The 56,592-nt window shown below is 60.6% G+C and carries 52 protein-coding genes and 1 pseudogene (1 of these 53 only partly in view); 26 read left to right on the top strand and 27 right to left on the bottom strand.

What is annotated here, in order from left to right:
- From sppA to ACTJJ7_RS22660, 15 genes are all read left to right on the top strand, one after another.
- Nucleotides 1-697: the 3' portion of a signal peptide peptidase SppA gene (gene sppA, locus ACTJJ7_RS22730; protein ID WP_440968905.1), read on the top strand. It extends 290 nt beyond the left edge of the window; only the last 697 of its 987 coding nucleotides appear in the window; its start codon lies beyond the left edge, outside the window; its stop codon occupies nucleotides 695-697.
- A gap of 77 nt (nucleotides 698-774) precedes the next feature.
- Nucleotides 775-1,056, top strand: coding sequence for an integration host factor subunit beta (locus ACTJJ7_RS22725; protein WP_091878879.1), 282 nt, complete (start codon nucleotides 775-777; stop codon nucleotides 1,054-1,056).
- Nucleotides 1,057-1,125: 69 nt separating this feature from the next.
- Nucleotides 1,126-1,455: a LapA family protein gene (locus tag ACTJJ7_RS22720; protein ID WP_440968904.1), complete on the top strand. Its 330-nt coding sequence runs from the start codon at nucleotides 1,126-1,128 to the stop codon at nucleotides 1,453-1,455.
- A 24-nt stretch (nucleotides 1,456-1,479) separates the two neighbouring features.
- Nucleotides 1,480-2,454, top strand: coding sequence for an ornithine cyclodeaminase family protein (locus ACTJJ7_RS22715; protein ID WP_440968903.1), 975 nt, complete (start codon nucleotides 1,480-1,482; stop codon nucleotides 2,452-2,454).
- Nucleotides 2,455-2,537: 83 nt separating this feature from the next.
- On the top strand, nucleotides 2,538-3,644 hold the full coding sequence (locus ACTJJ7_RS22710; RefSeq protein ID WP_440968902.1) for a class I SAM-dependent methyltransferase: 1,107 nt from the start codon (nucleotides 2,538-2,540) through the stop codon (nucleotides 3,642-3,644).
- A complete protein-coding gene (locus ACTJJ7_RS22705; protein WP_440968901.1) occupies nucleotides 3,641-4,519 on the top strand; it encodes a TrmH family RNA methyltransferase in 879 nt (292 codons plus the stop codon). The genes ACTJJ7_RS22710 and ACTJJ7_RS22705 overlap by 4 nt, the downstream gene beginning before the upstream one ends.
- A gap of 5 nt (nucleotides 4,520-4,524) precedes the next feature.
- On the top strand, nucleotides 4,525-5,028 hold the full coding sequence (gene lspA, locus ACTJJ7_RS22700; RefSeq protein ID WP_105738051.1) for a signal peptidase II: 504 nt from the start codon (nucleotides 4,525-4,527) through the stop codon (nucleotides 5,026-5,028).
- Between the two features lie 157 nt (nucleotides 5,029-5,185).
- The gene (locus tag ACTJJ7_RS22695) at nucleotides 5,186-6,025 is read left to right on the top strand and encodes a GNAT family N-acetyltransferase (RefSeq protein WP_105738146.1); all 840 of its coding nucleotides are present in this window, start codon (nucleotides 5,186-5,188) and stop codon (nucleotides 6,023-6,025) included.
- Between the two features lie 147 nt (nucleotides 6,026-6,172).
- On the top strand, nucleotides 6,173-8,893 hold the full coding sequence (gene mutS, locus ACTJJ7_RS22690) for a DNA mismatch repair protein MutS (RefSeq protein WP_440968926.1): 2,721 nt from the start codon (nucleotides 6,173-6,175) through the stop codon (nucleotides 8,891-8,893).
- A 112-nt stretch (nucleotides 8,894-9,005) separates the two neighbouring features.
- Nucleotides 9,006-11,816, top strand: a complete 2,811-nt coding sequence (locus ACTJJ7_RS22685; RefSeq protein ID WP_130268464.1) for a [protein-PII] uridylyltransferase — start codon at nucleotides 9,006-9,008, stop codon at nucleotides 11,814-11,816.
- 37 nt (nucleotides 11,817-11,853) lie between these two features.
- Complete coding sequence (gene murJ / locus ACTJJ7_RS22680; protein WP_440968900.1) at nucleotides 11,854-13,452, top strand: murein biosynthesis integral membrane protein MurJ; 1,599 nt, start codon at nucleotides 11,854-11,856, stop codon at nucleotides 13,450-13,452.
- Nucleotides 13,449-13,835 (top strand): VOC family protein, encoded by a 387-nt coding sequence (locus tag ACTJJ7_RS22675; RefSeq protein ID WP_440968899.1) that lies wholly within the window; start codon nucleotides 13,449-13,451, stop codon nucleotides 13,833-13,835. The genes murJ and ACTJJ7_RS22675 overlap by 4 nt, the downstream gene beginning before the upstream one ends.
- 109 nt (nucleotides 13,836-13,944) lie before the next feature.
- Nucleotides 13,945-15,024, top strand: coding sequence for a tryptophan--tRNA ligase (trpS, locus tag ACTJJ7_RS22670; RefSeq protein WP_440968898.1), 1,080 nt, complete (start codon nucleotides 13,945-13,947; stop codon nucleotides 15,022-15,024).
- A gap of 27 nt (nucleotides 15,025-15,051) precedes the next feature.
- A complete protein-coding gene (locus tag ACTJJ7_RS22665) occupies nucleotides 15,052-15,540 on the top strand; it encodes a universal stress protein (protein WP_105738060.1) in 489 nt (162 codons plus the stop codon).
- Nucleotides 15,541-15,640: 100 nt separating this feature from the next.
- Nucleotides 15,641-16,219: a NifU family protein gene (locus ACTJJ7_RS22660; protein WP_105738062.1), complete on the top strand. Its 579-nt coding sequence runs from the start codon at nucleotides 15,641-15,643 to the stop codon at nucleotides 16,217-16,219.
- A 76-nt stretch (nucleotides 16,220-16,295) separates the two neighbouring features.
- Here ACTJJ7_RS22660 and ACTJJ7_RS22655 read toward each other — a convergent pair whose 3' ends face one another.
- From ACTJJ7_RS22655 to xylF, 3 genes are all read right to left on the bottom strand, one after another.
- Nucleotides 16,296-17,075, bottom strand: coding sequence for an ATP-binding cassette domain-containing protein (locus ACTJJ7_RS22655; protein ID WP_440968897.1), 780 nt, complete (start codon nucleotides 17,073-17,075; stop codon nucleotides 16,296-16,298).
- Between the two features lie 13 nt (nucleotides 17,076-17,088).
- Nucleotides 17,089-18,396 carry a sugar ABC transporter permease gene (locus ACTJJ7_RS22650; RefSeq protein WP_440968896.1) on the bottom strand — a complete coding sequence of 436 codons (1,308 nt, stop codon included), beginning with the start codon at nucleotides 18,394-18,396 and terminating at the stop codon, nucleotides 17,089-17,091.
- Between the two features lie 86 nt (nucleotides 18,397-18,482).
- Nucleotides 18,483-19,523 (bottom strand): D-xylose ABC transporter substrate-binding protein, encoded by a 1,041-nt coding sequence (gene xylF, locus ACTJJ7_RS22645; RefSeq protein WP_105738068.1) that lies wholly within the window; start codon nucleotides 19,521-19,523, stop codon nucleotides 18,483-18,485.
- Nucleotides 19,524-19,736: 213 nt separating this feature from the next.
- Here xylF and ACTJJ7_RS22640 point away from each other — a divergent pair, with 213 nt between their 5' ends.
- Genes ACTJJ7_RS22640 through xylA form a run of 3 tightly spaced genes read left to right on the top strand, consistent with a single transcriptional unit; the run spans nucleotide 19,737 to nucleotide 23,767 of the window.
- Nucleotides 19,737-20,981 (top strand): ROK family transcriptional regulator, encoded by a 1,245-nt coding sequence (locus tag ACTJJ7_RS22640; RefSeq protein ID WP_105738150.1) that lies wholly within the window; start codon nucleotides 19,737-19,739, stop codon nucleotides 20,979-20,981.
- Between the two features lie 24 nt (nucleotides 20,982-21,005).
- Nucleotides 21,006-22,460, top strand: coding sequence for a xylulokinase (xylB, locus tag ACTJJ7_RS22635; RefSeq protein ID WP_440968895.1), 1,455 nt, complete (start codon nucleotides 21,006-21,008; stop codon nucleotides 22,458-22,460).
- The gene (xylA, locus tag ACTJJ7_RS22630) at nucleotides 22,457-23,767 is read left to right on the top strand and encodes a xylose isomerase (RefSeq protein ID WP_440968894.1); all 1,311 of its coding nucleotides are present in this window, start codon (nucleotides 22,457-22,459) and stop codon (nucleotides 23,765-23,767) included. The genes xylB and xylA overlap by 4 nt, the downstream gene beginning before the upstream one ends.
- Before the next feature lie 191 nt (nucleotides 23,768-23,958).
- On the opposite strand, the gene ACTJJ7_RS22625 is transcribed toward xylA, so the two are convergent.
- The 6 genes from ACTJJ7_RS22625 to ACTJJ7_RS22600 form a co-directional block, all read right to left on the bottom strand.
- Nucleotides 23,959-24,756 (bottom strand): SDR family NAD(P)-dependent oxidoreductase, encoded by a 798-nt coding sequence (locus tag ACTJJ7_RS22625; protein WP_403169197.1) that lies wholly within the window; start codon nucleotides 24,754-24,756, stop codon nucleotides 23,959-23,961.
- Nucleotides 24,757-24,972: 216 nt separating this feature from the next.
- Nucleotides 24,973-25,743, bottom strand: a complete 771-nt coding sequence (locus tag ACTJJ7_RS22620) for an amino acid ABC transporter ATP-binding protein (protein WP_440968893.1) — start codon at nucleotides 25,741-25,743, stop codon at nucleotides 24,973-24,975.
- Between the two features lie 12 nt (nucleotides 25,744-25,755).
- Complete coding sequence (locus ACTJJ7_RS22615; protein ID WP_105738078.1) at nucleotides 25,756-26,418, bottom strand: amino acid ABC transporter permease; 663 nt, start codon at nucleotides 26,416-26,418, stop codon at nucleotides 25,756-25,758.
- A gap of 4 nt (nucleotides 26,419-26,422) precedes the next feature.
- Nucleotides 26,423-27,085, bottom strand: a complete 663-nt coding sequence (locus ACTJJ7_RS22610) for an amino acid ABC transporter permease (protein ID WP_130268456.1) — start codon at nucleotides 27,083-27,085, stop codon at nucleotides 26,423-26,425.
- A 66-nt stretch (nucleotides 27,086-27,151) separates the two neighbouring features.
- Nucleotides 27,152-27,997, bottom strand: a complete 846-nt coding sequence (locus tag ACTJJ7_RS22605) for a transporter substrate-binding domain-containing protein (protein ID WP_440968892.1) — start codon at nucleotides 27,995-27,997, stop codon at nucleotides 27,152-27,154.
- Nucleotides 27,998-28,190: 193 nt separating this feature from the next.
- Entirely contained in the window at nucleotides 28,191-30,377 is a 2,187-nt protein-coding gene (locus ACTJJ7_RS22600) for a transglycosylase domain-containing protein (RefSeq protein WP_440968891.1), read from the bottom strand.
- A 192-nt stretch (nucleotides 30,378-30,569) separates the two neighbouring features.
- Here ACTJJ7_RS22600 and ACTJJ7_RS22595 point away from each other — a divergent pair, with 192 nt between their 5' ends.
- Together ACTJJ7_RS22595 and ACTJJ7_RS22590 are read left to right on the top strand one after the other, a co-directional pair.
- A complete protein-coding gene (locus ACTJJ7_RS22595) occupies nucleotides 30,570-30,767 on the top strand; it encodes a hypothetical protein (protein ID WP_440968890.1) in 198 nt (65 codons plus the stop codon).
- 325 nt (nucleotides 30,768-31,092) lie between these two features.
- The gene (locus tag ACTJJ7_RS22590) at nucleotides 31,093-32,220 is read left to right on the top strand and encodes an acyltransferase family protein (protein WP_440968889.1); all 1,128 of its coding nucleotides are present in this window, start codon (nucleotides 31,093-31,095) and stop codon (nucleotides 32,218-32,220) included.
- An 18-nt stretch (nucleotides 32,221-32,238) separates the two neighbouring features.
- On the opposite strand, the gene ACTJJ7_RS22585 is transcribed toward ACTJJ7_RS22590, so the two are convergent.
- Together ACTJJ7_RS22585 and ACTJJ7_RS22580 are read right to left on the bottom strand one after the other, a co-directional pair.
- Entirely contained in the window at nucleotides 32,239-32,856 is a 618-nt protein-coding gene (locus ACTJJ7_RS22585) for a ribonuclease D (RefSeq protein WP_440968888.1), read from the bottom strand.
- 14 nt (nucleotides 32,857-32,870) lie between these two features.
- On the bottom strand, nucleotides 32,871-34,259 hold the full coding sequence (locus ACTJJ7_RS22580; protein ID WP_105738092.1) for a M20/M25/M40 family metallo-hydrolase: 1,389 nt from the start codon (nucleotides 34,257-34,259) through the stop codon (nucleotides 32,871-32,873).
- Nucleotides 34,260-34,637: 378 nt separating this feature from the next.
- Between ACTJJ7_RS22580 and ACTJJ7_RS22575 the strand changes: the two genes are divergently transcribed.
- Together ACTJJ7_RS22575 and polA are read left to right on the top strand one after the other, a co-directional pair.
- The gene (locus tag ACTJJ7_RS22575; RefSeq protein ID WP_440968887.1) at nucleotides 34,638-35,243 is read left to right on the top strand and encodes a YdeI/OmpD-associated family protein; all 606 of its coding nucleotides are present in this window, start codon (nucleotides 34,638-34,640) and stop codon (nucleotides 35,241-35,243) included.
- 59 nt (nucleotides 35,244-35,302) lie between these two features.
- On the top strand, nucleotides 35,303-38,287 hold the full coding sequence (gene polA / locus ACTJJ7_RS22570; RefSeq protein WP_425352305.1) for a DNA polymerase I: 2,985 nt from the start codon (nucleotides 35,303-35,305) through the stop codon (nucleotides 38,285-38,287).
- 15 nt (nucleotides 38,288-38,302) lie between these two features.
- Here the strand turns inward: polA and ACTJJ7_RS22565 are convergent, their stop codons facing one another.
- The 10 genes and pseudogenes from ACTJJ7_RS22565 to ACTJJ7_RS22520 all read right to left on the bottom strand — a co-directional run.
- The gene (locus ACTJJ7_RS22565) at nucleotides 38,303-39,886 is read right to left on the bottom strand and encodes an FGGY-family carbohydrate kinase (protein WP_440968886.1); all 1,584 of its coding nucleotides are present in this window, start codon (nucleotides 39,884-39,886) and stop codon (nucleotides 38,303-38,305) included.
- A gap of 34 nt (nucleotides 39,887-39,920) precedes the next feature.
- Nucleotides 39,921-40,607: an HAD family hydrolase gene (locus ACTJJ7_RS22560; protein ID WP_440968885.1), complete on the bottom strand. Its 687-nt coding sequence runs from the start codon at nucleotides 40,605-40,607 to the stop codon at nucleotides 39,921-39,923.
- 4 nt (nucleotides 40,608-40,611) lie between these two features.
- Nucleotides 40,612-42,090: a mannitol dehydrogenase family protein gene (locus ACTJJ7_RS22555; RefSeq protein WP_440968884.1), complete on the bottom strand. Its 1,479-nt coding sequence runs from the start codon at nucleotides 42,088-42,090 to the stop codon at nucleotides 40,612-40,614.
- 75 nt (nucleotides 42,091-42,165) lie between these two features.
- Nucleotides 42,166-42,942 carry an L-iditol 2-dehydrogenase gene (locus ACTJJ7_RS22550; RefSeq protein ID WP_440968883.1) on the bottom strand — a complete coding sequence of 259 codons (777 nt, stop codon included), beginning with the start codon at nucleotides 42,940-42,942 and terminating at the stop codon, nucleotides 42,166-42,168.
- 1 nt (nucleotide 42,943) lies between these two features.
- Nucleotides 42,944-43,942 (bottom strand): ABC transporter ATP-binding protein, encoded by a 999-nt coding sequence (locus tag ACTJJ7_RS22545; RefSeq protein WP_440968882.1) that lies wholly within the window; start codon nucleotides 43,940-43,942, stop codon nucleotides 42,944-42,946.
- Between the two features lie 42 nt (nucleotides 43,943-43,984).
- A complete protein-coding gene (locus ACTJJ7_RS22540) occupies nucleotides 43,985-44,815 on the bottom strand; it encodes a carbohydrate ABC transporter permease (protein WP_130268444.1) in 831 nt (276 codons plus the stop codon).
- 4 nt (nucleotides 44,816-44,819) lie between these two features.
- On the bottom strand, nucleotides 44,820-45,692 hold the full coding sequence (locus tag ACTJJ7_RS22535) for a carbohydrate ABC transporter permease (RefSeq protein ID WP_440968881.1): 873 nt from the start codon (nucleotides 45,690-45,692) through the stop codon (nucleotides 44,820-44,822).
- A gap of 101 nt (nucleotides 45,693-45,793) precedes the next feature.
- Entirely contained in the window at nucleotides 45,794-47,104 is a 1,311-nt protein-coding gene (locus tag ACTJJ7_RS22530) for an ABC transporter substrate-binding protein (protein ID WP_105738110.1), read from the bottom strand.
- Nucleotides 47,105-47,332: 228 nt separating this feature from the next.
- Nucleotides 47,333-48,298, bottom strand: a complete 966-nt coding sequence (locus ACTJJ7_RS22525) for a sugar-binding transcriptional regulator (RefSeq protein WP_440968880.1) — start codon at nucleotides 48,296-48,298, stop codon at nucleotides 47,333-47,335.
- 104 nt (nucleotides 48,299-48,402) lie between these two features.
- Nucleotides 48,403-48,675 (bottom strand): annotated as a pseudogene (locus tag ACTJJ7_RS22520) (SelT/SelW/SelH family protein); the annotation flags it as partial.
- A gap of 620 nt (nucleotides 48,676-49,295) precedes the next feature.
- Here ACTJJ7_RS22520 and ACTJJ7_RS22515 point away from each other — a divergent pair.
- Complete coding sequence (locus ACTJJ7_RS22515) at nucleotides 49,296-49,772, top strand: hypothetical protein (protein ID WP_440968879.1); 477 nt, start codon at nucleotides 49,296-49,298, stop codon at nucleotides 49,770-49,772.
- A 196-nt stretch (nucleotides 49,773-49,968) separates the two neighbouring features.
- Here the strand turns inward: ACTJJ7_RS22515 and ACTJJ7_RS22510 are convergent, their stop codons facing one another.
- Nucleotides 49,969-50,244 carry a hypothetical protein gene (locus ACTJJ7_RS22510; RefSeq protein ID WP_440968878.1) on the bottom strand — a complete coding sequence of 92 codons (276 nt, stop codon included), beginning with the start codon at nucleotides 50,242-50,244 and terminating at the stop codon, nucleotides 49,969-49,971.
- A gap of 79 nt (nucleotides 50,245-50,323) precedes the next feature.
- Between ACTJJ7_RS22510 and ACTJJ7_RS22505 the strand changes: the two genes are divergently transcribed.
- Nucleotides 50,324-50,656: a helix-turn-helix domain-containing protein gene (locus ACTJJ7_RS22505; RefSeq protein ID WP_440968877.1), complete on the top strand. Its 333-nt coding sequence runs from the start codon at nucleotides 50,324-50,326 to the stop codon at nucleotides 50,654-50,656.
- Between the two features lie 29 nt (nucleotides 50,657-50,685).
- On the opposite strand, the gene ACTJJ7_RS22500 is transcribed toward ACTJJ7_RS22505, so the two are convergent.
- Entirely contained in the window at nucleotides 50,686-50,850 is a 165-nt protein-coding gene (locus ACTJJ7_RS22500; RefSeq protein ID WP_227987424.1) for a hypothetical protein, read from the bottom strand.
- 115 nt (nucleotides 50,851-50,965) lie between these two features.
- On the opposite strand from ACTJJ7_RS22500, the gene ACTJJ7_RS22495 reads away from it, so the two are divergent.
- Nucleotides 50,966-51,364, top strand: a complete 399-nt coding sequence (locus ACTJJ7_RS22495) for a DUF1801 domain-containing protein (RefSeq protein WP_440968876.1) — start codon at nucleotides 50,966-50,968, stop codon at nucleotides 51,362-51,364.
- Between the two features lie 8 nt (nucleotides 51,365-51,372).
- Here ACTJJ7_RS22495 and ACTJJ7_RS22490 read toward each other — a convergent pair whose 3' ends face one another.
- Nucleotides 51,373-51,567: a hypothetical protein gene (locus ACTJJ7_RS22490; protein ID WP_440968875.1), complete on the bottom strand. Its 195-nt coding sequence runs from the start codon at nucleotides 51,565-51,567 to the stop codon at nucleotides 51,373-51,375.
- Between the two features lie 3 nt (nucleotides 51,568-51,570).
- Complete coding sequence (gene lepA, locus ACTJJ7_RS22485; RefSeq protein WP_440968874.1) at nucleotides 51,571-53,379, bottom strand: translation elongation factor 4; 1,809 nt, start codon at nucleotides 53,377-53,379, stop codon at nucleotides 51,571-51,573.
- A 126-nt stretch (nucleotides 53,380-53,505) separates the two neighbouring features.
- Between lepA and ACTJJ7_RS22480 the strand changes: the two genes are divergently transcribed.
- Entirely contained in the window at nucleotides 53,506-55,269 is a 1,764-nt protein-coding gene (locus ACTJJ7_RS22480) for a phospholipase D-like domain-containing protein (RefSeq protein ID WP_440968873.1), read from the top strand.
- Here the strand turns inward: ACTJJ7_RS22480 and ACTJJ7_RS22475 are convergent.
- Together ACTJJ7_RS22475 and ACTJJ7_RS22470 are read right to left on the bottom strand one after the other, a co-directional pair.
- The gene (locus ACTJJ7_RS22475) at nucleotides 55,260-56,264 is read right to left on the bottom strand and encodes a cytochrome d ubiquinol oxidase subunit II (protein ID WP_440968872.1); all 1,005 of its coding nucleotides are present in this window, start codon (nucleotides 56,262-56,264) and stop codon (nucleotides 55,260-55,262) included. The genes ACTJJ7_RS22480 and ACTJJ7_RS22475 overlap by 10 nt on opposite strands.
- On the bottom strand, nucleotides 56,261-56,592 hold a 332-nt coding region (locus tag ACTJJ7_RS22470; RefSeq protein ID WP_440968871.1), incomplete at its 5' end, for a cytochrome ubiquinol oxidase subunit I. The genes ACTJJ7_RS22470 and ACTJJ7_RS22475, both read right to left, overlap by 4 nt.

Raw genomic sequence — 56,592 nt, 5'->3', positions numbered from 1 at the left:
GGGCGGGGAAGCCATCTATGAGGCCGTGCGCAAGATTGCGGTGAAAAAGCCTGTCGTTGCACAGGTTGGAACACTGGCAGCCTCGGCAGGCTACATGATTGCCAGCGGTTCAGACCATATTGTCGCACGCCAATCCTCCATCGTCGGGTCCATCGGCGTGCTGTTCCAGTATCCCGATATTTCGGAGCTGCTGACAAAGGTCGGCGTCAAGGTGGAAACCATCAAATCCAGTCCGCTGAAGGCCGAACCGAACTTTTTCAACCCCGCCAGCGACGAAGCCAAGGCCATGATCCATCGCATGATCATGGATTCCTATGACTGGTTCGTCGGTATCGTTCAGGAACGGCGGAAATTCACCCGCGAACAGACGCTTGCCCTGGCGGATGGATCGGTTTTCACCGGCAGACAGGCCCTGGCCAACAAACTCATCGATGAACTTGGCGGGGAAGACAAGTCGATTGCCTGGCTGAAAACCAAGGGAGTTGACGAGAAATTACCGGTCATTGAATGGAAACCCGCACAAAAGACAGCCTTCAGCTCGCTTCTGTCCCAATCCGCATTGAAAATGCTGGCACAATATCTCGGTATTCCGCAGGAAAGCACGGGGTTGCTGCGCGATTTGACCGGTGATCGCATCTTCCTTGACGGGCTCGTTTCTGTTTGGCACGTTGACGGCAGGCCGGTAGGGGCGCAATAGAATATTTAAGCTTACAGGATCAGTGACATAGTCATGATGGCCGTGTCGCTCGAACCTGAACCAGAAGGGATTATGCCGTGATCAAATCAGAGCTCGTCCAGATCATTGCCAACCGCAATCCGCACCTGTTTCAACGCGATGTCGAGAATATCGTCGGCGCCATTTTTGACGAGATCACCGACGCCCTTGCGGAAGGAAACCGGGTCGAGCTTCGGGGCTTCGGGGCTTTCTCGGTGAAAAACCGTCCCGCCCGCAGCGGCCGCAATCCCCGCACCGGCGACAGTGTCGAGGTCGAGGAAAAGTGGGTGCCATTTTTCAAGACCGGCAAGGAATTGCGCGACCGGCTGAACGCCGACTGAGCGCTGTCACAAGCCGGGGCGGCTTCATAGCCTGATGATACATGAAGTGCCGTTACCCTGGAGAGAGATATGATCAATCGCGTCGTTGTCGTCCTCATTCTCGTGCCGCTGGCAGTCATCCTGATTGCGTTGTCCGTGGCTAATCGCGGGCTGGTGACCTTTACGATTGATCCGTTCAATCCGGGCAATCCCGGACTCTCCTATGCCGCTCCCCTCTTCGTCTGGCTGTTTCTTGCCCTCTTCGTCGGGCTGATCCTTGGCAGTTTCGCCACCTGGATCAACCAGGGCAGGCACCGCAAGCTGGCACGCCAGTGCAAGCAGGAAACCGAGCTTCTGCGCATGGAGGCGCGGAAATCGGCAGCCACACAGTCCACTCCCAATCTCCCATCCCTGCATTAAGCGGCATATTTTCAAGGATTCGCAATGAAACTGGTCTCTCCGGCTGATGTCGACGGGCTGCTGAACTGGCCGGACATGATCAACGCCATTGAAACGGCGTTCCGTCAGGGTGTTATCCAGCCGGTGCGCCACCATCATACGGTCGATCGCCCCGATGGCGCCGCATCGACGCTTCTGCTGATGCCAGCCTGGTCGGATTTCGACGCGCTCGGCGATTCGTCGAAAGGCTATATGGGCGTCAAGATCGTCACGGTATCGCCTGACAATGGAGCCATTGCGAAACCGGCTGTCATGGGCGTCTATCTGCTGCTCGACGGCAAGACCGGGGAACCCAAGGCTCTCATCGATGGCCAGCGTTTGACCACATGGCGCACCGCAGGCGCTTCCGCTCTTGCCGCCCGCTATCTCGCCCGCGAAGATGCCTCCAAACTCGTTATCCTCGGCGCCGGCGCGCTCTCGGGTTTCCTCGCCCGCGCGCACAGCGCCGTCAGGCCGATCCGTGAGATTTCCATCTGGAACCGCAACATCGACAATGCGCGCAAAGTAGCGGCGGACCTTGTTGCCGATGGCTTCAATGCCAAGGCCGTCACCGACAAGGACGCGGCCATCGCCGATGCCGACATTGTCGCCGCGGGCACACTTTCGACCGAACCGCTCATTCTTGGCAGACACCTGAAGAAGGGCGCCCATGTCGATCTCATCGGTGCCTTTACCCCCACCATGCGGGAAAGCGACGATGAGTGCGTCAAGCGCGCGCGGGTGTTTGTCGACACCAGGGATGGTGCGCTGAAGGAAGGCGGCGATCTCGTCCAGCCAATCAAGGCAGGCGTGATCAGCGACAGCCACGTGATCGGCGACCTCTTCGATCTCACCCGCGGAACGGTGAAAGGGCGCGAGTCGCCTGATGAAATCACCCTGTTCAAGTCGGTCGGTGCGGCGCTCGAAGACCTGGCCGGAGGCATTCTGATCTATGAAAAGGCGATTGCAGCCTCTGCCTGAGTGTTTTTGCTTTCGCCTTTCCTCATCTTGGCATAGGAAACCACCATTGAACGATGGCCAAGGGCATATGAGGGCATAACGGTTTGAAATCGTCTGGCGGAAAAATCAGGAAGGCCAAGGGCACCGGCCCGAAAGGCGCAGGACCAAAAGCTGCGCCGCACAGGCAGCAGGCAACAAAGCCCCGCCCGCAATTTGCCAAGCCCTCCACCCCGGCGGACAGTGACGCGCGCGTCAAGCCAGCACCGCGTTCCGAACCGCTGCCCAAGCGGGTCCTGACCCGCCGGACCGGCGCGCGCCCGGCGGAAAAGACCGGGCTCATCCTCGAAACGCTGCCTTCCGATGACTACGCCCTGCTTGACAGCGGCAATGGCCTGAAACTCGAACAGTACGGACCCTACCGGATCATCCGCCCGGAAGGCCAGGCTATCTGGCTCCCGGCCTGGAGCAAGGCGGAATGGGACAAGGCGGACGCCATTTTCACCGGCAATACGGACGAAGAAGGTGTCGGCCGCTGGCATTTCCCCAACGTACCGCTCGGCGAGACATGGCCGATGGCCTATGACGGCATTCCCTTCTTCGGCCGTTTCACCTCCTTCCGGCATGTGGGCGTGTTTCCCGAACAGGGAACGCACTGGTCGCATATGGATGCGCTTATTCGCAGCGCGAAGCGCCCGGTGAAGGTGCTCAATCTTTTCGGCTATACCGGCGTCGCATCGCTCGTTGCCGCCCGCGCTGGTGCCGAGGTGACCCATGTCGATGCCTCGAAAAAGGCCATCGTCTGGGCACGCGAAAACCAGGAAATGGCCGGCCTTTCCGGCAAGCCCATCCGCTGGATTTGCGAAGATGCGATGAAATTCGTCGCCCGCGAAGAGCGGCGCGGCAGCGGTTATGACATCATCCTGCTGGATCCGCCCGCCTATGGCCGCGGCCCGAATGGCGAGGTCTGGCAGCTGTTCGACAATCTGCCCGACATGGTCGATCTGTGCCGGTCGATCCTCACACCCAATCCGCTCGCCGTGGTGCTGACCGCCTATTCCATCCGTGCATCGTTCTTCGCCATTCACGAGCTGATGCGCGACGCCTTTACCGGCCTTGGCGGCGAAGTGCAGTCGGGTGAACTGATCCTGCGCGAACGGTCTTCCGGGCGCGCCCTTTCCACGTCCCTGTTCAGCCGCTGGGGTGCCAAATGACCAGACATGACGACCGCCAGCACGGCAGCTCCATCGCCCGCCCCGGCAAGGTCAAGGAAGTCACCAGCCTGACCAATCCGATCGTCAAGGATCTGCGGTCCCTGGCGCTCAAGAAGTTCCGCGACCAGCAGGGCGTGTTCCTGGCGGAAGGCCTCAAACTCGTCATCGATGCGCTCGATCTCGGCTGGGTTATCAAGACTCTGGTCTACTCCAAGGCCGGCAAGGGCAATTCCCTTGTCGAGCAGGTGGCGGCCCGCACGATTGCCAAGGGCGGCGACGTGCTCGAGGTCAATGAGAAGGTGATTTCCGCCATCACGAGGCGCGACAACCCGCAAATGGTCGTCGGCGTGTTCGAACAGCAGCTGCAGCCCCTGTCGGCCACGCGAGCGCAAGGCAACGACGTCTACGTCGCGCTCGACCGGGTGCGCGATCCGGGTAATCTCGGCACCATCATCCGCACGGCCGACGCGGCGGGTGCCAAAGGCATCATCCTGATTGGCGACACGACGGACCCGTTTTCGCTCGAAACCGTGCGCGCCACCATGGGTTCGGTTTTTGCCGTCCCGTTGATACGCGCGAGCGAAACGGAATTCCTTTCCTGGCGAAAGGGATTTTCGGGGCTCATCGTCGGCACGCACCTGAAAGGCGCTGTCGACTACCGGACGATCCCCTACGGAGGCAAGCCCGTCATTCTGCTGATGGGCAATGAGCAGCAGGGGCTCCCTGATACGCTGGCTTCAACCTGTGATAAACTGGCGCGCATTCCCCAGGAAGGCCGGGCGGATTCGCTCAATCTCGCCATAGCCACCGGCGTCATGTTGTTTGAGATCCGCCGCGAGGCATTGACACTCGATGGCGGCAAACAGGACAAATGACCCCTATGAAAAGCAAATCCTTCTTCGGCCTGCTTGCAATCGTGGTGCTTGCCGTGGCGAGCGACCAGATCATCAAATATCTCGTCGAGACCGGCATGGACTATCAGCAGCAGATCGATCTGCTGCCATTTCTGGCGCTGTTCCGCGTTCACAATAATGGCATCGCATTTTCGATGCTCAGCGGTATGCACGACCTCGCCCTGATCGGCCTGACCGTCGTCGTCATCGCTTTTGTCAGCTATCTCTGGTGGAGCACCGTACCGGCACGCTGGATCTCCCGCATCGGCTTTGCGCTGATCATCGGCGGTGCCATCGGCAATCTGATCGATCGCAGCCTGCTTGGCTATGTCGTTGATTATATTCTTTTCCATCTGCCATCATGGTCATTTGCCGTCTTCAATCTGGCGGATGCCTACATTTCCGTCGGCGCAGCGCTGGTGGTGCTCGAAGAAATTTTTGTCTGGCTGCGCGAGCGCAAGACACCGAAGGGGCAAGCTGGGGAAAACTGAGGAAAACCCAGCATCCGCGGCATGTCCCGCGTCATGTGCTCGTCATCCAATTGTTGTATTCAAGCATCTAGTGATTGCCGATCAACCATGATGAGAGCGAATCGTTATGAGCTTCGCCTTGCTTGAACCTGCGTCTATCTTTAAAGATCAGCACACGATGTCGCAGGTTGATTCAACACCCTCGCCGTTTACGGCGCCACACCTTGTCGCGGTGCTTGGACGCATTGGGACGATGGAGGTTTGCCTTGCGCAGACCGAAGCCGAAATCGTCTCTGCCCAGCAGCTGCGTTTCAAGGTATTTTTCGATGAACTCGGTGCCAAGGGCTCGGCTTCCCTGGAACAACGCGACGCAGACCGCTTCGATCCTGTATGCGATCACCTCCTGGTTTACGACACCTCGATCATCGGCCCCAAGCACAAGCAGATCGTCGGCACTTACCGGTTGATGCGTTCGGAAGTTGCACACAAGACTGGCGGCTTTTACTCGGCTAGCGAATATACGATCGACAGTCTGGTGGCAGCCAAGCCGCAGATGCACTTTCTTGAGCTGGGCCGGTCCTGTGTTTTGCCGGAATACCGCTCGAAGCGCACGGTCGAACTGCTCTGGCAGGGCATCTGGAGCTATTGCCGTTATCACTCCATCGATGTGATGTTCGGCTGCGCATCCTTCCAGGGAACGGTGCCGGCAGCGCATGCCCTGCCATTGTCATTCCTGCATCACAATTGCCGCGCAACGCCGGACTGGGACGTCAAGGCCCTGCCCTCGCTGTATCAGCCGATGGATCTCGTTCCCAGCGAAGCGGTCAATCCGAAGGTTGCCCTGTTCGCCATGCCACCCCTGATCAAGGGCTATCTGCGCCTTGGTGCCATGATTGGCGACGGTGCCGTGGTGGATCATGATTTCGGCACCACCGATGTGCTGATCATTCTGCCGGTCAGCCGTATTTCCACCCGCTACGTCAGCCACTACATCTCGAACGCCAAGCGTTTCGACTGAAATTATCCTTTCGCCTCATACGGAATGAACATCATCTGTGGAGAAAACCGCCGATGATGCGCCGACACGGTGTGTAAAATTTCCGATAGCGCATAGATTGGTCTTCTGATCGGAATCGGTCAAAATCAGGAGAACGTCTTGGCCGACATGCCATTCACCGCAGAAACACCATCCTTTGAGCCTGACAGCCCGGCGCGCCCAACGCCGATGATGGAGCAATATATCGAGATCAAGGCGACCAATCCGGACAGCCTGCTGTTTTACCGGATGGGCGATTTCTACGAGCTGTTCTTCGACGATGCGATTGCTGCGTCGCGTGCACTCGGAATCACGCTGACCAAGCGCGGCAAGCATCTCGGCGAGGATATCCCCATGTGCGGCGTGCCGGTGCACGCGGCGGACGATTATCTGCAGAAGCTGATCATGCGCGGCTTCCGGGTGGCGGTCTGCGAACAGGTGGAAGACCCGGCCGAAGCACGCAAGCGCGGGTCGAAATCCGTGGTGAAGCGCGATGTCGTGCGGCTGGTCACCCCCGGCACGCTCACCGAGGAAAAGCTGCTCGACCCCTCCGAAGCGAACTATCTCATGACGCTGGGCCGGGTGAAAGGCGCGGCGCAGGGGCAGTTCGCCCTCGCCTGGATCGATATTTCCACCGGCACCTTCCGGGTCAGCGAAACCGATCCGTCGCGGCTTCTGGCTGATATTCTGCGCGTCGATCCGCGGGAACTGATTGTCGCCGATCCGGTGTTTCATGATCCGGACCTGCGCCCGGTATTTGATGTCATCGGGCGCTCGGTCAGCCCGCAGCCGCCAAGCCTTTTCGACAGCGCCACAGCGGAAAACCGCATACAGCGCTATTTCGACGTGGCCACGCTCGACGGCTTCGGTCACTTTTCGCGCGCCGAACTGTCCGCCATATCAGGCGCTATCGCCTATGTGGAAAAGACCCAGATTTCCGAACGCCCGCCACTGATGCGGCCCGAGCGGGAATCGGAAGGCTCCACGCTTTTCATCGACCCTGCCACCCGCGCCAATCTGGAAATGCTGCGCACCTTGTCGGGCAATCGCGACGGCAGCCTGCTCAAATCCATTGATCGCACGGTTACCGGCGGCGGCGCGCGGCTGCTGGCCGAGCGGCTGACCTCGCCGCTGACAAATCCTGCCGCCATCGCCGAGCGGCTCGATTCTGTCTCCTGCTTTCTTGCGGGCCAGTCCCTCGCCGATCTGACCCGCGAAGCGTTGAAGGGCGTGCCGGACATGCCCCGCGCCCTGTCGCGCCTTGCCGTGGGACGCGGCGGCCCGCGTGATCTCGGCGCGCTGGCACGCGGCCTTGAAGCCGCAGCGCAAATCGCTTCATTCCTGGGCAGGGAAGTGCTTCCCGCTGAACTCTCTGCCGTTCGCGATTGTCTTGCCGGCCTGCCGGGCGATTTTGCCAGCCATCTGGACCGCGCACTCGACGATGAACTGCCTCTGCTCAAGCGTGACGGCGGCTTCGTGCGGCCCGGCTATCACGCTGAACTCGATGAGATGCGCGCGTTGCGCGACCACTCCCGCCGCATCATTGCCGGGCTCCAGGCCGATTATATGGACCTGACGGGCATCCGCTCGCTCAAGATCAAGCACAACAATGTGCTGGGCTATTTCATCGAGGTCACGGCGAACAATGCATCTGTGATGACCGGCACGGACGAGGCCAAGGGCAAGTTCATCCATCGTCAGACCATCGCCAATGCGATGCGGTTTACCACGACGGAGCTCGCCGAACTCGAAACCAAGATCGCCAATGCCGCCGAACGGGCGCTGTCGATCGAGCTTGGCATTTTCGACGTGCTGACCGGGGAAACGGTTGCCAATGCCGATGCAATCCGCGCCGGTGCCGCCGCGCTGGCAACCCTCGATGTCTCGGCGGGCCTCGCCGCCCTTGCCGAAGAGCAGGGCTATTGCCGCCCGCTGGTCGACAACAGTCTTGCCTTCGAGATCGTTGCCGGGCGTCACCCTGTTGTTGAACAGTCGCTGCGCCGTCAGGCCGCCAACCCGTTCGTTGCCAATGACTGCAATCTCTCGCCCGAGGGTGCAGCCAAGGGGGCCATCTGGCTCCTGACCGGCCCGAACATGGGCGGTAAATCGACATTCCTGCGCCAGAACGCGCTGATTGCCATTCTGGCGCAAATGGGATCGTTCGTTCCGGCCGGTTCCGCCCATATCGGCATTGTCGACCGCCTGTTCTCGCGTGTCGGCGCATCGGATGATCTGGCGCGCGGCCGTTCGACCTTCATGGTGGAGATGGTGGAAACCGCTGCCATCCTCAATCAGGCCAGCGACCATTCCCTGGTCATTCTCGATGAGATCGGCCGCGGCACGGCCACCTTCGACGGTCTTTCCATCGCCTGGGCAGCGGTGGAATATCTGCACGAAAAGAACCAGTGCCGGGCGATTTTTGCCACGCATTTCCACGAAATGACCTCACTCTCGGAAAAGCTGACGCGCCTGAGCAATGTCACCATGCGGGTCAAGGAATGGGACGGTGACGTCGTCTTCCTGCATGAGGTGGCCAAGGGCGCCGCCGACCGCTCCTACGGCGTGCAGGTGGCCCGGCTGGCCGGATTGCCGGAAGCCGTGGTCAATCGTGCCCGCGACGTTCTGCATCAGCTGGAAGCCGGAGAGACATCGGGGAAGGCCGACAAGCTGATCGATGACCTGCCGCTGTTCTCGGTCGAGGTCAAACGCGAGGCGAAAGCGCCTGCCAAGGGCAAGGACAGCGCGCTGCTGGCGGCCCTTTCCACAGTCAATCCCGATGAAATGACGCCGCGCGAAGCGCTTGATGCGCTCTACCGGTTGAAAGGCCTCGCCACAAACCCGACATCCTGAACGTATTGGGGGCACGCTTGCCCCTGGCGGACACAGTGTCTTCAAAGGTAAGCATTTCGTTTATGGCAAATACAGGCTATAGCGTGCGGCCATCATTCATAAAGTCGTGTTCATGAGCGCAGACCTGAAACTGGAACAGATCGTCAGTCCGGCCAAACTTCATCGACAGTTTGAAGACCTGGTCAAGGCGGCAAAGACACAAGGCGCCGCTTCCGTCAATCGCAATGACGTGCTGCAGCTCCTGAAAGAGACGCTTGGTTCGGGTCGCAAGACCGCCGAGGAGATGCTGAAAAAGGACGGCGGCGGCACACGCTGCTCCGTGCGCCTGTCCTATCTCATGGATCAGATCATTTCGGCGCTCTACGATTTTGCGATCACCCATGTCTATCATTCGGTCAATCCATCCACGGCGGAGCGGATGACCGTGGTGGCCGTTGGCGGCTACGGCCGCGGCGGACTGGCGCCCGGTTCCGATATCGACCTTTTGTTCCTGCTGCCCTACAAGCAGACCCCATGGGGCGAGCAGGTGGTCGAGTATATCCTCTACATGCTGTGGGATATGGGCCTGAAGGTCGGGCATGCCACACGCAATGTCGATGAATCCATCCGCCAGTCGCTCGCCGACATGACCATCCGCACCAGCATCCTTGAAGCACGCTATGTCTGCGGCAATGACGAGCTTTTCACCACATTGGTGCGCCGCTTCGATACGGAAGTCGTCAAGGGAACGGGACCGGCCTTCATCGAGGCCAAGCTGACCGAGCGCAACGAACGGCACCGCAAGGCCGGTGCGACCCGCTATCTCGTCGAACCGAACGTCAAGGAAGGCAAGGGCGGCCAGCGTGACCTGCACACGCTTTTCTGGATCGCCAAATATTATTACCACGTCAAGACCAGCGACGAACTGGTCAAGCTCGGGGTGCTGTCGCGCGCCGAGCACAATATTTTCCGCAAGGCCGAAGACCTCTTATGGGCCGTGCGCTGCCATATGCACTTCTACACGGGCAAGGCAGAGGAGCGCTTGTCCTTCGACATCCAGAGCGAGATTGCCCAGCGGCTCGGCTATACGGCACATCCGGGCCAGCGCGATGTCGAGCGCTTCATGAAGCACTATTTCCTCGTCGCCAAGGAAGTGGGTGACCTCACACGCATCATCTGCGCCGCGCTGGAAGAAGAACAGGCAAAACATGTTCCCGGTTTCAACCGGATTTTCCTCACCTTCTCGCGCCGCAAGCGCAAACTGCCGGGAACGTCGGATTTCGTCGTCGACAACCACCGCATCACCATTGCCAATGACGGTGTTTTCCAGAAGGATCCGGTCAACCTCATCCGCCTGTTTCATCTGGCCGACCTGCATGGCCTTGAGCTTCATCCCGATGCGATGCAGCTGGTGACCCGGTCCCTGTCGCTGATCAAGGCGGATTTGCGCGAAAATCCCGAGGCCAACCGCCTGTTCCTTGAAATCCTGACCTCCGAGCGCAACCCGGAGCTTATCCTGCGGCGCATGAATGAATCCGGTGTTCTCGGCAAGTTCATCCCGGATTTCGGCAAGGTCGTCGCGATGATGCAGTTCAACATGTATCATCACTACACGGTCGACGAGCATCTCTTGCGCTGCATCGCCGTGCTTTCGGAGATTGATCACGGCGACCTCAGCAATGAGCATCCCCTGGCCAACCAGATCATGCCGGCGCTGAAAAAGGACCGCAAACTCCTCTACGTCGCCCTACTGCTGCACGACATCGCCAAGGGCCGGCCGGAAGACCACTCCCTCGCCGGTGCGCGCATCGCCAAACGTATCTGTCCGCGCCTGGGCCTGTCCAAGTCCGACACGGAAACCGTGTCGTGGCTGGTCGAACAGCACCTGACCATGAGCATGGTCGCCCAGTCGCGCGATCTCAACGACCGCAAGACCATTGAGGACTTCGCTGAAATCGTCCAGACGCTTGACCGGATGAAACTGCTCCTGATCCTCACCGTCTGCGATATCAAGGCGGTCGGGCCGGGCGTGTGGAACGGCTGGAAGGGCCAGCTGCTGCGCACCCTGTTCTACGAAACCGAACTGATGCTGACCGGCGGCTTCTCGGAAGTGTCGCGCAAGGAACGTACCGACCACGCCCGTGCACAGTTGGAGCACGCCCTGTCATCCTGGCCGCAGGTCGAGCGCCAGTCCTATCTTGCCCTGCATTATCAGAACTATTTGCTGACGGTCAGTCTTGATGACCAGATTCGCCATGCCAATTTCGTGCGCGAATCCGACAGTTCGGAAAAGACACTGGCGACCATGGTCAAAACCCATGACTTCGAGGGCGTTACCGAAATCACCGTGCTTTCACCCGACCATCCGCGCCTTCTGTCGATCATTGCCGGTGCCTGCGCTGCGGCCGGCGCTAATATTGTCGACGCGCAGATTTTCACCACCAGTGATGGCCGTGCGCTCGATACGATCCTGATCAGCCGCGAATTTCCGACCGACGACGACGAGCGCCGCCGCGCCATGCGGGTGGGGCGCCTGATCGAGGATGTGCTGTCCGGCAAATCCTACCTGCCGGAGATGCTGGCGTCGCGCACCAAGCCGAAACGCGCGGTCAAGGCGTTCCGCATTACGCCGCGCGTCGAAATCAACAACACGCTGTCGAACAAGTTTACCGTCATCGAAGTCGAAGGGCTGGACCGTCCGGGCCTGCTCTCCGAGATAACAGGTGTCATTTCCGATCTGTCGCTCGACATCGCCTCGGCGCATGTGACGACATTCGGCGAAAAGGTCATCGACGTGTTCTACGTGACCGATCTTGTCGGCCACCAGGTCACCAATGGGGCGCGGCAGAACCGCATCCGCAAGAAGCTGCTCGCCCTGTTCGGCGAAGGCGATATCACCACGGCCCAGCCACAGCGGCATAACATCCTGATGTCGGCAGAATAGGTTCAGCACCCATGTTTATTCGGAATCTGGAACAGATATGAGTCTGGTCAAAAAATTTGCGACGGTGGCCTCCGGCACCCTGATGAGCCGTGTCTTCGGGCTGACGCGCGAAATGCTGATGGCAGCGGCCCTTGGCACCGGCCCCGTCGCCGATGCCTTCAACGCCGCCTTCCGTTTCCCCAACACCTTTCGCCGCCTGTTTGCCGAAGGCGCGTTCAACGCCGCCTTCGTCCCGCTGTTTGCCAAGGAGATCGAAGCCAACGGCATGGAAGGAGCAAAACGCTTTTCCGAAGAGGTGTTCGGCGTCCTGTTCACCGTCCTGATGGCACTGACCATTCTGATGGAACTGTCGATGCCGCTGATCGTGCGCACGGTGATCGCGCCGGGCTTCCTCGACGACCCGGTGAAGTTCGGCAATACGGTGTCGATGGCGATCATCATGTTTCCCTATCTCGCCTGCATGTCGCTGGCAGCCATGATGAGCGGCATGCTGAATTCGCTGCACCGCTACTTTGCAGCCGCCGTCGCGCCGGTTTTCCTCAATGTCATCCTGATCGGCGTGCTTGCCTATGCCTGGTACAAGGGCCATGACGGCATCAAGATCGGTTACGGCCTGTCCTGGGGCGTCATGGCTGCCGGACTGGTGCAGCTGGCAATCGTCTGGTTTGCCGTGCGCAATGCCGGCATTTCCATCGGCTTCCGGCTGCCGCACTTCACGCCGAATGTACGGCGCCTCTTGGTGCTGGCCCTGCCCGCCGCCATCACCGGCGGCATTACCCAGATCAATCTTCTGGTGAACACCAACATCGCCTCCGGCAAGGAGGGTGCGGTAACCTCGCTCGCCAATGCGGACCGCGTCTATCAGTTGCCCCTCGGCGTGGTGGGCATTGCCGTTGCAACGGTGCTTTTGCCCGAGCTTGCCCGTGCATTGCGCTCCGGCAATCTCAGGGAGGCCGGCAGCCTGCAGAACCGGTCGGTGGAGTTCATCCTGTTTCTGACACTCCCTGCGGCGGCGGCGCTGCTTGTCATGTCCGAACCGATCATCCGCCTGCTGCTCGAGCGCGGCGAGTTCACCGCCGAATCGACGCGGCGCGTGTCCAACATTCTCGCGGTCTATGGCCTTGGCCTGCCTGCCTTCGTGCTGATCAAGGCTTTCATTCCCGGCTTCTTTGCCCGCGAAGACACCAAGACACCGATGATCTACGCGGCGGTTTCCGTGGTGATCAATGTCGGCATGGCACTGACGCTGTTTCCGCTGATGGCCGAAACCGGCATTGCCACGGCTGAGGTGACGGCCGGGTGGGTCAACGCCATTCTTCTCTTCGCGACACTGGTGTGGCGGGGGCACTGGGGCCGCGACATTCCGCTGCTCACGCGTATTCCGCGCCTGATCTTTTCGGCGGGCGCCATGGCTTTTGCCCTGTATTACGCCATCCATTGGGCTGCACCCTATCTTGCATCGCATACGCCGGTGCATATCCAGGCGCCGGTCGTCTTCGGCCTGATCCTTCTGTCGATGGTCGTCTATTTCGCGTTGGCCTTTGCAACCGGCGGCGCCAGTTTCGGCATGATCCGCCGCAATGTGAAACGCGGTTCCAAGGCGCCGCCACCGCCGCCGGAGGGCCCCGCAGCATGAGCCGCCACATCGGCATGGTCACGCTTGTCGTGCGCGATTACGACGAGGCGATTGCCTGGTACACCGGGGTACTCGGCTTTTCCCTGGTCAGCGACACCGCCCTGTCCCCGGCCAAGCGCTGGGTTGTCGTGGCGCCGGAAAAAGACGGGGCAAAAATCCTGCTTGCACGGGCCGATAACCCTGCGCAAACCGCCAGCATCGGCAATCAGACCGGCGGCCGGGTTGCGCTGTTTCTCCATACGGACGATTTCGCCGCAGATCACGCCGCGATGGTCAGAGCCGGCGTGCATTTTCTCGAGGAACCGCGCCATGAGACCTATGGCAGCGTCGCGGTGTTTGAAGATCTTTATGGCAACACCTGGGATCTCTTGCAGCTCAAATAGCCTTCGCCGCCCCGATAGGGCTTGAATAGAGCGCCCTGCTCTGCCAAAACCTCCTCTCCATTGCCACCGGGCCGGAACGGCCTGGTCCCCGAACGATCAAGGACTGTTCATGAGCACGTTTGAGCCGCTCGTCTTTTCCGGTGTCCAGCCAACCGGTAATCTGCACCTCGGTAATTATCTGGGAGCGGTGCGGCGTTGGGTTGCCTTGCAGGAAAACAACAATTGCATTTACTGCGTGGTCGACCAGCACGCCATCACGCAGGCGGTTTCCGTCTGGGGCGGCCCGGCCGAACTGCAGCGCAACACGCGCGAAGTAACCGCCGCGTTCCTTGCCGCCGGCATCGATGCCAGGAAGCATATTGTCTTCAACCAGAGCCGCGTGCGTCAGCATGCCGAGCTTGCCTGGGTGTTCAATTGCGTCGCGCGCATGGGCTGGCTGAACCGCATGACCCAGTTCAAGGACAAGGCAGGTAAGGACCGCGAGAACGCCTCGGTCGGCCTCTTCGCCTACCCCAACCTGATGGCGGCTGATATTCTTGTCTACCGCGCCACCCATGTGCCGGTGGGCGAAGACCAGAAGCAGCATCTGGAGCTGACGCGTGACATCGCCCAGAAGTTCAACACGGACTTCTCCGCTCGCATTGCGGAACTCGGCCTTGGCATCGAGACCCAGTCCGGCGATGAAACGATCCGCAGCTTTTTCCCGCTGACCGAGCCGGTCATCGGCGGTCCGGCGGCGCGGGTGATGAGCCTGCGCGACGGCACGAAGAAGATGTCGAAATCCGATCCGTCCGACCTGTCGCGCATCAACCTGACCGACGACGAGGACACGATTTCGAAAAAAATCCGCAAGGCAAAGACGGATTCCGAGCCCTTGCCATCCGATATCGAGGGGCTGAACGACCGCCCGGAAGCCGACAATCTCGTCGGCATCTATGCCGCCCTGACCGATACGGACAAGGCCGGCGTCATCCGCGATTTCGGTGGCCAGCAGTTCTCCGTGTTCAAGCCGGCGCTGGCCGATCTGGCCGTGGCGAAGCTCGCGCCGATTGCCAGCGAGATGCGCCGTCTGTCGGCCGATACCGCCTATATCGATTCCGTCCTCAAGGATGGCGGCGAGCGTGCAGCTATATTGGCGGAGAAGACGATGCGCAATGTGCGTGATATTGTCGGATTCCTTCAGGATTAGGCTCAACAGTCAAGGCAGGTTGAACAGATGGTATCAAGACGTCTCAGCCGCGAAGCAGGGCATCGCCGCAAGTTTCTGGCGATCATCGACGAAACGCCGGAATGCGAGCGGGCGGTTGCCTATGCCTCGCGCCGCGCCAAGACCACGAACGGCGTGCTGGTCCTGCTGTTTGTCATCGATTCCGCCGACTTCCAGCAGTTTCTCGGGGTCGAGCAGATCATGCGGGCGGAAGCCGAGGAACGGGCGCATTCGACGCTGAGCAAGTTTGCCGCTTCGGTGCGCGAAACCATCAATATCGAATCCGAGCTTGTGGTGCGGGAAGGCATTACCTCCGAACAGATCCAGAAGCTCATCGAGGAAGACCAGGATATCGCCATTCTGGTTCTGGCGGCCGGTTCCGGCAAAGAGGGCCCGGGCCCGCTGGTCCAGACCCTGGCCGGACGTGAATCCTTCTCCATTCCGGTCACCGTTGTGCCCTACAATCTCTCAAACGAGGATATTGATGCAATCACATGATTGCATCTTGAAACCGTGATACACTCTTGCCTTGAAGAGACTGGCCGAAAGGCCTATATGCCTTTGAACCGTTCTAAACTAGACACGCGAGATATCCGCCATGTTCATTCAGACAGAAGCAACGCCCAACCCGGCGACCTTGAAATTCCTGCCTGGCAAGGTTGTGCTTGAGGAAGGCACGGCGGATTTCCGCGATGCGGCAACCGCTTCGGAAGCGTCGCAGCTCGCCGCCAAGATTTTTGCCGTCCCCGGCGTGACTGGCGTGTTCTTCGGTTATGATTTCGTTACCGTCACCAAGGCCGAAGGCCCGGAATGGCAGCACCTGAAGCCAGCCATCCTCGGCGCGATCATGGAACACTTCATGTCCGGCGCGCCTGTCATGGCAAGCGCGACATCGGTTGCGGCGACAGCCCAGCTCGAAGGCGACGGCGAGTTCTTCGACACGGCGGACACCGAGATCGTCGATACGATCAAGGAACTGCTGGAGACCCGCGTACGCCCTGCCGTGGCGCAGGATGGCGGTGACATCACGTTCCGCGGCTTCGAGAACGGCACGGTTTACCTGCATATGAAGGGCGCCTGCTCCGGCTGCCCGTCTTCTACAGCAACGTTGAAGCATGGTATCCAGAACCTCCTGAAGCATTTCGTGCCGGAAGTTCAGCAGGTCGAAGCGATCTAAGGCGCTTCCCGATATTGATAATGAAAAGGCCGCTTGATGCGGCCTTTTCATTATTCACCTATAGCGGTTGCAATTGTCAGTTGACGGCGCCGGGTCCGGGTATCGCGCCGGGCGGGCATTTGCCGAGGATGATCATCCCAAGCACTTCATCCTCGGTGACATCCCCTACCTTGGCGGTGCCAACCACCTGGCCGTTTTTCATGACGGCCACCCGGTCGGCGAGATGAAAGACATCGTGGATGTCATGACTGATCAGGAAGATGCCGATGCCTTCGCTCTTGAGCTGCTTGATCAGCTCGCCCACCTGCGCGGTTTCCTGCGGTCCGAGCGCCGCCGTCGGCTCGTCCATGATCAGGATGCGGGCATTGAACAGGATCGCCCGGGCGATGGCCACGGACTGACGCTGCCCGCCGGACAGGGCCTTGACCGGATCCTTGAAGCGCTGGAAGCGCGGATTGAGCCGCCCCATCACTTCGCGCGCGCTGTGCTCCATGGCCACGTCATCGAGCGTGCCCCACGGCGTCATCAGTTCACGCCCAAGATAGAGATTGGCCGCCGTATCGACATTGTCGGCCAGCGCCAGCGTCTGGTAGATCGTCTCGATGCCATAGGACTTGGCATCGCGCGGATTGCCGATCGAGGCTTCCTCGCCATTGACCTTGATCGTGCCGCTGTCGCGCTTGTAGGCGCCGGACAGGATCTTGATCAGTGTCGATTTGCCAGCGCCGTTGTGGCCGAGCAGGGCCACGACTTCGCCGGGGTAGAGATTGACGGACGCACCGTCGACCGCGCGGATACCGCCGAATGCGATCGAAATATTGTCCATGTCGATGAGGGGTGTCTGTGCAGTGGTCATGATCTTTCCTCCCTCACGCGGTGCGGCGGCGATAGATGGTGTCGAGCCAGACGGCGATCACCAGAACGATACCGACAACGATATTCTGCAGCGGCGTATCGAGGCCGAGAAGCACCATGCCCGAACTCAGTGACTGCATGAGCAGCGCGCCGATCATCGCACCGGCAATGGTGCCGACGCCGCCGGCCAGCGATGTTCCGCCAATCACCGCGGCGGCAATGGTCAGAAGCTCGTCAAGCGTGCCCTGGGCATTGGTTGCCGCGTTGAGGCGGGCGGTGGAGACCGCACCGGCGATGGCGCAGAGAATGCCCATGATGATGAAAATCTTCATGGTGACCCAGCGTGTGTTGATACCGGCGAGATCGGCAGCCTCGGGATTGCCGCCCATGGCGAAGACATAGCGGCCAAAGCGCGTGCGCGTGGTCACGAATGTCATGATGATCCCGGTTGCCACGGCAATCAGCACCGGAATGGCAATGCCATGCGAGATGAACAGGCCGCCGTCGGGAATGGTGATGTTGTTGGTCTCGGCATATTTGCGCACGATGCCGATGGGCCAGTAATAGGCATTGGCAATCGCGACAGCCCCAAGCACCAGACCGCAGCTGACGGCGGCCATGAACACTTCGGCCCAGACCGGACGACGCGGAAAATTGAACCGCTGGCGCTGGCGGCGGCTGTTGGCCACCATGATGACGATGGCAATGCAGGCGAGAATACCGAGAATCCAGCTCCACATGGAGCCGATGGATCCTTCCGGGCCGCCGCCCATCAGGCGGAAGGTCGAGTCCATCGGGGCAACCGTACGGCCCGATGTGACCCACCAGGCGGCGCCGCGCCAGACGAGCAGGCCGCCAAGGGTCACGATAAAGGCGGGAACCCCGAGGAAGGCAATGATAAAACCCTGAAAGCCGCCGATGACGGCACCGGCGACAATGCCGATGCCCAGCGCGATGATCCAGGTGGCGGGATGTTCGAAGCCGATGAGTTTCGGCAGCATTTCCGTCTGCATGACACCCATGATCATGCCGATGAAACCGAGCAGCGAGCCGACCGACAGGTCGATGTTGCGCGTCACGATGATCAGCACCATCCCGGTCGCCATGACGGCAACGGATGAGGTCTGGACGGAAAGATTCCACAGGTTGCGCGGTGTGAGGAACTGACCGCCGGAGAGAATCTGGAAAGCGATCCAGATGACAACCAGCGCACCGATCATGCCCAGCAGCCGGGTATCAAGTTCGGTGGCTCTGAAGAAGCGGGCAACAAAGCCAAGTTCGGAGGCGCGGGCCCGGTCAAGACTGACTGCCGGATCACTCATTTATCTCTCCCCAGTTTCAGGTTCTTTTTAAAACGCCGCCGATCCAGTGGACCAGCGGCGCTCAAGTTTAGCAGATTATTCAGGACTTACTTGCAGGCCGCGACCGAACCGGCCTTGACGCCCTGGCAGACAACGTCCTTCTTCACCCAACCCGCGTCGATGATGACGTTGAGGTTGTCCTTGGTGATCGGAACCGGCGTCAGGAACACGGCATTGACCTCGACCTTGTTGGCACCGCCAGCAAATTTCTGGACCTTGGGAATGTCAGTCATCTTCTTGCCGTCGGCGAGAGCAGCGGCAATACCGGCGGCTTCCTTGCCCAGCTCACGCGAGTCCTTCCAGACCGAAACGGTCTGGGTACCGAGCGCGATGCGGTTCAGCGCCGCAAAGTCCGCATCCTGGCCGGAAACGGGAACCGTACCGGCAAGACCCTGGGCCTGCAGGGCAGCGATGGCGCCACCGGCCGTGCCGTCATTGGCGGCAACGACAGCGTCTATCTTGTTGTCGTTCTTGGTCAGGAACTGTTCCATGTTCTTCTGCGCATTGGCCGGCAGCCAGCCGTCCGTATAGGCTTCGCCGACATTCTTGATCTTGCCGGACGCAATGGCATCCTTCAGAACTTCCTGCGCGCCGGAGAAGAGGAAATCGGCGTTCGGATCAGCCGAGCTGCCCTTGATGAAGGCGTAGTTGCCTTCCGGCTTCACGGCGAGGACACCGCGCGCCTGCATGCGGCCAACTTCCTTGTTGTCAAAGGTGATGTAGAACGCATCCTTGTTTTCGATGAGGCGGTCATAGCCGACGACCGGAATACCTTCAGCCACGGCCTTTTCAACGGCAGGTCCGATTGCGCTCGAATCCTGAGCAAGGATGATCAGGGCATTGGCGCCCTGCGAGATCAGGCTTTCAACGTCGGTGAGCTGCTTGGAAGCAGAAGACTGCGCATCGGCGGAAATATACTTGTCGCCATTGGCTTCAAGCGCCTTCTTGATAGCTGCTTCATCGGTCTTCCAGCGCTCTTCCTGAAAGTTGGACCAGGATACGCCAATGATCTTGTCTTTCGCCAGCGCCGGGCCAGCCAAAGAAACGGCAAGGGCAACACCCGCCAAAGCGGTTGCGTATTTTTTCATGATAATCCTCCCAGTGCACATGGCACGTTGATCCCGTCAGATGTCTGGCCTTTCACCTCCGGCCAGACATCCAAACCTCTTTATTTCGAGGCTCGAAAAAAATAGTGACTTAATTTGATTTCCATGTCAACATAGAATCTGATCTGCTAAGTTATTGCGATGCAACAATATTTTTGCATCGCATCAAAAAAGACTTCGGGAGGAGATCGATTGTTGGTTGACGAGATAGCCCGTCCGGACGACGTCCGGCGCCAGAATCGCAGGCTGGTTTTGGCCGCATTGCGCGGCCATGATCTTCTCTCGCGCACCGATATCGTGGCGCAAACCGGCCTCAGCGCATCGACGGTTTCGGCCATCACCACGGCACTCATCGCCGAAGGTATTGTCAATGAAAGCCGCGACGGCGATGTTACCGCCAATCGCCGAGGCCGTCCGCAGGTGGCGCTGACGCTCAACCCGGAAATTGCGACAATCGCCACGGTTGAACTGGCACTCAACCTCGCCCACACGGTGCTGTTCGACTACAAGGGACAGGTGATCGCGCAGGAAATCCGCCGCATCCCGACGCTCGATGCAACCGCCGGCGACTTGACCCGGGCGATCTGCGAAATGCTTGACGGCCTGCTCGCCGGCATGCCGGGCAGCGCGGGCCGGCTCATGCACATCTCCATGGGCGTCCAGGGTGTCACCGATGCCGCCAGCGCGACCATGCTCTGGTCGCCGATCACACCCGACATCAACGTGGCATTCGGCGACATCCTCTGCGCCCGCTATGGCGTCAGCGTTGCCGTTGCCAATGATTGCAGCATGATCGCCGAGGCGCTGCGCTGGACCGATCCGGAACACTACACCGAAGACTTTGCCGCCATTCTCCTGTCGCACGGCATCGGCATGGGCCTTTATCTCAAGGGTAAGCCGTTTCTCGGCGTCCAGTCTTCCGGTGCCGAATTCGGCCATATGCTGCATGTTCCCAACGGCGCGCTGTGCCGCTGCGGCCGCCACGGCTGCATCGAGGCCTATGCCAGCGACTATGCCATCCTGCGCCGCACAGCCGGCGAGGACGAACAGGCCCAGCCGGCCCAGGATGTCGACGCCGCGTCGTTCAACGCCGTTGCCGACCGTGCCCGCAGCCGCGACGGCGCGGAGCGGGCGGCATTCCGCAAGGCAGGGCAGGCCATCGGTTCCGGCCTGCGCAGCCTTTTCTCGCTGATCGACCCCGTGCCCATCGCGCTTGTCGGGCCCGGTGCCGGTGTCTTCGACCTCATCGAGCCGGATTTGCGGGAAATCGTATCGGGCACGACCGGCTGGGGCGGCAAGCCCGACCTGACCATCCGCTGCTATCCCGACGAGCATCCGCTCATCCTGCAGGGCTGCATGATGACGTCCCTGCTGCACCTCGATACCCAGCTTTTCGCCCCCGGCGATCTGCGGGAAGCACCGCTGCGGCGTGCGATCTAGCCTCCATATTTCAAAGGATCTTCCATGTATCTCGGTCTCGATCTAGGCACATCCGGCGTCAAGGCGCTGTTGATTGACGACAAGCAATCCGTCATCGGTTCCGGCACGGGATCGCTGGACGTCTCGCGTCCGCATTCCGGCTGGTCGGAACAGGACCCGGCGCACTGGATCGGCGCAACGGAAGATGCCATTGCCGCACTGAAGGCCAGTCATCCCAAAGAATTGGCTGCTGTGAAAGGCATCGGTCTTTCCGGCCAGATGCATGGCGCAACGCTGCTTGACGGCAATGACAGCGTGCTGCGGCCCTGCATGTTGTGGAACGATACGCGCAGCCATGCGGAAGCAGCCGAACTCGACGGCAACCCGATCTTTCGCGCGCTCAGCGGCAATATTGTTTTTCCCGGCTTTACCGCCCCGAAAGTGATGTGGGTGAAGAACAACGAACCGGAGATTTTCGCAAAACTCCGGCGGGTGTTGCTGCCGAAGGATTATCTGCGGCTCTGGCTGACCGGCGAGCACGTCTCCGAAATGTCCGATGCAGCGGGAACCTCCTGGCTGGATGTCGGCAAACGCGCCTGGTCGGACGAGCTGCTCGGCGCATCCGGACTGGACAGAAGCCACATGCCGTCCCTCGTCGAGGGAACCGCTGTTTCCGGCACGCTGAAAGCCGGTCTGGCCGCGCGCTGGGGCATGGGCAACGGGGTGGTTGTTGCCGGGGGCGCCGGGGACAATGCCGCTTCCGCCTGCGGCATGGGCACCGTGGCGGAAGGCCATGCCTTCGTCTCGCTCGGCACATCCGGCGTGTTGTTTGCCGCCAACAATGCCTATCTGCCCAACCCGGCCAGCGCCGTTCACACGTTCTGCCATGCCCTCCCCGATACATGGCACCAGATGGGCGTGATCCTCTCCGCCACCGATGCACTCAACTGGTATGCGGGCATCACCGCGCGCAAGCCGGCGGAACTGACTGGCGAGCTGGGCGATACGCTGCGGGCCCCTTCCGGCGTCACCTTCCTGCCTTACCTCTCCGGCGAACGCACCCCGCACAACGATTCCGCCATCCGCGGCTCGTTCCAGGGACTGGAGCATGCGAGCGACAGGGCAAGCCTGACCCAGGCCGTCCTCGAAGGCGTCGCCTTTGCCTTCCGCGACTGCCTGCATGCACTGGCCAGCGCCGGCACCAGGCTTGACCGGGTGACTGCCGTCGGCGGCGGTTCGCGCTCCATCTACTGGCTGAAAACCATCGCCACGGCGCTCGGCATCCCCGTCGACATTCCTGCCGATGGGGATTTCGGCGCAGCCTTCGGTGCCGCAAGGCTGGGATTGATTGCGGCGGAAAACGCCGATCCGCGCGCCATCTGCACGCAGCCCGCAACGGAAAAGACCATCGAGCCCGACAAGGGACTCACTGCCGATTTTGACGCCGCCTACCGGCGCTACCACAACCTCTATCCAGCATTAAAGGGAGTTCAATCATGAGCAGCGGATTTTTTGGTGACATCAAACCAGTCAAATATGAGGGGCCGGACAGCACCAATCCGCTTGCCTATCGCTTTTACAATCCCGAAGAGCTGATCAACGGCAAGCGCATGGAAGACCACCTGCGCTTTGCCGTGGCCTACTGGCATTCCTTCACCTGGCCGGGTGGCGATCCCTTCGGCGGCCAGACCTTCGAACGCCCGTGGTTCAATGACTCGATGCAGGGCGCGAAGCTGAAAGCCGACGTGGCTTTCGAGATGTTCTCGCTGCTGGGCGCGCCCTATTTCTGCTTCCACGATGCGGATGTTCGCCCGGAGGGCGAGACTCTCGCCGAAAGCAACAAGCGCCTTTACGAGATTGCGGACTATTTCGCGGGCAAGATGGAAAAGACCGGAACAAAACTGCTCTGGGGCACCGCCAATCTGTTCTCCAACCGGCGCTACATGGCCGGTGCCGCCACCAATCCCGATCCCGATGTCTTCGCCTATGCGGCAGCGACAGTCAAAACCTGTATCGATGTCACGCAGAAGCTGAAGGGCGAAAACTATGTGCTCTGGGGCGGCCGCGAAGGCTACGAAACCCTGCTCAACACCGACATGAAGCGCGAGCTCGACCAGATGGGCCGTTTCCTCAGCCTCGTCGTCGACTACAAGCACAAGATCGGCTTCAAGGGCGCCATCCTCATCGAGCCGAAGCCGCAGGAGCCGACCAAGCACCAGTATGACTACGATGCGGCGACGGTCTATGGCTTCCTCAAGCGTTTTGGCCTGGAGAACGAGGTCAAGGTCAATCTCGAGCAGGGCCACGCCATTCTTGCCGGTCACTCCTTCGAACATGAGCTGGCAACCGCCGCGGCACTGGGCATTTTCGGTTCCATCGACATGAACCGCAACGACTACCAGTCCGGCTGGGATACGGACCAGTTCCCCAACAATGTGCCCGAGGTGGCGCTGGCTTATTATGAAATCCTCAAAGCCGGCGGTTTCACCACGGGCGGCACCAATTTCGACTCGAAACTGCGCCGCCAGTCACTCGATCCGCAGGACCTGCTGATCGCCCATATCGGCGGCATGGATACCTGCGCCCGCGGCCTCAAGGCAGCGGCGAAGATGGTCGAGGACAAGGCCCTCACCGGCTTTGTCGAGGAGCGCTACGCGGGCTGGGCTAAGCCGGACGCGCAAGCCATGCTATCGGGCAAACTTTCGCTCGAAGACATTGCCAAACATGTCGAGGACAAGAAGATCCAGCCGCAGCCGCGCTCCGGCCGCCAGGAATATCTGGAGAACGTGGTCAACCGCTACGTTTAGAGGAGAGTTTTTACCCCCCTCTGGGCTACCGCCCATCTCCCCCACAAGGGGGGAGATCAGCCTGCATTAAGATTTCGACCAGTTCTGAGACATCGCAAAGTAAGCAAAAATGTCGATGTCGATGTGATCTCCCCCCTTGTGGGGGAGATGTCCGGTAGGACAGAGGGGGGTGTTCAAAGCCCCCTCAAACATCAGACGTGCTGGCCGCCATTGATGTGGATTTCCGAGCCGGTCACATAGGACGATGCCTCGGAGCACAGGAAATATATCGTCTCGGCAACCTCAGCGGTCTTGCCGAGACGGCGCAGCGGCAGCTGTTCCACCAGCTTGTCGGTGCCCGGCGACAGGATCGCCGTATCGATCTCGCCCGGCGCGATCGCGTTGACGCGAATACCGTGCGGGCCGAAATCCGAGGCCATTTCCCGGGTCAGGGATGCCAATGCGGCCTTTGACGTTGCATAGGCCGTTCCGGCAAAGGGATGCACGCGGCTTCCGGCGATGGAGGTGACGTTGACAATCGAGCCCTTGCCCGCTTCCAGCTCCTTGAACAGGCCGCGCGCCAGCATGATGGGCGCGAAGAAATTCACCTGAAACACGGTCGACCATGTGTGCATGGGTGTCTCGATCGAATCCAGCCGGTCACCACCCGGATTCTTGGGCGAGATACCGGCATTGTTGATCAGGGCATGCAGCTTGCCGCCTTCGATCTCCAGCCTCTGGCGAATTTCCAGGACGGCATGGTCAACATCGGCGGGATCGGCGAGATCCACCTTGATATGATCGTCGGGACCGGCCGGCCAGGGACAATCATCGGAAAAATCCTGGCGCGAACAGGTGATGACGCGCCAGCCAGCGCGGGAAAACCGCTTGACCGTGGCGTGACCGATGCCACGGCTTGCGCCAGTCAAGACAAGGACTTTGCGTGCTTCATCGCTGCTCATGGGAAAACTCCGTTTGCAAGTGGAACGAATTTGACATTCGCACCCCATTTGACATGACGCGCAGCATGCGAATGTCAAATTCAAAGTTCCACTAGAATCTTATCGTTGCTAGTGGTCCTTTGATTCTGACATTTGCCTGAATGGCCTGTATCAACGGGGTGCAAATGTCAGAATCGGACCACTAGAGCCATAGAGCAAGCGCCGCCCAAAGGGAACTGTTCACGCCGGTATTTTGACGTGTGCCGCAAACGGACATTCCGGACTTCAGGAAAAACCCGACGTCTTCAAAAACTCGGCCAGGCGTTCACTCTGCGGCTTGTGGAACATGTCGCGCGGGTTGCCTTCTTCGCCGATAAGCCCCTGGTTCATGAAGATCACCCGGTTGGAGACCTCGTAGGCAAAGCGCATCTCATGGGTGACAAGCAGCATGCTCATGCCATCCTGCGCCAATGTCTTGATCACCTGCAGCACCTCGTTCACCAGTTCCGGATCGAGCGCCGAGGTGACTTCATCGAACAGCATCAACCGGGGATTCATGGCAATGGCACGGGCAATGGCGACACGCTGCTGCTGGCCGCCGGACAATTGCCCGGGAAAATGATCGGCACGGGCGAGCAGGCCGACACGATCCAGCCATTTCAGCGCAATAGTGCGCGCCTCGTCCCTGTCCAGCTTCTTCACCTTGACCAGGCCAAGCATGACATTGTGAACGGCACTCATATGCGGAAACAGGTTGAATTGCTGGAAAGCCATGCCGGTCAGGGCGCGCTGGCGGGCGATTTCCTTCTCCTTCTTGCGCTGGCGCTGACCGCCGGCCATCTCATAACCGATCTCCTGACCGTCTATGCTGATCGATCCGCCCTGGAACTCTTCCAGCATGTTGATGCAGCGCAGCATGGTGGTCTTGCCGGAGCCGCTCGACCCGATGATGCTGACCACGTCGCCCTGCTTCATGCTGCAGTCGACGCCTTTGAGGACTTCCACCTCGCCATAGCTCTTGTGCAGGTTGCGGATTTCAAGAAGATTGTCTGACATCCCGGAATCCCCTTAGGATGGAACCGCCATCTTGCGTTCGACATAGCGGCCGAAACGCTCGATGGCATAATTGATGACGAAATACAGGAAGCCGGCGAAGAAATAGAATTCGAGGCTCATGAAGGTTCTGGAAATCAGTTCCTGCGTACGCAGCAGCAGTTCGGCCACGCCGATAATGGACAAAAGGGTCGAGGCCTTGACCATTTCAGCTGAGGTGTTGACCCAGGCCGGCAGCACCTGGCGCAGTGCCTGTGGGCCGAGCACATAGGCGAAGGTCTGCGGAAAGGTCAGGCCGATGGCCTTGGCGGCTTCCGTTTGCCCCTTCGGAATGGATTGCAATGCGCCCCGGACAATTTCCCCCACATGCGAACTGCAGAACACGGCGAGTGCGAGAATGCCCGCCTGGAACGGCCCGAGGTCGAGGCCGATGGTGCCGAGCACGTAATAGCTGGCGAGAACCAGCACCAGAACCGGCGTGCCGCGGATGAAATCCGTATAACCGCGCACGATCCAGCGCAGCGGTGCCCTGGCATAGGTCAGGGCCAGACCGACGCCGACCCCGAGCAGCGTGCCGCAGCAGATCGCCAGCAGCGAAATCGACAGGGTGACGCCGATACCTTTGAGGATCGGCCAGCGCGCCAGCCAGAGTACATCGGCAAAATGAACAATATCCATCACATCACCTCGGCAGGGCCAGACGGCGTTCGACGATGCGCATCAACGCGGCGAGGATCGAACAGGTAAAGACATAGAGGCAGCTTGCCACCATCCATGTCTCGATGACGCGAAAGGTTTCGACATTGATCTTACGCGTTTCAAACGTCAGTTCCGGCACGGCAATGGCCGCGGCCAGCGACGTGTCCTTGAACAGCGAGATGATCGTGCTGCTAAGCGACGGCAGGATATTGCGGAACATCAGCGGCGCGATGATCGACGTGCGTATCTGCATTTCCGTCAGGCCGATGGCAAGACCAGCCTCGCGCAACCCGGCAGGGATCGACAGCAGTCCGGCCCGGAACACCTCGGCCAGATAGGCGCCGGAATAGAGAGCGAGCGTGAAGATGAAGCTTTCGATCTTGCCCAGGCGCAGTCCCCATTGCGGCAGCGCGAAATAGGTGAACAGCACGAGCACGAGGATCGGCGTGTTGCGGATGATGGAGACATAGGCCCCGGCCGGACGCTTTATCAGGCCGTTTCTGGATATCAGGCCAAAGGCCGTGCACAGCCCGATGACCGCGCCGATGAGGATGGCGCCGAAAGCAAGAGCAAGGCTGAGCGCCAGCCCCAACAGCAGATCGTCGAAGCTGCGCCAGACGGCAGCAAAATTCAGCGTATAGCCCATGAACAATGTCCCCGTGATCGCAAGACAAGGCGAAACGGCTCCAGATTATCTGGAGCCGCCCTTTGACTATTTGTATTCGACGGGGAAGCCGATCTGCGGCGGCGTCAGATCTTTGCCGAACCAGGTCTTGAACGATTTCGCATAGGTATCGAACTCGACGCCGGTCATGGCTTCATGCAGCGCCGTGTTGACGAAGTTCAGCCAATCCTGATCGCCGCGCTTGACGCCGCAGGCATAGGTCTGCGGATTCCAGCCATAGCCCGCATCCTTGTAGCGGCCCTTGTTCTGGGTCATGTACCAGGCAAGCGACGACTGATCCGTGGCGACCGCATCGGCGCGGCCGGATTCCAGCGCCTGATAGATCAGATCGACCGATTCATACTGGTCGACCTTGGCCTCCGGCAGGGCCGCATGCACCATCGATTCGGCATAGACATTCTGCAGCACCGAGATTGTCACCGCGGAACCCGCCGCCTTGAGTGCGGCATAGTCGGCATATTTGCTGTCGGCCTTCAGCATCAGCCCGACACCTTCCCGGTAATACGGTATGGTGAAGGCAATCTGCTGTGCCCTCTCACCCGTGACCGTCATGAACTGGCAGGTGATATCCACCTTGTTGGTGGTGATGTTGGGAATGCGGGCATCGGACGACTGGTTGACGAACTCGACCTTGCCGGGGTCGCTGAACAGCGCCTTGGCGATGATATGACCCATGTCGATATCGAAGCCCTGCAGCGTGTCGTCAGCGCCCTTGAAGTGCCATGGCGCATTGGTGCTGCCGGTGCCGACAACCAGATGGCCGCGGGCCAGAACCTCATCGAGCTTGCTTTTGCTGTCCTGCGCGGCAGCCTGATTGAACGGCAATGCGAGCAGCGCGGCCACAACGGCCGCCGCGTAAAATCCTTTAGACATTTTTCGTTCCCCTATCCGTCAAGCGAATATTATGGTTTAATCCATTATTATAGAATAGAATATCTAATAATGGATTTTTATAATACGAGGACAAGAGCCGCGACTTGTCAAGCGACATTTGGAATCGCCGCGTCAGGGGGTTTTCAGAAGCTGTATGGGCGCGAGGGGAAGCACGGACCGGGCGGCTTGCCGGTCAGTTTCCCATGATCAGGTCGAAGAGCGTGGTCTTGCGCGGCTTCTGGCCATTGCCACCCACGCCGGCCGGCGGCGTCGGATGGGTCGATCCGGTTTGATCGTCCAGCCCCACCGGCCCGCCCGGATTGAGCTGGGCCGACGGAACACCTTCAGCGGCCGGAACATCCGCGCCGGGCAAGGCATCGTTGCCGTCGATGACGGGTTCATTGACACGGTAATTGCCGGGAAGCTCGGCCACGGGCACACCCTTGTGTGCGGCGACCATGAATTCCTTCCAGGCCAGTGCGGGCAGCGCCCCGCCGGTCACCTTCTTGGTCGGTTTGCCGTCATCATTGCCGAACCACACGCCCGTGGTCAGGTTCGAGGTGTAGCCGATGAACCAGGCATCGCGGAAATTCTGGCTGGTGCCGGTTTTGCCGGCAGCGGGCCAGCCAAATTTGGCTTTCGTCGCCGTGCCGCTGTCGACGGTCTGGCGCAGCATGGCATTCATCATGCCGACATTGCGCTCGCTGATCACCCGCTCCTGCTTGGGATTCTTGAATTCATACAGCACCTTGCCCTCATGCGTGGTGACGCGGCGAACCAGATGGACAGGCGCCTTGTAACCGTCATTGGCAAAGGGCACGAAGGAATCGGTGAGTTCCAGCAGCGTGACTTCCGAGGTCCCAAGCGCCAGCGAGGCATTGGCGTTGAGGGTCGAAACGATCCCCAGGCGATGCGCCGTATCGACAACGGTGCTGGGGCCGACTTCCATGACCAATTGGGCGGAGACCGAATTGAGCGACCGGGCCAGCGCCTCCGCCAGCGTCACCTTGCCGAAATATTTGCCGTTGTAGTTGCCCGGCGTCCAGTTGCCGATCCGGATCGGCGCATCGTTGCGCACCGTCTCCGGCGTGCGCCCCTGCTCCAGCGCCGACAGGTACACGAAAGGCTTGAAGGTGGAGCCCGGCTGGCGCTTGGCTTCGCTGGCGCGGTCGAACTGGCTGTTGGCATAGTCATAACCGCCCACCAGCGCCCGCACCGCGCCGGTTCCGTCGATGGAGACCAGCGCGCCCTGCGACACATTGAGCCGGTCGCCGTTCTTCTGGATCAGATCGCGGATCGAGGCTTCTCCCAGCTTCTGCAGGCCAAGATCGACGGTGGTGTCGACAACCACATCCGCCCGCACATCACCGATCAGCTCGGGCAATTCCTCCATCACCCGGTCGGCGACATAATGCTCGGAGCCGCTCCAATAGGCGGCCGCGCGGGTCGCCGGCTGCTTCATGGCAAAGGTCAGCTCCTTGTCACCGATCATGCCCTGGTCGCGCATGGCTGCCAGCACCAGCTGAGAACGCTCGATGGCGGCTTTCGGATCGCGGGCAGGCGACAGACGCGACGGCGCCTTGAGCAGACCGGCGATGACAGCGGCTTCCGACAGCGTGACGTCGTGCGCCGATTTGTTGAAATAGCGCCGCGAGGCCGCGGCAACGCCGTAGGAACCCGAACCGAGATAAACCCGGTTCAGATACATTTCCAGAATCTGGTCTTTCGAATATTTTTGCTCCAGCCAGAGGGCGAGCAGAACTTCCTGGACCTTGCGCTCCAGCGTGCGGTCCGGCGTCAGGAACAGGTTCTTCGCCAGCTGCTGCGTGATGGTCGAGCCGCCCTGCACCAGGCGCCCCGAGATCACATTGGTCGCCATGGCGCGGACGAAGCCGACGGGATCGACGCCAAAGTGGGAGTAGAAGCGGCGGTCTTCGATCGCCACCACCGCCTGCGGCAGATAGGGCGACATCTGATGCAGACCGATCGCCTCGCCGCCGGTGGCGCCGCGATTGGCGATGAGATCGCCTTCGACCGAAACAATTTTGACGTTGGGCGGCCGGTCGGGGATGGTCCAGGTGGTTGTCTGCGGCATCTTGGCGGCGAAATAGATCACCGTGCCCGCCACGGCGATGCCACCCCAGATGCACAGGACAAACGACCAGTACACGGCGCGGCGGATGAGGCCCAGGAGACCGCCGCCCTGCCTGCGGCTGGAGCGGCCGCGCCGCGATTTGGCAGGCTTGCGCGATGAGGTCCGGCGCTTCTGGCTTCGCACGGGTCTGTCCTCCGGGTCGGCACGCATGTCGTCGTCATCCGAACGGCGGTCCGAACTGAACCCCGGCTCGATGCGTTGCCTGCCCTTGTCACGTCGTGCCATTGACTGAAATACCCGCCCCAATCGGTGCCGCGAAATCTTTTGCGACGCGTTGCAGGGTAAATGCGGCGATTTAAGGTGCGGTTAAATTCCACCAATGGCATCGAACTGACGCATGCGTGACCGTGCGCGGTTCACGCTTGAGAATTCCGCGCCAGGCCGCTAGCTTCCCATTCGTCGAAAATGGAGTGGAAGATGCGATTTGTGGTCCTTGCCTGCACTGCGATCATACTCAGCGGCTGTGGCGGCGGCGCCATTGCCAGACTGAATCCCGCGCCTGAATCCGAAGCGCAATATCGCCTCGGCGGCTGCCAGCTGCGCGGTCACGGAACGTGCAAGGAACCCCTCGATGCAACAGGCGCTCCTGTCGCGGCGGGTGCCGCCGCCAACTGACGCCGCGCTTCCGGCCGCCGCAAAGCCGCTGTCGTTTTCTGTCAAATCTTGGCGCGCGAAAAGATTATTATTCTTGCGCCCTTGAAAATTGAACACAGCAGGCATATTTTGGTGTTGCGTAACGAGCGGTTCTCCTCCCATTTTTTCGCTCGTTGCGTGTTCCCCTCTGGACGCATTTGCGTTCACAATTCGCCGGGCTCCTGCCCGGCATTTTTGTATCCGCATGCGGCAAGGCGGCATTTTTGCAGCCCATCACCTGAATTTTACTTCCCGTTTTGAAATATCGCGTATCAAAGAGAGTAAAACGCGGGGAAACAACACAACGATGAGCACGGGCGAAAAAACACGTGTCGATTGGGTCGATATCGCCAAGGGCATCTGCATTATTTTCGTGGTCATGATGCATTCGGTGCTTGGCGTCGAAGAGGATGCCGGCGCCCGCGGCTGGATGCACCCGGTTGTATCCTTTGCCCAACCGTTCCGCATGCCGGACTTCTTCCTGATCTCGGGCCTGTTCCTCGGACTGGTGATCGATCGGCCGTGGCTGCGCTACGCCGACCGCAAAATCATCCATTTCGCCTATTTCTACCTGCTGTGGCTGACGATCCAGTTCCTGTTCAAGGCACCCGGCATTATCGCCGAAAGCGGCCCCGGCGGCGCTCTCAGCGCCTATCTCCTCGCCCTTGTCCAGCCTTTCGGCACCCTGTGGTTCATCTATCTGCTGCCGGTGTTCTTTGTTGTCACCCGGCTGGTCCGCTCCGTCAATGTCTGGATCATCCTCGCCATCGCCGCCGCTCTGGAAACTGTCCCGATCCATACGGGATGGCTGGTCCTTGATGAATTCTGCAGCCGCTATGTCTTCTTCTTTGCCGGCTATGCCTTTGCGCCTGTTATTTTTGACCTGGCTCAGTGGCTGCGGCAGCGGCCGCGCACCGCCCTTGCCATCCTCGGCGTCTGGGCGCTCGCCAATGGCTGGCTGGTGTTTCACCCGGCGTCACAACCCTTTGCCGCCTGGATACCGCTGGAGGCCTATACGTCAGGCGGTCTTGGCGGCTGGAGCAATGTGCCCGTCATCTCGCTGCTTGCCGGTTTTGCCGGGGCATTGGCCATTGTTTCCGTCTCGGCGCTGCTCGCCCGGCTGGGTTCGGTGCCCGTCGCCCGCTCGGCCGTGCACGCCCTGCGCTGGCTCGGCGCCCATTCCATTGTTGTTTACCTGGCGTTCTTCCTGCCCATGGCGGTGGCGCGAACCATCCTGCTCAAATCAGGTGTCATCACGGATATCGGCACGATATCGCTGCTGACCGTCGTGAGCGGTGTCCTGGGGCCGGTGATCCTGTATGGGCTGGTGCAATGGACCGGCTATGGCCGGTTCCTGTTCAAACGGCCGCAATGGGCCCATATTGACCGCGCGCCCACACCGCATGGCAGGGGCGCGCTGGCATCAGCCGAATAACGGAGGCTGCTTTGCCGTTTAGCTGTGAGCAAAAATATCCTGTTCCTCCCAGCCCATCAGATCGAGCTTGGCCCGTGTCGGCAGAAACTGGAAACAGGCGGCGGCTTCCTCCGCCCGCCCGTCCCGCTTCAGGCGCTCGATCAGAATGGCGCTCAGCCGGTGCAGGTAGAGAACGTCGGATGCCGCATATTCCAGCTGAGCCTGCGACAGTTCCGGCGCCGCCCAGTCCGAGGACTGCTGCTGCTTGGACAGGTTGATATCCAGCAATTCGCTGCAGATCTCCTTCAGGCCATGCCGGTCCGTGTAGGTGCGGGTCAGGCGCGAGGCGATCTTGGTGCAGAAGACCGGTTGCGGCATCACACCGAAGGCGTGGTAGAGCACCGCAAGATCAAACCGGCCAAAATGGAAAATCTTGGTGATGGCCGCATCACCAAGAAGTTTCACCAGATTGGGGGCAGATGTCTGCCCCCTGTCGATCTGGATGACATCGGCCGAACCGTCACCGGGTGAAATCTGCACGACGCACAGCCGGTCGCGATGGGGGTTCAGCCCCAGCGTCTCCGTATCAATGGCAACGGCATTGACCTGATAGTTTGCAAGGTCGGGCAGATCATTGCGGTGAAAGCGGATGGTCATCAAATCTCTCCGGTTTATTTCGTCAGCACGTCAAGAATGCGTGCCCAGGAACGCTGGCCCTTGTGAAAGGAACTCAGCTCGTATTTTTCGTTGGGCGAATGGATGCGGTCGTCCTCGAGGCCGAAGCCGACGAGCAGCGATTCCATGCCAAGCATGTTCTGGAAGTCGCCGACAATCGGGATCGATCCGCCCATGGCGATCAGCACGGCGGGTTTTGGCCATTCGTCGCTCAAGGCCGTCTTGGCCTTGGCCAAAAGCGGCGAGTCATAGGACAGCTGGATGGCGGGCGAGCCGCCATGCTCATGGAACTCCACCGAGCAATCGGCAGGGACGCGTTCCCGTACAAAGGCGCGAAAGGCTTCACGGATCTTGGCGGGGTTCTGCTTGTGCACGAGGCGGAACGACACTTTGGCCGATGCCTGCGCGGCAATAACGGTCTTGAAGCCCTGCCCGGTATAGCCGCCGATCACGCCGTTGATCTCGGCGGTCGGGCGGGCCCAGACCAGTTCCAGGATGGAGCGGCCTTTTTCACCCGAGGGAATGGAAAGACCGATGGGACCGAGAAAGTTTTCCGGCGTGCAGCCAAGCCCATTCCAGGTCTGCAGGATCTGCGTCGGGGTTTCCTCGACACCGTCATAGAAGCCGGGAATGGTCACGGCACCCGTTTCGTCGTGCAGGTCGGCCAGAATCTTCGTGAGAATGTGGATCGGGTTTGCCGCCGCACCGCCGAAGGAACCGGAGTGCAGGTCGCGATCGGCGGCCTTGATGACGATTTCCTCGCCGACCAGCCCGCGCAGGCCGACGGAAATCGCCGGGGTCTGCCTGTCCCACATGCCGGTATCGCACACGAGGGCGAAGTCGGCCTTCAGCTCGTCCTTGCAGGCATCGAGGAAAGGCTTCAGCGATGGCGATCCGGACTCTTCTTCTCCTTCAAACAGGATGGAAATCTTGACCGGCAGCTTGCCATGCACGTCCTTGTAGGCGCGGCAGGCTTCGACAAAGGTCATCAGCTGGCCCTTGTCATCGGCCGTGCCGCGGCCGGTCAGAATCTTGCGGCCATTGCCCATATCCTTGATGGCAGGGGCAAAGGGGTCGTTCTCCCACAGTTCGAGCGGATCAACCGGCTGCACGTCGTAATGGCCATAGAAAAGGACATGGGGTGCATCGGCGCTCGGACCTTCATGATGGGCCACCACCATCGGGTGACCCGGTGTGTCGCGCACGCTGGCGTCGAAACCGATGGTTTTCAAATCGGCAACCAGCCATTCGGCGGCCTTGCGGCATTCGGCCTTGAATGCCGGATCAGTCGAGATGGATTTGATCTTCAACAGTTCGAACAGACGCTCCAGGCTTTTATCGAGATTGGCATCAAGGGCATTCAAGACAGGTTCAAGCGCTGACATGGTAATTCCTGAATTTGTTGGACCGGGATTCGTGAAGGGAATTCTTCTTAGCCCATTTTCGGCAAAGCGGCAGAAAAAAAGTGGCGCTGGAAAAGAAATGGCCGCCGTGGCGGGGGGACCACAGGCGACCAGATCACTACACTCAGATGCGGCGACCCGGAGAGGGGGGATGAGGCCACCGCAAGTCCGGGGCAGGCGGGGGACGAGCCTGAAATCCCGGACATCGATCTAACGTCGACAAGGTGGATTTGGGTCTCAAACCATGGCAATTCAAGGGCACGGAACATTACATCTTTGTAACAAACGCGTGATGGGCAGGTGATATGTTCAAGACCCGTCCGATCTGGCATAGAGCGTTCTCGAACGGAGGCGAATCCGATGACGAAAGCAGCGATAGAATTGCCGGTCCTGTTCTTTCCGGCAGGCGCCGACTGGGAAGCCTGGCTGGCGGCCAATCACGCGGCATCGCCGGGCGTATGGCTCAAATTTTCCAAGAAGACCGCGACCATCAAAAGCCTGTCCAAACAGGATGCGATCGATGGCGCGCTCTGCCACGGCTGGATCGACGGCCAGATCGACGCATTCGATGAAGACTACTGGCTCATCCGCTTCACATCGCGCAAGGCTGCAAGCCGCTGGTCCGACATCAATCACAAGCGCGCCCTCGAGCTGATCGACCAGGATCGCATGACGCCGGCCGGCCTTGCGGAAATCGAGAAGGCCAAGGCCGACGGACGCTGGGACAAGGCCTATCTTTCGCAAGGCAAGGCCACGATACCCGCTGATCTGCAGGCGGCCCTCGACGCGAACGCCGAAGCAAAGCAGATGTTCGGGACATTGAGCAGCGTCAACCGCTACGCCATCATCTACCGCGTCAACGACGCCAAGAAGCCCGAGACGCGCCTGCAGCGCATTGAAAAATTCGTGGCCATGCTGGCGCGCGGTGAAACCATCCATCCGCAGAAGGCCAAACCCTTCCGGTAAGCGGCGGCCGCCCGGCGGATTTGTCAGGAGGAGTCGGCTATCCCGCGATCTTTCGGTGCATGGGAAAGACAGATCATTTCCTTTTTATGGATGATCATTTAATCGTAGGCACCATGAAAAAAGGTGATCATCTCTTTCTCGTCGACGGCTCCGGCTATATCTTCCGGGCCTATCATGCGCTGCCGCCCCTCACCCGCAAGTCGGATGGTCTGCCGGTTGGTGCGGTATCGGGTTTCTGCAACATGCTGTGGAAGCTGCTGCGCGAAGCCAGGGACACCTCGGTCCGGGTGACGCCGACGCATTTCGCCGTCATCTTCGATTATTCGTCGAACACGTTCCGCAAGGAAATCTATCCGGAATACAAGGCAAACCGCTCGGCCCCGCCGGAGGATCTCATTCCGCAGTTCGGCCTGATCCGCCAGGCCACCAAGGCCTTCAACCTTCCCTGCATCGAAAAGGAAGGCTACGAGGCGGACGATCTCATCGCCACCTATGCCCGCATGGCGGAAGCCGTGGGCGCTGAGGTCACCATCATCTCCTCCGACAAGGACCTGATGCAGCTCGTCACTCCGCTTGTGTCGATGTATGACAGCATGAAGGACAAGCAGATCGGTATTCCCGACGTCATCGAGAAATGGGGTGTGCCGCCGGAAAAGATGATCGACCTGCAGGCCTTGACCGGCGATTCCACCGACAATGTGCCCGGCATTCCCGGCATCGGACCGAAGACCGCCGCACAGCTTCTGGAAGAGTTCGGCGATCTCGATACGCTGCTGTCACGCGCCGGTGAAATCAAGCAGCAGAAGCGCCGCGAAAACATCATCGAATTTGCCGAACAGGCGCGCATTTCGCGCCAGCTCGTCACGCTGAAGACCGACACCCCCGTCGATACCGGGCTTGACGATTTCGGGCTTGAGCCACAGGATGGACCGAAGCTCGTCGCCTTTCTCAAGGCCATGGAGTTCACCTCCCTTACCCGGCGCGCTGCGGAAGCGACCGGCATCGATGCCGCCGCGATCGAACCATCCGAGGTAGCCGTGGACACGGTTGCCGAGGCACACGGACCGGATGTTGAAATCCCGGATGGAACTGCTCCCGCTGCCACGGCCGAAAAGCCACAGAACAAACCGGATGGCGGTGTCATGCTGCCCGCCGATCTGGTCAAGGCGCGCGCCGACGAAGCGCTGGCGTCGAAGATCGACACGACGGCCTATACCTGCATCCGCGATCTTGCCACGCTGCAACTGTGGATCGACGAGGCAATGGAAGCCGGACTGGTGGCGTTCGACACGGAAACGACGTCGCTCGATCCGATGCAGACCGAGCTGGTGGGCTTCTCCCTGGCCATCCGGCCGGGGCATGCCGCCTATGTCCCGCTCAACCACAAGTCAGGCAATGGCGATCTCCTCGGCGGCGGCACCGTCGAAGGCCAGATCCCGCTCGACGATGCCTTGCGCGTGTTGAAGCCGCTGCTCGAGAACCGTTCGGTGCTCAAGATCGCGCACAACATGAAATATGACTGGCTGGTCATGCACCGCTACGGCATCGATCCGCACCCGTTCGACGATACGATGCTGATCTCCTACGTGCTTGACGCCGGTGAAGGCACCCATGGCATGGATGCCCTGTCCGAGCGCTGGCTGGGCCATACGCCCATCGCCTACAAGGACGTGGCGGGCAGTGGTAAGTCATCGGTTACATTCGACATGGTCGATATCGACCGCGCCACTGCCTACGCCGCCGAGGATGCGGATGTGACCCTGCGCCTGTGGCGCCTGCTCAAGCCGCGTCTGGTCGAGGATGGACTTGTCTCGGTCTATGAACGGCTGGAGCGCCCGCTTGTCGCGGTACTGGCGCGGATGGAAGAGCGTGGTATTTCCGTCGACCGGCAGATCCTGTCACGGCTTTCCGGCGACCTGGCCCAGGCCGCGGCGGCCATCGAGCATGAAATTTACCAGCTTGCCGGGGAAAAGCTCAACATCGGTTCGCCCAAACAGCTGGGCGACATCCTGTTCGGCAAGATGAGCCTTCCCGGCGGCTCAAAGACCAAGACCGGGCAGTGGTCGACATCGGCGCAGGTGCTGGAAGACCTCGCCGCGGAAGGCCATGAACTGCCGCGCAAGATCGTCGACTGGCGCCAGCTGACCAAGCTCAAATCCACCTATACCGACGCCCTGCCCGGCTATATCCACCCCGATACCAAGCGGGTGCATACGTCCTACGCCATGGCCGCGACCTCCACGGGGCGGCTGTCCTCGTCGGAACCGAACCTGCAGAACATTCCCGTGCGCACCAGCGAAGGCCGCAAGATCCGCACAGCCTTCATCGCCGCACCGGGCAACAAGCTGATTTCGGCCGATTACAGCCAGATCGAGTTGCGGGTTCTGGCGCATGTCGCCGAGATTCCCCAGCTGACCCAGGCTTTCGCCGATGGCATCGACATTCATGCGATGACCGCATCGGAAATGTTCGGCGTTCCGGTCAAGGACATGCCCTCGGAAGTGCGCCGCCGCGCCAAGGCGATCAATTTCGGCATCATCTACGGCATTTCCGCCTTTGGCCTTGCCAACCAGCTGTCAATTCCGCGCGAAGAAGCGAGCCAGTATATCCGCACCTATTTCGAGCGCTTTCCCGGCATCAAGGACTATATGGAGGCGACCAAGGCCTTTGCCCGGCAGAACGGTTATGTCGAAACCATCTTCGGGCGGCGGGCGCATTATCCTGAAATCCGCTCGTCCAACCCGCAGGTGCGCGCTTTCAATGAACGTGCATCGATCAATGCGCCGATCCAGGGTTCGGCCGCCGACATCATCCGCCGAGCCATGGTGCGCATGGAACCGGCGCTCAACGCGGCAAAGCTGTCGGCCCGCATGCTGTTGCAGGTGCATGACGAGTTGATCTTTGAGACCGCCGACGGCGAAGTCGACGCAACCATTCCGATCATTCGCGACGTCATGGAAAATGCGGCGATGCCGGCAATTTCGCTGTCCGTGCCGCTGCAGGTGGATGCGCGCGCCGCCAACAACTGGGACGAAGCGCACTAGGACGGGAGCCTCGGCCTATTGCAGCGTGTCCAGCACTTTGCGCTGGGCATGCATTTCGAGGAAAATGCGGTAATCCCGGTCGAAGCGCTGGCGCGCCTTTGGCTCGGGCTGGCGCGGCCGCCCGCCCTGCTTCATCGCCATGCTGGCGGCCGGCAGATCGGGGTAAAGCCCGGCTGCCGTTGCCGCCACCATCGCCGTGCCGAGAAGCACGGCATCTTCGGCCGCCGACGTGATGACCGTGCAGCCCGTCGCATCGGCATAAAGTTCCATCAGCAGCGGGTTTTTGGTGTGGCCGCCCGTCACATGCATGGTGTCGATGGCATAGCCGCGCTCGTTCAGCGCATCGAGAACATGCCGCACGCCAAGCGCAATGCCGACGGAGGTGCGCCAGTAGAGGCGGCACAGACTGTCAAAGGAGGCGTCCAGCGTCAGCCCGCTGATGACGCCGACCGCATGCGGATCAGCCAGCGGCGAGCGGTTGCCATGAAAATCCGGCAGAACATGCAGGCGTCCGGCCAGATCAAGCCCCTCCTTTTCCCGCAGCTCCGTGACGCGGTCGGTGATCTTCTTGTGCAGGGCAGCGTTGGGTTCGCCCGCAGCCCCGTGCCAGCGGATGATATGATCGAGAAGCGCGCCGGAAACCGACTGCCCGCCCTCGCTCAGCCAGCAATCCGGCAAAGCCGCGCCGAAATAGGGTCCCCAGACGCCGTTGAACGAGATCGGTTCCAGCGACAGCGCCATCAGGCAGCTGGAGGTCCCGGCAATCAAAGCCAGATGGCGGTCGATTTCAGAGAGATCGCCGGCAAAGCCGCCGAGGACACCGAGTGCGCCCGCATAGGCGTCGATCAGTCCGGCGCCGACACGGCAACGGGTGGTGAGCCCAAGAGCCTTTGCAGCCTCGGGCGTCAGCGGTCCGACATCGGTGCCCACCGGGCTTGCCCGTTCCGGCAGATGGCCGCGTTCCACCATGTCGGCGATGCCGACGTCCTTGAGATAATCGCTCTGCCAGCCCGGCTCTTCATGCGCGAGGTACGTCCATTTGCAGGTGATCGTGCATTGCGACCGCGCGAGCGATCCCGACGCCTTCCAGCTGAGGAAATCGGCAAGGTCGAAAAAATATCCGGCTTTGTCCCAGGAGTTGGGCAGATGCCGCTTGAGCCACATCAGCTTTGGCGTCTGCATTTCCGGCGACATGACACCGCCGAGATATTTGAGCACGTCGTGGCCCGTTGCGGTGCATTCATCCGCCTCGTTGAGTGCCCGGTGATCCAGCCAGACGATCGTGTCCCAGCGGTTGTCGCCCCCCGTCGAGACAGTCAGCGGCTTGCCATCCCTGTCGCGTACCACCAGCGAGCAGGTGGCATCAAAGCTGATGCCGACAATATCGAAGGGATCGACCTTGGACGCCGCGATGGCTCCCTGCACCGCGATGCAGACCGATTTCCAGATGTCTTCTGAATCGTGTTCGGCATGGTCAGGCAGCGGGCGGTTCATCAGGATCGGGTGTTCCACCCGCCCCAAAAGATTGCCCCTGGTATCAAGAATGCCCGCCCGGGCGCTTCCCGTTCCCACATCCACAGCACATACGAAATCTGGCATTCGAACCTTCCGGCTTGTCGTGAACCGGAACGCTCTAATGAACGTTTGTTCGGGCCTGCAGCGATGACAACAGGCCTGGCAATTCCAGCATGTCGCCGAATATAAGGTCTGGCTCGAGAGACGCAAGCGCCGCTTCCAGCCGGCCGCCGCGCGCATGGGTGCCGCCAGTGAAGGCGAAGACACGCATGCCCGCCCGTTTGGCGGCTTCAATGCCCGCAGGACTGTCTTCGATGACCACGCAATCTTCCGGCGGCGTGTTCATGACCTGTGCCGCATACAGGAACAGGTCCGGTGCCGGTTTGCCGTGCTTGACCATGGTGGCGCTGAAAATATTCGGCTCCAGCAGATCAAGCAGCCCCGTCAGCTTGAGCGACAGCCGAATCCGGTCCGGCTGGCTTGATGAGGCAACACAGCGCGGCAGATCGAGCTGGTGCAATGTCTCGGCTATGCCGGGAATCGGTTTCAGATCGGCGCGGAAGCGCGCATAGAGATTGGCGCGCATGTCTTCCAGATCCGCATCACTGGCGGCAAAGCCATAATCGTCGTGCAGAACCTTGCTGATCGTCGCCATGCTGCGCCCGAGAAACATCTCATATGCTTCTTCCTCGGACAGCGTCGTGCCGCTGCGGGCGATCATGTCGAGCAGGACCGCGATGGAGATCGGCTCGCTGTCGACGAGGACACCATCGCAATCGAAAATGACAAGAGCGGGCTTGGTCATGGCGTCAGAGCTTGTCTGCGAGGTAAAGTGTCAGGGTCTCGCGCGTGCCCTTGTCCCAAAGGGTTTTCAAGATTCGCGAGAAGGATTCAGCGAAGACAGGCGACGTGCCGACATCGCCGAAAATATCGCTCATCGCCAGGAATGCCCGGGGATCGCTCCTGGCCTTGACCGCCTCGACCTTCAGCCGTTCGGCATTGGCGTCAAGATAATTCGTCGGCTTACCACTATCTGTCGTCCCCTCGCAGAACCGGCACCAGAGTGCGGAAACCATCGACAGGCCGGTGATGCCCTTGCCCGCCCTCAGACGGTCTGCCGTCGTCGGCAGGATGAATTTCGGCTGGCGGTTGGACCCGTCCTGACACAGGCGCTGGATGGTATCGCCGATCTTCGGGTTGGAGAAACGCCGGTCGATCAGGTCGTAATATTCCTCGAAGGTGATGCCGGGCACCGGCGGCAGTACCGGGATGATCTCTTCACGCTCGAGCTTGCCGAGGAAGCCGCGGATCAGCGGTTCTTCCATGGCTTCGTGCACGAAGTGAATATCCATCAGCGCGGCGGGATAGGCGATGGTCGCATGGCCGCCATTGAGAATGCGGATTTTCATCAGCTCATAGGGTGCAACGTCCTGCACAAAGGTGACGCCGACCTTTTCCAGGGCCGGGCGGCCGGTCGGGAAATGATCCTCGAGCACCCACTGCTTGAACGGCTCGCAAAACACCGGCCAATTGTCCTCGACGCCGAAATCGCTGGCAAGCAGGCCGCGCTCGCGGTCGGAGGTTGCTGGCGTGATGCGGTCGACCATGCTGTTGGGAAAGGCGACATTGTCCTTGACCCATTTGGCCAGATCCGCATCGACAAGCGCCGCAAGACCGCTGACGGCGTCGCTGGTGACATGCCCATTGCCGGGAATGTTGTCGCAGGACATCACCGTGAAAGGCGCGGTGCCCTCGGCGCGGCGGCGCATCAGCCCGGCGAGAATGAGACCGAACACGGTCCTCGGATCGCCGATATCAGCGGCGTCAGCCACAATCGCCGGATGTTGCGGGTTGAAGACGCCGGAGGCCGGATCGATGAAATAGCCGCCTTCGGTGATGGTCAGCGATACGATGCGGATGTTCGGATCGGCCAGGCGGGCGATAGTATTTCCGGTCTCGCCCGGCTTGAGATAGTCGATCATCGACGCGGTCACCCGCGCCGTGCGATGGCCGCTGTCCTGTTCGACCACCGTGGTCAGCCAGTCCTGTTCCCGCAGTTTCTGCCGCATCGTCTCGTCGGACGCCAGAACGCCAGCGCCGACAATGGCCCAGTCATGATCGCTGCCCGCGTTGAAAAGATCGTCGAGATAGACGGCCTGATGGGCGCGATGGAAATTGCCGATGCCGAAATGGATGATCCCGGCCGTCAGATCGGCCTGCCTGTAGCGCGGCACGGCGACATTGGCGGGAAGCTGCGACAGCGCGCTTTTGGAAAGTTTAACAGTCATCGGGCCTAACCCCTTTTTTCAAATGAAGCTGCGTCTGCGCCCGCTTTCAGGGCGCAGCAGGAGCCGGGCTTTCGCTCAGCTCATCCAGTTGCCGCCATCGACATTGTATGTCTGCGCCACCACGTAATCGCTGTCGCTGCTGGCGAGGAACACCGCCATGCCGGTCAGGTCTTCCGCCGTGCCCATGCGGCCATAGGGGACCGCCTCGCCGACCAGACGCTTCTTCTCGCCAAGCGGCCGGTTCTCGTATTTGGCAAAGAGCGCGTCGACCCCGGCCCAGTGCTCGCCATCGACCACACCCGGTGCAATCGCATTGACGTTGATCCCGTGCTTGATCAGGTCCTGGCCCGTGGACTGGGTCAGGCTGATCACGGCGGCCTTGGTGGCGCAATAGATGGCAACCAGCGCTTCACCGCGACGCCCGGCCTGGCTCGCCATATTGATGATCTTGCCGCCCTTGCCGCGTGCGATCATGGTTTTGGCCACGGCCTGCAACGTGAACAGCGTGCCGGAAAAATTCACGGCGAACAGTTTTTCATAGCTGGCGCGGGTGATTTCGACAGTGGGCGCCATATCGAACAGCGCCGCATTGTTGACGAGGATATCGATGCCGCCGAACAGATCGACCGTCTCCTTGACCGCGGCGTCGATGGAAGCCTGATCCGTCACATCCAGCTTGACCGCATGCGTGCCCTTGCCGAGTTCCGCCGCGGTCTGCTGCGCCCGCGCCAGATCGATATCGGCAATCACCACATGGGCGGCGCCTTCCTTGAGATAGGCCTCCGCGAAGGCCCGGCCGATACCGCGCGCCGATCCCGTAATGAATGCCGTCTTGCCTGCCAGTCTGCTCATGTCAAATCACCCGTCCGTCCGCGCCAAATCGATGCAGCCGCGCCGGATCCGGCGTCAGGAAAATCGGCTGGCCATGTTTCGTGTCAAAATCCCCGTCGGTGCGCACAGTCACCTGACCGATGCCGTCGACCTGGGTATGGATGAAGGTGTCGGAACCGAGATGTTCGGTCACGCCGACCTTGCCCGTCCAGGCACCTTCCGTCGTTGAAATGCGGATATGTTCCGGGCGGACACCGAGGGTCGTTGCATTGTGCTTGGCGGCTTCCGCGCCTTCGATGAGGTTCATGCGCGGCGAGCCGATGAAGCCGGCCACAAATACATTCTTCGGGCTGCGGTAGAGTTCCATGGGCGACCCCACCTGTTCGATGCGCCCGGCATTCAGCACCACGATCTTGTCGGCCATGGTCATGGCCTCCACCTGGTCATGGGTGACGTAGATCATCGTCGTCTTCAGCTGGTGGTGCAGGTCGCTGATCTCCAGCCGCATGTTGCCGCGCAGCGCCGCATCCAGATTGGACAGCGGTTCGTCGAAGAGGAACGCCTTCGGCTGGCGCACAATCGCCCGGCCGATGGCAACGCGCTGGCGCTGCCCCCCGGAGAGCTGGCCCGGACGCCGGTCGAGATAGTTGGTGAGGTTAAGGATATGCGCGGCGTCCTTGACCTTCTTGTCGATGGCAGATTTTTCCTGTCCGTCCATTTTCAGGGGAAAGGCGATGTTGCCGTAGACCGTCATATGCGGATAGAGCGCATAGGACTGAAAGACCATGGACAGGCCGCGCTTGGCCGGCGCCTCGCTCGACATGTCCTTGCCATCGATGATGATGCGCCCGCCGCTCAGATCCTCAAGACCGGCGATCATGCGCAGCAGCGTGGACTTGCCGCAGCCGGACGGGCCGACAAAGACGACGAATTCGCCATCGTTGATTTCAAGATCGATTTCAGGAATGACCGAGGTGGTTCCAAATGACTTGGATACTTTTTCGAGTGTAATGCTTCCCATAATATTCTTCCCATCTCTTTTGGCTGCGCCAAAGGCTGAAACCTATTTCACTGCGCCGAAGGTCAGGCCGCGCACCAGCTGCTTTTGCGAGAACCAGCCCATGATCAGGATGGGCGCAATGGCCATGGTGGATGCGGCGGAGAGTTTGGCCCAGAACAAGCCCTCGGGACTTGAATAGGATGCGATGAAGGCGGTGAGCGGCGCGGCGTTGGCGGCGGTCAGGTTCAGTGTCCAGAAGGCCTCGTTCCATGCCAGGATGATGTTGAGCAGCATGGTCGAGGCGATACCGGGAACGGCCATGGGCGTGAGCACATAGACGATCTCCTTCATCAGCGATGCGCCATCCATGCGGGCCGCTTCAAGAATCTCGCCGGGGATTTCCTTGAAATAGGTGTAGAGCATCCAGACGATGATCGGCAGGTTGATCATGGTCAGCACGGCGACAAGACCAAGACGCGTGTCGAGCAGGCCCCAGTCGCGGAAGATCAGATAGAGCGGCACCAGCACGCCGACCGCGGGCATCATCTTGGTGGACAGCATCCACATCAGGATGTCCTTGGTGCGCTTGGTCGGCGAGAAGGCCATCGCCCAGGCGGCGGGAATGGCCAGCGCCAGGCCGATCAGGGTCGACCCCACTGAAATCACCACGGAATTGGTGAAATGCTTGAAGTAGTCGGAGCGGCTCTGCACCTCGCGGTAGTTTTCCAGCGTCCAGTCAAAGAACAGGAACTGTGGCGGCGTCGCCACCGCGGTTCCCTCGGATTTGAAGCTGGTGAGGAACGTCCACAGGATCGGAAAGAAGATCAGGAAACCGATGGTCCAGCCGATGACGGTGAAGATGACTTTGCTGCGTGTCGTGGTTGCGCGGGCCATAATCCTACCTCTCCAGGTTTTTGCCGATGAGGCGAATGAGGAAGAAGGCGACGATATTGGCAAGAACCACCGCGACGATACCGCCGGCAGATGCGCCGCCCACATCGAACTGCAGGAGTGCCTGCATGTAGATGAGATAGGTGATATTGGTCGTCTGGATGCCCGGCCCGCCATTGGTCGTCACCAGAATTTCGGCGAAGACGCTGAGCAGGAAGATCGTCTGGATCAGGATAACAACGGTGATCGCCCGCGACAGATGCGGCAGCACCAGATAGATGAAGCGCGAGATCGCCCCGGCGCCATCCATTTCGGCGGCTTCCTTCTGCTCGCCGTCGAGCGATTGCAGGGCGGTCAAAAGAATGAGCGTGGCGAAGGGCAGCCATTGCCAGGCGACAATGAGAATGATCGAAAACAGCGGTACTTGCGCGAACCAGTCGATCGGCTGGAAGCCGAACAGGCGGGCAATCCAGGCGAAGAGGCCGTTGACCGGATGCATCAGCATGTTCTTCCACACCAGCGCCGACACCGTCGGCATGACGAAGAACGGCGCGATGACCAGAAGCCGCACGATGCCCTGGCCGAAGAACGGCTGATCCAGCACCAGCGCCAGAAGAATGCCGCCGATAACGGTGATGAGCAGCGTGCCGCCCACCAGAATGAGCGTATTGGCCAGCGCGGTGAAGAAGGCGGGGTCGGTCAGAAAATACTGGTAGTTGAGAAAGCCGATATATTCCTCGGTTCCCGGCATCAGCAGATTGTAGCGCAGGAACGAGAAGTACAGCGTCATGACAAGCGGCACGATCATCCACAGGAAGAGCAGGATGACGGCGGGCGACATCATGATACGGGCCGTTGCACGTGTCTGAAGCGTAGCCATGGTCAGGTTCCGATACGGTAATTATCAAAAACGATAATGCAAAAGGAGGCCCGGGCGGCATCCGGCATTCGCGTCGGATGCCGTCCGGAGCCAGGAGGATTCTACTTGATGTAGCCGCCCTTTGTCATCTCGCGGGTGGTCAGCGCCTGGGCGCCCTGCAGGGCCTGGTCGACGCTCATCGAACCGGCGAGCGCAGCGGAGAACTGCTGGCCCACGGCGGTGCCGATGCCCTGGAATTCAGGGATGGCGACGAACTGGCCGCCCGTATAGGGCACCGGCTTGACGGTCGGCTTGCTGGTGTTCGCGGCGGTCATCGCATCGAGCGTGATCTTGGCGAAAGGCGCGGCCTTCTGGTACTCGGCATTGGCATAGAGCGAGGTGCGCGTGCCCGGAGGAACGTTGGCCCAGCCTTCCTTGGATGCAACGAGTTCCGTATAGGCCTTGTCGGTCGCCCAGGAGATGAACTTCTGCGCAGCTTCCGCCTTCTTGGTGCCGGCGGGAACGCCGAGGTTCCAGGCCCACAGCCAGTTGCCGTGGTTTTCAACGCCGCCGGTCGGGAAGAGCGCATAGCCCACCTTGTCGGCAACCTTGGATTCCTTCGGGTTGGTCACGAAGGAAGCGGCGACCGTCGCGTCGATCCAGATGCCGCACTTGCCGGTCTGGAACAGCGCGAGGTTTTCATTGAAGCCGTTGGAGGATGCACCGGGAGGTCCGGCTTCCTTCATCAGGTCGACATAGAACTTCAGCGCATGCTTCCATTCCGGCTGGTCGAACTGCGGATGCCACTTCTCGTCGAACCAGCGCGCGCCGAAGGAATTGGCGGTTGCGGTCAGGAGCGCCATGTTCTCGCCCCAGCCGGCCTTGCCGCGCAGGCAGATGCCATAGGTCTCGGTTGATTTGTCGGTCATCTTCTTCGCCGCTTCGGCGATCTGGTCCCAGGTCGGCTTTTCCGGAATGGTCACACCGGCCTTCTCGGCCAGGTCCTTGCGGTACATGACCATGGCGCTTTCGCCGTAGAAGGGCGAGGCATAGAGCTTGCCGTCAACCGAAACCGCATCGCGGATCGCCGGCAGCAGGTCGTCCTTGTTGTAATCCTTGGCAAGGCCGTCGAGCGGCAACAGCCAGCCCTGCTTGGCCCAGATCGGCACTTCATAGGTGCCGATGGTCATGATGTCATACTGGCCGCCCTTGGTGGCGATATCGGTGGTGACACGCTGGCGCAGCACGTTTTCTTCGAGCGTGACCCATTCCAGCTTGATGTCGGGATTTTTCTTGGTGAAGTCGTCGGTCAGTTTCTGCATGCGAACCATGTCGCCATTGTTGACCGTGGCAATGGTCAGCGTTTCAGCATTGGCAAAACTTACCATAGCCAGAGCTGACGCAGCGCCGAGCAGAAGCGTTCTCGTTAACATCTCATTCCTCCCGTGAATGTTTTGAGCAATTGCTTATCTTATGAGCAAATACTCACACAATCCCGAAACAAGTCAAGAGGCAATCGATGCTGCGCTGCAGCATTGAGTGGTGAGTGGTGAGTGGTGAGTGGTGAGTGGTGAGTGGTGAGTGGTGAGTGGTGAGTGGTGAGTGGTGAGTGGTGGATTTCAGGCAGGACGCCAGGTCAACAACGAACTACTCACAACTGACTACTTTCTATTCACTATCCCCAACAGCGCCTCGGCGGTTCGTTCGTCCGTGATCAAGCCATTGATAAGACTGCCCTTTATCGCAGCGACAATACCGGGCAGCTTCTTGGCGCCCTTGGCGATGGCGATCACCGTTGCCGTCTCGCGCGAAGGGATGTGCGCACTGGCCACACGATCATTGGTGAGGCCCTCGATGGGCACGCCGTTGCGGTCGAACGCCCGCCCGACGATCTCGCACACCGCGCCGGCCCGGCGCAAAGCCAGCAGTTCATCGCGTGAAATGAAGCCGTCGACGAAGAGCGGCGCGTCATCCTCGAGGTCGCCGATGCCGAGAAAGGCGACATTGGCCTTGGCCGACAATTCCAGCACCGGGCGGATCATCGCCTGCGCATGCAAAAGCTCGCGCTCCTCCGGCGAGGAGGCGATAACCGGCAGCGGCATCGGGAAGGAGCGCGCCTTGATCTTGTCGGCGATATTGAAGATGACGTTGTAATAGGCAGCTGAACCATCCGGCGAAATATTGCCGGTGAGCGATACAACCTTATGTTGGGGACACTCAATGGGCGACAGCCGTTCGATAGCCGCCTTCAGCGTACGGCCGGTGCCGATGCCGAGGACGATCGGCGCCTCGGATTTCAGCCAGCGGGTCATTTCATCCGCCGCCGCATCGGCCACGCCGAGCGTGGTCGAGGTCGAGCCCGGATCGGTCGGTACCACTTCCACCATCTTGAGGCCGAAACGCTTTTTCAACTGCGCGGCAAGGTCAAGACAGTGGGCGATGGGATGGTCGAGGCGCACCTTGACCAGCCCTTCCGACACGGCCAGCGACACCATGCGCTGCGCCGACTGGCGCGAAATGCCAAGCTTGGCGGCAATCTCATCCTGGGTGTTGCCGGCGACGTAATAGAGCCAGCCGGCCCGCGCCGCATCGTCCAGCCTTGATGTGGTAATCTCCGGCTTACTCAATTATCTGCCCCGCCCTTAAGCGCCTCGCTTTGCTCGTTGCTGGCGGGGACCCCATTATCTGCCCCGCCCTTAAGCGCTTCGCTGGCGACAGCGGTCTTGTGCCCGTCGGAATGGCCGAGATCGCGCTCGGGCCAGACGATGTCGCGCACCTTCTGCTTGAGCACCTTGGCTTCGGGGAAACCGCCATCGCGCTTGCGCTCCCAGATCAGGTCATCCTCGACGCGGATTTCGAACACGCCGCCGGTGCCGGGGATCAGCGCCACCTCGCCGAGATCGGCGCCAAAGGTGGACAGCAGCTCCTGCGCCATCCAGGCGGAGCGGAGGAGCCAGCTGCATTGGGTGCAGTAAAGGATGGTGATGCGCGGTTTCGTTGTCATGCCGAGCTTCTTAGCATTTCCGCTTGGGGATGTAAGCTGTTGTGTTGGGATGCTGTTGGATAGGTTTCACCCCCCTCTGTCCTGCCGGACATCTCCCCCACAAGGGGGGAGATCAGCTGTCATTGCTGCTTCAGCTAATCTTCAACATTGAAGACAACGGAAAGCCGTTGATGCCAATGTGATCTCCCCCCTTGTGGGGGAGATGTCCGGCAGGACAGAGGGGGGTGAAAAATAATTGGGGTGAAACTTATCCACGTTCTCCCATCCTCGCTTATCCTTCTCCTCGTCCTTTCCGGCGGGAATGCTTCCGGAAACTTTCGAAAGTCGGGAAAGGATCGGCGCTTTGGCCATGCAGGGAGGAAAACCTGTGCGGCCGGGGAGGTTTGGCCCAATGGTGAAACATCGGGTGAAAACTTGAAAACGCCGGGGCGGGTGGTCCTTGGATCGCAAGCATCGCATATAGACTACCCCAAGACCCGCGTTCCAAGGACCGCCCGTCATTCTCCTCTTTCAACAGCCAGACGCATTTGCGGGCGTGGCAAGGGTTGCTCCTGACAGAAGGTTGTCAGCAGCCCTGCGCTATACCGCGCGCCCGGCAGACAGGCGCGAGGGAGGGCATCATGGAAAGCAGGGAACAGATAACCGGCAGCGCAGCGGATTTCGATTTTCTCATCGGCGACTGGACCATCCGCAATCTGCGGCTGAAACAGCGGTTTGCCGGTTGCGACGACTGGGATGAATTTTCTGCCACGTCGCGCGTGCGCAAACTGTTGCAGGACACGGCCAATCTGGAAGAGATGGACATTCCGGCCAAGGGCTTTGCCGGGATCACGCTGCGCCTGTTCAACCCGCGCGACGGCTCGTGGTCGCTGCACTGGGCGGACAGCCGGAGCAACCGCCTGTTTGCGCCGGTTATCGGCCGGTTCGACCAGGATGAAGGCCTGTTCTACGGCGACGACACCGATGACGGCAGGCCGGTGCGCGTGCGGTTTCTCTGGGAACCCTGCCAGCACACCCCATGCTGGGAACAGGCGTTTTCCCGCGATGGCGGCGAAACCTGGGAAACCAACTGGATGATGCGGTTCACCCGGATGTGATGCTGCCGTGCTGAGATTGGATCGTGTTCTCACCCCCCTCTGCCCTGCCGGGCATCTCCCCCACAAGGGGGGAGATCACATCGGCATCAACGCCATTGCATTATTTTCAATGTTGAAGATTGGCTGAAACAGCAATGACAGCTGATCTCCCCCCTTGTGGGGGAGATGTCCGGCAGGACAGAGGGGGGTGAAATCGTCACCCCCGCCGCCGCAATTCCCGCCGCACACGGCGCCAGACGCCCTGGCGCACCATGTCGCCGCGCCGCCAGGCATAGTCCTCCTCGATCCAGGCCTGATATCTGGCAAACGCGCCATGCCTGGCAACAAGTGCGTCGGCCATGTCAGTGATTTGATCCCTCGGAACCAGCCGCGGCTTGATCGATGCTTCCCATGCATGGAAAAGCAGCGTGCCCCAGATCGGGGAAAGGCAGACGATGAAAATGACCCATTCAAAACAATTGGAAAAATACATGGCAGTGTCCACATATAGACGATATTAAATCGTCACATTGTAGATCGACCTGTGGTTTTTGCCAGAACAAATTGTTCTCATGGAATCATTTGCATCGAATCTGCGCCTGCGAACCAAAGAGCTTGGCATTCATCAGGCGGATGTGGCGCGGCGCGCTGGCTTAAGCGAGAAGCGCTACAGCAATTATGTCACTGGCAGGCGGGAACCTGATCTGGCAACCGTCGTGCGTATTGCCAGAGTGCTGCAGACGACGCCGGATCGATTGCTGTCGTTCGGCGAGGAGACTGATGCCGAGCCGATTGCGCAGCAGCGCATCCGCGCGGCCATCGGGGTGCTGTCACCGGATGACCTCGAAACCGTGGCAATCATGGTCGAGGCGCTGGCGAGCAAGCGCCATGCGGGCGGAGGCTGAGGCCGGCGCCCTCCCCGCCGCAAGCAAAATCAGCGGCGGGTCATTTCCCGGGCGATGCGGGTGAAATCCGCCTGCTTGATGCCGATATCGGCGCGGTCGGCCGGGCTCATGGCGTTGAGGAGGGCCATGGCGTTGCGGAAATCCTGGTCCTTGCGGCGGCGTCCGCGCGTGGTGAAATCAAAGATGAAGCTCATTGGTGTGTAACCCGTGTCGATGTAATGTTACCCCAAGGATAAATCGACACGCCCGGATTGTGCAGTGCAATATGCGCATGGGTGGTATGCCGGCATAAAGGGAAACGCCAAGACGATGGACAAAACAGCAGCAACCAAGACTGAAAACCCCTCAGCGCTGATCGATGCGCGGATCAGCGCGCTCGGCGACTGGCGCGGCGCGATGCTGGCGCATATGCGCGCCCTCATCAAACGGGCCGACCCCGAGGTGGTGGAAGAGGTGAAGTGGCGCGGCGTGCCGGTCTGGGAGCATGCCGGCATCATCTGCACCGGCGAGACCTATAAGAGCGCGGTGAAGCTGACCTTTCTCAAGGGCGCGGCGCTCGCCGATCCGGCAAAGCTGTTCAACTCCAGCCTGGAGGGCAATGCCCGGCGCGCCATCGATCTGCACGAGGGCGATGTCATCGACGAGGAAGCCTTCAAGGCGCTCATCCGCGCCGCCGTTGCGCTGAACACCGCCAAATCGCGCACATAATCAGGCGGTCAGCGCCCGACCTGTTCGGCCTGTTCGACCGTCAGCGGCTTGATCTCGGGCGGCAGCGGTTCCGGCCTGTCCGCCTGCAGGACAGGCGCCGGTGGCGCGGGCGGCCGCACCGTGGTGCAGGCGGCCGCGCAGGCCAGAATGCCAAAAAGGGCGAGCATCCGCGCCAGGGCGCGGGGAAAACCGGCTTGCATCAAGCCTCAGTTGTCGCTCATCTTCAGCGCCTGGATGAAGGCTTCCTGCGGGATTTCGACCTTGCCGAACTGCCGCATGCGCTTCTTGCCTTCCTTCTGCTTTTCCAGAAGCTTGCGCTTGCGCGAGACGTCGCCGCCATAGCACTTTGCCGTCACGTCCTTGCGCAGGGCCGAGATGGTTTCGCGCGCGATCACCGTGCCGCCGATGGCCGCCTGGATCGGGATCTTGAACATGTGCTTGGGGATCAGGTCCTTCAGCTTTTCGCAGAGGTCGCGGCCGCGCTTTTCCGCGGCGGCGCGGTGCACCATCATCGACAGCGCATCGACCGGTTCGCCGTTGACCAGCACCGACATCTTGACCAGATTGCCCTCGCGGTAATCCGAGAGGTGATAGTCGAAGGAGGCATAGCCCTGGCTGATCGACTTCAACCGGTCGTAGAAATCGAACACGACTTCGTTGAGCGGCAGGTCATAGGTGACCATGGCGCGCTTGCCGACATAGTTGAGATCGATCTGGATGCCGCGGCGGTCCTGGCAGAGTTTCAGGATGGAGCCGAGATAATCATCAGGGGTGAGGATCGTCGCGCGGATCCATGGTTCCTCGATGGTGGCGATCTTCATCACCTCGGGCATGTCAGCGGGGTTGTGCAACTCCTTCTGCGTGCCATCGGTCATGTTGAGCTTGTAGACAACGCTCGGGGCGGTGGCGATGAGATCGAGGTTGAACTCGCGCTCCAGCCGCTCCTGAATGATTTCGAGATGCAACAGCCCAAGGAAGCCGCAGCGGAAACCAAAGCCCAGCGCCGCGGAGCTTTCCATTTCGAAGGAGAACGAGGCGTCGTTGAGGCGCAGACGGCCCATGGCGGCGCGCAGATCCTCGAAATCGGCGGCATCGACCGGGAAGAGACCGCAGAAGACCACCGGCTGCGCCGGCTTGAAGCCCGGCAGGATGGAATCGGTCGGGCGCTTGTCCTCGGTGATGGTATCGCCGACGCGGGTGTCGGCGACTTCCTTGATCGAGGCGGTGATGAAGCCGAATTCGCCCGGTCCAAGCTCGTCCACGGCCAGCATCTTCGGCGTGAACACGCCGGTGCGCTCGACCGGATATTTGGCGCCGGTGCCCATCATGCGGATGGTCTGGCCCTTTTTCAAAACGCCGTCGATGATGCGCACGAGAACGATAACGCCGAGATAGCTGTCGTACCAGCTGTCGACCAGCATGGCCTTGAGCGGCTTGCTGCGGTCGCCTTCGCGCGGCGGCGGCAGCTGGTTGACGATGGCTTCGAGCACGTCGGGAATGCCGAGGCCGGTCTTGGCGGAAATCAGCACGGCCTGGCTGGCATCGATGCCGATGACTTCCTCGACCTGTTCGCGGATGCGCTCGGGTTCGGCGGCGGGCAGGTCGACCTTGTTCAGCACCACGACGATCTCGTGATTGTTGTCGATGGCCTGATAGACATTGGCAAGGGTCTGCGCCTCGACACCCTGCGAGGCGTCGACGACAAGCAGCGAGCCTTCGCAGGCCGACAGCGACCGCGACACCTCATAGGCGAAGTCGACGTGGCCGGGCGTGTCGATCAGGTTGAGGATGTACTCCTCGCCATTGTTCGCCTTGTACTTCAGCCGGACGGTCTGCGCCTTGATGGTGATGCCGCGCTCACGCTCGATATCCATCGAGTCGAGCACCTGCTCCTTCATGTCGCGCAGCTCAAGCCCGCCCGTCTGCTGGATCAGGCGGTCGGCAAGGGTGGATTTGCCATGGTCGATATGGGCGACGATGGAAAAATTACGGATGTGGTCAAGTGGAGTGCTCATGCGCGCGATTTAGCAGTGAACAGGCAAAACGCAAAGCGGGAAATGCACGGCCAGGACCGGGACCGTCACAAGATTGCATCGTCTGTGCTATATTTTGCCCCTGTGCCACGCACCGGGGATGTGATGATGGACGAATTCTTCAGTTTCAAGGAGACCGACGGCTTCCGGGTCAAACTGTGGCGGGGCGAATATATGTGCCTGCTCGGCTTCGACGTGGATGCGCCGGAGGATGATTTTGTCGGTTTCGCGGTGGAATACAAGGAGCCGAAGGGCAGCACATTTTTGAACCTGCGCAACCGCATCGCCTTCGATTACGGCGAACCGGTCAAAAAGGCGGTGACCGGCGGCGTCAAGTTCCCCACCACCGAAGCGCCGCTGCAGATGTTCCGCTGGGTGCATTTCCCCTATGAGCCGCAGGACGGCATCTACACCTACCGCATCACCAAGATGCACATGCCGCAGGACGGCAAGCTGGTGCGCGGCACCATGATCGAGCTGCCGATCCGCTATGACAGCGTCACCTATGACGGCTTTCTCGACATCGGTTTCACCCGCAACTTTGCCTCCTCGCAGGCCTTTGAGGACAAGAAAAAGCGGCTGCACCTGACCAATGACATCATCCCCAGCAACGCCGATGACGGCCTCGCTTTTGCGGCCAAGAAAGCCGAAATCGCCAAGACCGGCATTTACGACTGGCTGGGTTTCGAGGCGCACCGGCTGCTGTTCGGTTTCCTCGACTGGGCGGTGAAGGACCCGACCATCGAGGTGGATGCGCTGGCCTACGACCTGAACGAGCCGGATTTTCTGGCGCAGCTGGAAAAGCTCGGCAACCGCCTGCGGGTGATCATCGACGATTCCGGCGTGGCGGACAAGAAGAGCGGCGGCATGAAAAGCGGGCATGGCGCGCCGGACAGCGCGGAAAGCCAGGCGGCGGCACGGCTTGTTGCCAGCGCCGGAGCGGATCATGTCAAACGCGGGCATTTTCGCGGGCTGCAGCACAACAAGGTGCTGATCGCCAAGCGCAACGGCGTGCCGGTGCGGGTGCTGGGCGGCTCGATGAATTTTTCGTTCCGCGGCTTCTACATCCAGGCCAACAACCTGTTCATTTTTGACGACGAGGCGGTGGCCGGGCTGTTCGCGCAGATGTTTACGCTCGCCTTCACCGACATGGCCAATTTCCAGAAAGACCCGTTTTCGAAAGTCTGGCATTCGGTGAAACGCGAAGGCCGCCCGGCGGTGCATGTCTGTTTCTCCCCGCACAAGACGTCGGACCTGTCGCTGCGGCCGGTGGGCGGCGCCATCGACCAGGCGACCTCGTCGGTGTTCTATTCCTTCGCCTTCATGAACCAGACAAAATCCGGGCCGGTGCGCGAGGCGCTGGACCGGCTGATCAAGAAGCCGCTGTTCAGTTATGGCGTTGTCGACAAGAAGAGCGGCATGGAAATCCAGAAGCCAAGCGGCGAGAATGGCCTTGTCGATTTCGCCTATCTCGCCAAGAACGCGCCGGAGCCGTTCAAGAGCGAATGGTCCGGCGGCAGCGGCATCAATATCCACCACAAGTTCGCCGTGGTGGATTTCGACAAGCCGACGGCCAAGGTGTTCACCGGATCGAGCAATTTCTCGCCCTCCGGCGAGACCGGCAATGGCGATCATCTCGTCATCATCGAGGATCAGCGGGTGGCGACGGCCTTTGCCATCGAGGCGCTGCGCATGTTCGACCACCTGAACTTCCGCAACCGCATGCAGGTGGAAATCGCCGCGCTGCCCAAACAGATCACCCTGAAGAAACCCAAGGCGATCTCGGGTGAAAGCACCGCGTGGTTCGACAAGTTCTACGTGGCGGGAAGCCAGCGCGAGCGCGACCGGCTGACCTTTTCGCGTCAGTCATAGCGCAGGTCGTGCGCCTTGCCGCCAAACACCCGGTAGGCGAAGATGGAATAGCCGATAATGGCGGGCAGCACGACAATGACGCCGACAAGGATGATGCCAAGACTTTCCGGCGCGCTGGCGGCCTCGAAAATCGTCAGCCTCTCCGGCACCACATAGGGATAGAAGGCATAGGCAAGCCCGGCAAAGCCGAGGGTAAAAATGCCCGCCATCAGCATGAATGGCAGGGCCGAATAGCGGTCATTGGCGGCGGGCAGCCGGGCAAGCACCGCCCAGAGCGCGGCAAAGAGCGCTGCAGTAACCAGCGGCAGCGGCGCCAGCAGGATCATCTCCGGCAGCGCAAACCATCTGGCGAAAATGCGCGGGCTGGCCAAAGGTACAGCCAGGACAATCGCAACCATGCCGAGCGCTGTGAAAGCCAGAGCCCGGCGCATCAGGCGAACGGCCTTGCGCTGCAGGGCGTCCCCGGTCTTGTAGATAATCCATGCGGCGCCGATGGCGGCGTAAGACGCGGTGAGGCAAAGACCGACCAGCAGGCCGAACAGGATACCCGCCGCCGACTGGTCGAGCCCCAGCGCATAGACGCCGAGCATATAGCCCTGCGCCAGGGAAGCGCCTGTCGAACCCAGGCAGAATGCCCAATTCCAGCGTGGCTTCACAGGCAGGCCGACCTTGGCGCGAAAATCGAAGGCGACACCGCGCAGGATCAGGCTGATCAGCATGACGGTGACGGGGACATACAGCGCCGGCAGGACGATGCCGTGCGCGGCGGGAAAGGCCACCAGCAGCAGGCCGATGGCGAGGACCAGCCAGGTTTCATTGGCGTCCCAGAACGGACCGATGGCGGCGACCATGATGTCGCGCTCCGTATCGTCCGCTGCGGCAAAAAGAATGCCGACGCCGAGATCAAAGCCATCGAGGATGACATAGGCCAAGACCGACAGGCCCATCAGCCCGGCGAAAATCAGCGGAAGGACGATGGCGGGATCAAAGGTCATCCACTCCCCCGCACCGCCTGGCCCAGCGGCTGGTTCTCGACACCCGGCTCCGGCTGCCTGTCACCCTCCCGGGCGGCCCTGACCGCCAGCCGCAGGATCACGCCGGTATAGGCCAGGAGCAGCACCGCGTAGACGATGAGATAAGCCGCAAGCGATGCGGCGACCGCTCCCGCGGGCACCGGTCCGAGCGCATCCGCCGCTTTGAGCACGCCGTTGACCAGCCAGGGCTGGCGGCCGATCTCCGCCGTGTAATCGGCTGCATTCCCTCCAAGGCATTGCTGCATGCTTCGGAAGTCTTCCATGAGGCCGGCCACACCCATGCAAAGCT

This window comes from Phyllobacterium sp. 22229 (assembly GCF_052056495.1).
Lineage (GTDB): Bacteria > Pseudomonadota > Alphaproteobacteria > Rhizobiales > Rhizobiaceae > Phyllobacterium > Phyllobacterium myrsinacearum.
This window is presented reverse-complemented; position numbering and strand designations above follow the sequence as displayed.

What these genes read in the sequence shown, in the direction of transcription:
- ACTJJ7_RS22720 (WP_440968904.1), top strand. Translation starts at nt 1,126, where the DNA reads ATGATCAATCGCGTCGTTGTCGTCCTCATTCTCGTGCCGCTGGCAGTC.
- ACTJJ7_RS22715 (WP_440968903.1), top strand. Translation starts at nt 1,480, where the DNA reads ATGAAACTGGTCTCTCCGGCTGATGTCGACGGGCTGCTGAACTGGCCG.
- ACTJJ7_RS22705 (WP_440968901.1), top strand. Translation starts at nt 3,641, where the DNA reads ATGACCAGACATGACGACCGCCAGCACGGCAGCTCCATCGCCCGCCCC.
- lspA (WP_105738051.1), top strand. Translation starts at nt 4,525, where the DNA reads ATGAAAAGCAAATCCTTCTTCGGCCTGCTTGCAATCGTGGTGCTTGCC.
- ACTJJ7_RS22695 (WP_105738146.1), top strand. Translation starts at nt 5,186, where the DNA reads ATGTCGCAGGTTGATTCAACACCCTCGCCGTTTACGGCGCCACACCTT.
- mutS (WP_440968926.1), top strand. Translation starts at nt 6,173, where the DNA reads ATGCCATTCACCGCAGAAACACCATCCTTTGAGCCTGACAGCCCGGCG.
- ACTJJ7_RS22685 (WP_130268464.1), top strand. Translation starts at nt 9,006, where the DNA reads ATGAGCGCAGACCTGAAACTGGAACAGATCGTCAGTCCGGCCAAACTT.
- murJ (WP_440968900.1), top strand. Translation starts at nt 11,854, where the DNA reads ATGAGTCTGGTCAAAAAATTTGCGACGGTGGCCTCCGGCACCCTGATG.
- ACTJJ7_RS22675 (WP_440968899.1), top strand. Translation starts at nt 13,449, where the DNA reads ATGAGCCGCCACATCGGCATGGTCACGCTTGTCGTGCGCGATTACGAC.
- trpS (WP_440968898.1), top strand. Translation starts at nt 13,945, where the DNA reads ATGAGCACGTTTGAGCCGCTCGTCTTTTCCGGTGTCCAGCCAACCGGT.
- ACTJJ7_RS22665 (WP_105738060.1), top strand. Translation starts at nt 15,052, where the DNA reads ATGGTATCAAGACGTCTCAGCCGCGAAGCAGGGCATCGCCGCAAGTTT.
- ACTJJ7_RS22660 (WP_105738062.1), top strand. Translation starts at nt 15,641, where the DNA reads ATGTTCATTCAGACAGAAGCAACGCCCAACCCGGCGACCTTGAAATTC.
- ACTJJ7_RS22655 (WP_440968897.1), bottom strand. Translation starts at nt 17,075, where the DNA reads ATGACCACTGCACAGACACCCCTCATCGACATGGACAATATTTCGATC.
- ACTJJ7_RS22650 (WP_440968896.1), bottom strand. Translation starts at nt 18,396, where the DNA reads ATGAGTGATCCGGCAGTCAGTCTTGACCGGGCCCGCGCCTCCGAACTT.
- xylF (WP_105738068.1), bottom strand. Translation starts at nt 19,523, where the DNA reads ATGAAAAAATACGCAACCGCTTTGGCGGGTGTTGCCCTTGCCGTTTCT.
- xylB (WP_440968895.1), top strand. Translation starts at nt 21,006, where the DNA reads ATGTATCTCGGTCTCGATCTAGGCACATCCGGCGTCAAGGCGCTGTTG.
- xylA (WP_440968894.1), top strand. Translation starts at nt 22,457, where the DNA reads ATGAGCAGCGGATTTTTTGGTGACATCAAACCAGTCAAATATGAGGGG.
- ACTJJ7_RS22625 (WP_403169197.1), bottom strand. Translation starts at nt 24,756, where the DNA reads ATGGGGTGCGAATGTCAAATTCGTTCCACTTGCAAACGGAGTTTTCCC.
- ACTJJ7_RS22620 (WP_440968893.1), bottom strand. Translation starts at nt 25,743, where the DNA reads ATGTCAGACAATCTTCTTGAAATCCGCAACCTGCACAAGAGCTATGGC.
- ACTJJ7_RS22615 (WP_105738078.1), bottom strand. Translation starts at nt 26,418, where the DNA reads ATGGATATTGTTCATTTTGCCGATGTACTCTGGCTGGCGCGCTGGCCG.
- ACTJJ7_RS22610 (WP_130268456.1), bottom strand. Translation starts at nt 27,085, where the DNA reads ATGGGCTATACGCTGAATTTTGCTGCCGTCTGGCGCAGCTTCGACGAT.
- ACTJJ7_RS22605 (WP_440968892.1), bottom strand. Translation starts at nt 27,997, where the DNA reads ATGTCTAAAGGATTTTACGCGGCGGCCGTTGTGGCCGCGCTGCTCGCA.
- ACTJJ7_RS22600 (WP_440968891.1), bottom strand. Translation starts at nt 30,377, where the DNA reads ATGGCACGACGTGACAAGGGCAGGCAACGCATCGAGCCGGGGTTCAGT.
- ACTJJ7_RS22595 (WP_440968890.1), top strand. Translation starts at nt 30,570, where the DNA reads ATGCGATTTGTGGTCCTTGCCTGCACTGCGATCATACTCAGCGGCTGT.
- ACTJJ7_RS22590 (WP_440968889.1), top strand. Translation starts at nt 31,093, where the DNA reads ATGAGCACGGGCGAAAAAACACGTGTCGATTGGGTCGATATCGCCAAG.
- ACTJJ7_RS22585 (WP_440968888.1), bottom strand. Translation starts at nt 32,856, where the DNA reads ATGACCATCCGCTTTCACCGCAATGATCTGCCCGACCTTGCAAACTAT.
- ACTJJ7_RS22580 (WP_105738092.1), bottom strand. Translation starts at nt 34,259, where the DNA reads ATGTCAGCGCTTGAACCTGTCTTGAATGCCCTTGATGCCAATCTCGAT.
- ACTJJ7_RS22575 (WP_440968887.1), top strand. Translation starts at nt 34,638, where the DNA reads ATGACGAAAGCAGCGATAGAATTGCCGGTCCTGTTCTTTCCGGCAGGC.
- polA (WP_425352305.1), top strand. Translation starts at nt 35,303, where the DNA reads ATGGGAAAGACAGATCATTTCCTTTTTATGGATGATCATTTAATCGTA.
- ACTJJ7_RS22565 (WP_440968886.1), bottom strand. Translation starts at nt 39,886, where the DNA reads ATGCCAGATTTCGTATGTGCTGTGGATGTGGGAACGGGAAGCGCCCGG.
- ACTJJ7_RS22560 (WP_440968885.1), bottom strand. Translation starts at nt 40,607, where the DNA reads ATGACCAAGCCCGCTCTTGTCATTTTCGATTGCGATGGTGTCCTCGTC.
- ACTJJ7_RS22555 (WP_440968884.1), bottom strand. Translation starts at nt 42,090, where the DNA reads ATGACTGTTAAACTTTCCAAAAGCGCGCTGTCGCAGCTTCCCGCCAAT.
- ACTJJ7_RS22550 (WP_440968883.1), bottom strand. Translation starts at nt 42,942, where the DNA reads ATGAGCAGACTGGCAGGCAAGACGGCATTCATTACGGGATCGGCGCGC.
- ACTJJ7_RS22545 (WP_440968882.1), bottom strand. Translation starts at nt 43,942, where the DNA reads ATGGGAAGCATTACACTCGAAAAAGTATCCAAGTCATTTGGAACCACC.
- ACTJJ7_RS22540 (WP_130268444.1), bottom strand. Translation starts at nt 44,815, where the DNA reads ATGGCCCGCGCAACCACGACACGCAGCAAAGTCATCTTCACCGTCATC.
- ACTJJ7_RS22535 (WP_440968881.1), bottom strand. Translation starts at nt 45,692, where the DNA reads ATGGCTACGCTTCAGACACGTGCAACGGCCCGTATCATGATGTCGCCC.
- ACTJJ7_RS22530 (WP_105738110.1), bottom strand. Translation starts at nt 47,104, where the DNA reads ATGTTAACGAGAACGCTTCTGCTCGGCGCTGCGTCAGCTCTGGCTATG.
- ACTJJ7_RS22515 (WP_440968879.1), top strand. Translation starts at nt 49,296, where the DNA reads ATGGAAAGCAGGGAACAGATAACCGGCAGCGCAGCGGATTTCGATTTT.
- ACTJJ7_RS22510 (WP_440968878.1), bottom strand. Translation starts at nt 50,244, where the DNA reads ATGTATTTTTCCAATTGTTTTGAATGGGTCATTTTCATCGTCTGCCTT.
- ACTJJ7_RS22505 (WP_440968877.1), top strand. Translation starts at nt 50,324, where the DNA reads ATGGAATCATTTGCATCGAATCTGCGCCTGCGAACCAAAGAGCTTGGC.
- ACTJJ7_RS22500 (WP_227987424.1), bottom strand. Translation starts at nt 50,850, where the DNA reads ATGAGCTTCATCTTTGATTTCACCACGCGCGGACGCCGCCGCAAGGAC.
- ACTJJ7_RS22495 (WP_440968876.1), top strand. Translation starts at nt 50,966, where the DNA reads ATGGACAAAACAGCAGCAACCAAGACTGAAAACCCCTCAGCGCTGATC.
- lepA (WP_440968874.1), bottom strand. Translation starts at nt 53,379, where the DNA reads ATGAGCACTCCACTTGACCACATCCGTAATTTTTCCATCGTCGCCCAT.
- ACTJJ7_RS22480 (WP_440968873.1), top strand. Translation starts at nt 53,506, where the DNA reads ATGGACGAATTCTTCAGTTTCAAGGAGACCGACGGCTTCCGGGTCAAA.
- ACTJJ7_RS22475 (WP_440968872.1), bottom strand. Translation starts at nt 56,264, where the DNA reads ATGACCTTTGATCCCGCCATCGTCCTTCCGCTGATTTTCGCCGGGCTG.